This window comes from Sphingobium sp. TomTYG46 (assembly GCF_055396345.1).
Map to the genome: position 1 here is coordinate 2,064,673 of NZ_AP027324.1, position 55,884 is coordinate 2,120,556.

The window sequence follows — 55,884 nt, forward strand, 5'->3', positions numbered from 1 at the left end:
CTGCGCCTGCGCGATGGCCTTGAGCGCCTGTTCTTCATCGCCTGCGAGCGCGGGACCGCTCGCGAGGAAAAGCGCCGAAGCGGCGGCAAGAGCGCGTAGGGAATAGCCGGATTTACGCATATTCTCTCCTGTGACTGTTGAGAGCCGGGTAACGTGCCGGAATGAACCGGGTTCCGGATGCGCGGTTGCTGGAGAGAGACGGGCTGTCGTCAGTCTGGCAGAAAAGGGGCGGCAACATCGGCTGGCACGCGCAGGATGCGGCCGCTTGTCCGGTCGATGATTGCCCAGGTGGATTTGGCGGCAACCTTCACCTTTCCATCAGGGCCGATGAATTCCATGTGCCGGTCGAACCGCGCACCACGCGGCGCTTCCGCTATCCAGGTGCGCGCGGTGACCATCTCGCCCTCCCGCACATTGCCGCGATAGTCGATCTCGTGCCGCGTCACGACCCAGAGATAGGTGTCCCGATGTTCCGGCGCGGCATCTCGGGTCCAATGTTCGGTCGCGACCTGCTCCATCCACTGCACCCAGACGGCGTTGTTCACATGGCCGAGCATGTCGATATGCTCGGGACCTGCGGTGATCCGGGTTGTGTAGGTGGAGGACATTATATTGATGCTCCGTCGCTGGCTCGCTGCGCTCGCACCCTCCCCCGACCCCTCCCTTAAAAGGGAGGGGAGAGATATCGGCTATTGAGATACGCCTAACTGCCAGAGGATGAAGGCAAATTCCTCGGCCGTTTCCTGCAAGCTTTCGAAGCGGCCCGATTTACCGCCATGGCCTGCGCCCATATTGGTTTTGAGCAGCAGGACATTCTGGTCCGTTTTGGTCGCGCGCAGCTTTGCCACCCACTTTGCGGGTTCCCAATAGGTGACGCGCGGGTCGTTGAGGCCAGCGGTGACGAGGAGCGGCGGGTAGGATTGCGCCCTGACATTATTGTAGGGATCGTAGGACAGGATCGTCTCAAACGCAGCCTTATCCTCGATCGGATTGCCCCATTCAGGCCATTCGCCGGGCGTCAGGGGCAGGCTTTCATCTAGCATGGTGTTGAGGACATCGACGAATGGGACGTGCGCAACGACGGCGCCCCATAGGTCGGGATCGGAATTGATGACCGCCCCCATCAACTCTCCGCCCGCCGAGCCGCCGGAGATGCTGATCCGGCCCTTTGACGTGTAGCCACGCTCGACCAACCCCTTCGCCACATCGACGAAGTCGTTGAAGGTGTTGGTGCGCTTGTCGAGTTTGCCGTCCAGATACCATTGCTGGCCAAGGTCATCGCCGCCCCGGATATGGGCGAGGACAAACACAAAGCCCCGATCAAGCAGCGACAGGCGGCTGGTCGAAAAGCCCGGTTCCATCGCGATGCCATAGGCGCCATAGCCATAGAGATGGAGCGGCGCGCTGCCGTCGCGGGGCAGGTCCTTGGGATAGACGATCGACACCGGGATGGGCGTGCCGTCACGCGCGGGGATGGTCAGCCGTTCGGTTGCGTAGCGGGTCGCGTCATAGCCCGACGGGATTTCCTGGACCTTCAGGACCTCCAGCTCGCCGGTGGCGAGGTGATAGTCATAGATGGTATCCGGCGTGACCATGGATTCATAGCCGATGCGCAGCTTCGTCACGTCATATTCGGGATTGTCGTCGAGCGAGGCGGAATAGCTCGCCTCCGGAAATGGAAGCCGCTTGGCCGAATGGGTCGCGTAATCGCGCAGTTCGATCTGGTCGAGCCCGTCCTGCCGCCCTTCCGTGACGTAGAAGTTTTTGAACAGGGTGAAATCAGTCAGGTAAAAGTGCGGATCGGCGGCGATCACTTCTGACCAGTTGTCCGGAGCATCCAGCGACGCTTTTACCAGCCGGAAATTGGGATGGGTGTCGTTGGTGCGGATGTAGAGCGTGTCTTCATGCTCATCGACATCATATTCGCGCCCCGGCTTGCGCGCGGACACCAGCATCGGCTGAGCCAAGGGATTGTCGGCGGGGAGCAGCCAACTTTCGGTGGTGACATGGTCGCCTGTGGCGATGACGATCCATTTTTCCGAGGAGGTGAGGCCAACCGACACGCGAAAGCCCTCATCATCCTCATGGAAAAGCTCCACATCGCTTTCCACCGGCTGGCCCAGCCAATGGAGGCGCGTATTGTCGGTGCGCCACTGATCGTTGGCGATGCCGTAGAGCAGGCCCTTGCTGTCGCTGGTCCAGACGAGTGAGGAAAGCGTGTCGGGGATGACTTCGGGCAGGATTTCTCCGGTGAACAGGTCCTTTATCCGCGCCTCGAACCGTTCCGAGCCATTATTGTCGATGGCGTAGGCGAGGTAGCGGCCGTCCGGACTGACGGACAGCGCGCCGAGGCGGAAATATTCATGACCCTCCGCCAGTGCAGGCTCATCCAGGATCAGTTGATCCTCGCCGTCAGCCACCGGGCGGCGATACCATTTGCGATATTGCGCGCCGGTTTCGAACGCTCGCCAATAGACATAATCGCCGTCTTTTTGCGGAACGGAGCTGTCATCTTCCTTGATGCGGCCCTTCATCTCCGCAAAGAGCGCGTCGGTCAGCCGCTTGTGCGGCTGCATGGCGCTTTCGAAAAAGGCGTTTTCCGCCTCAAGATAGGACAGGACATCCTTGTCCTTCACGTCCGGATAACCCGGATCGCGCAGCCATGCCCAGGGATCTTCCACCGTGATGCCGTGGTGGGCGAAGCTGTGCGGGCGGCGGGCGGCGGAAGGAGGCGTGGTGTCGGCGGTCATTCAGTATCCTGATTCTCGTATAGGAGGCGCGCTGGCATAAGCGGCTGGGCCTGCTTATGTTGGCGGCAGCCTGCCCTGCGCAAGGGTTCTCGATCAAGGAAATGCGATGTCGACCCATGAAGACCGTCTAAAAGCCCTGCGCGAACAGCTGATGCGCGAGCGGCTGGACGGTTTTGTCGTGCCGCTGACCGATGAGCATATGAGCGAATATGTCGGTGAATATGCGCAGCGCCTTGCCTGGCTGACGGGCTTTCAGGGGTCGGCGGGGAGCGCGGTGGTGCTGCCCGAAGAAGCGGCGATTTTTGTCGATGGACGCTATACGCTGCAAGTGCGCGAGCAGGTCGATGGCGCGCATTGGCAATTTGAGAGCGTGCCGCAGACATCCGTTGCAGCCTGGCTTGGCGTTCATGCTCCCGAGGGCGGCCGGATCGGCTATGATCCATGGCTGCACACCCGCGCATGGGTGAAGGCGGCGGGCGAAGCGCTGGCGGAACGCGGGGCGGAGCTGGTGGCGGTGGAAACCAATCCGGTGGACGCGGTCTGGCCCGACCGCCCTGCCCCCAGCGATGCGCGGCTGGTGGTCCATGAGGATCGCTACGCCGGGCAAAGCGCTGCGGAAAAGCGGCAGGCGATGGCGGATTGGGTGACGTCGAAAAGGGCGGACGCGGTGGTGCTGTCGGCGCTGGATTCCATCGCCTGGACCTTCAACATCCGGGGCAAGGATGTGTCCCGCACACCTGTCGCGCTGGCCTATGCGATCGTGCATGCCGATGCGACGGCGGACCTTTATGTCGCGCCCGAGAAGATGGACGAGGCGGTCGTGCAGCATCTGGGCAACGCAGTGCGGGTGCATCCGCGCGCGGACTTTGCCGGGGCGCTGGGAGGGTTTGCAGGCAAGACGGTTGCAGCGGACCCTGAGCGCGCAGTGGCGGCGATTTTCGAAGCGCTGGACGCGGGCGGGGCAACGATATTGTCGCTCCGCGATCCGGCCGTGCTGCCCAAGGCGATCAAGAACCCGGTGGAGATCGCCGGGCATAAGGCGGCACAGGCCCGCGATGGTGCTGCCCTGTCACGTTTCCTGCACTGGATTGCCGTCGAAACGCCCAAGGGCGGGGTCGATGAGCTTACCGCCGCTGCGCGGCTGGAGGCGTTTCGCGAGGAGACCGGACTGCTGGAGGACCTGTCCTTCGACACGATCAGTGGCGCTGGGCCTAATGGCGCGGTGGTGCATTACCGGGTCGAGGAGAAGACCAATCGGCCGATTGAGCAGGGCTCCTTCTATCTGGTCGATTCGGGCGGCCAATATCGCGACGGCACGACCGATGTGACCCGGACGATCGCGATCGGCACGCCGACGGAAGAGATGAAGCGGCGCTTCACGCTGGTGCTGAAGGGGCATATCGCGCTCGGCCGGGCGCTGTTTCCGGGAGGAACGCGCGGTAGCCAGCTGGATGTTCTGGCGCGCCAGTTTCTTTGGGCGGAAGGGTTCGACTATGCCCATGGCACGGGACATGGCGTGGGCAGCTTCCTGTCGGTGCATGAGGGGCCGCAGCGCATTGCGATAGCCGGAGGTGGCGACGAACCACTCCAACCGGGCATGATCCTGTCCAACGAGCCCGGTTATTACAAGACGGGCGAATATGGCATCCGCATCGAAAATCTGGTGCTGGTCGATCGGCGTGACGTGCCCGGCGCCGAGCGGGAGATGCTGGGCTTTGAAACGCTGACCTTCGCGCCTATCGATCGCAATGCCATCGCGGTGGAATTACTGACGGCGGAGGAGCGGGCTTGGGTCGATGCCTATCATGCCAAGGTGGTCGAGATTGTCGGGCCGCAGCTGGATGGCGACGCGCTGGCATGGTTGAAGCAGGCTTGCGCGCCCTTGTGACGGCGCCGCGCCCCTATTCGTCGGGCTGATCTTTCTGGCTGGCTGGTGACGGCGTGGCGCGACCCGCCTCCTCCCGCGCCTGCGCCTTGCGGCGGCGCAAATTGTCGCGCAGCGCCTGCGCCAGCCGTGCCTTGCGATCGTCCTGTCCACTGGTCATCGCCGCGCCATAAGCAAATTGGGGCATCGGCCGCAACCCGCCTTGACAAGCAGGACGCGCGCGGCCATAGGCCCGGCTCCGCAGCCCGAAAGGCTTTGTGGGATGGTGAAAGTGCTGCCGTAGCTCAGTGGTAGAGCGCATCCTTGGTAAGGCTGAGGTCGCGAGTTCAATCCTCGCCGGCAGCACCATTTCCCGACCGGCTGGAGCAGTCATGCTCGCCTATTTTCCTATTTTTGATTATTGTTACGTAATTTAATTCATATTATTTCGCCTGCGGGGAATCGGGAAATCCGGGGGGAATTTTAGGTGCGCGAGCAACAAGCCGTTGCGCACGAGGTCTTGACGTTTCTTCAGCGTCAAAGCCTCGCGCCTACGCCGCAAAATTATGCAATGGGCTATGTGCTCAAAAGCGGCACGAACGAGCCATTGTCGAAAGCCGTCAACGATGCCACGGATGGCGGCATCAGGATGAGCCAGCAGCAGGCGGACGACATCTTCGTGCGCTGTCTCGGCAGCTTTGGCGGTCAGGGTGGAGCCCATAACGCCGACGCCTTGAGGAACCAGACCCGGCATCAACTCCTGCGGCTGGCCGAAGTCGCCAACAGCGCGGCGGAACGAACCGGAGATTTCAACCGGGACCTCAACATCGGTTATGAAAAGCTGGCGGACAAGGACGTCGCTGGCGTGGGCCTTGTCATTTCCGACATGATCGAACGTTCACTGCGGGCCGAGCAGGATCTCGCCGCAGCAGCAAGGGAGGTGGAGGTCCTGAGGCAGGAACTCGACACCGCGCGCCATGACGCGAACCTTGATGCGTTGACCGGCCTGTTTAACCGGCGGGCGCTGGAAACGGCGATGGATCAGCTGAAAAGCGCGAAACGCTCCTTCGCCGTTGCGATCTGCGACGTCGATCATTTCAAGCGCGTCAACGACCAATATGGCCACTCGGTCGGCGACCGGGTGCTGAAGATGGTTGCAACTTCCCTGGTCGAAAGCTGCGGTGGCCAACTGGTGGGCCGCTGGGGCGGCGAGGAATTTCTTGTGGTAATGAAGGGATTGGCGCCAGAACGGGCCGTGGAGTTGCTGGACACAGCCCGGCGGGACTTAGGACAACGGGCCTTCAGGCTGCGTGACACCGATGAGCCGATGGGCGCCATCACCTTTTCGGCGGGCGTTGCGCTCGTCAACGAAGGGGCGGAATGGACGGGCGCGCTCAATGATGCCGACGCAGCGCTATACCGGGCGAAGGCGCAGGGGCGGAACATGATCCTGATGGGATGACGGGCGGTCCTGCCGCGTTCCCCGCTTTTCCTGGTGCATGGCAGACGCAGGTCAGGGCAGCGGCTTTGGCAGCCAGCTTAAATCCCGCGCGAGTGTACGGGGCGGTACGCCGCTGAGTTTGCGCAACGCCGGGATATCGAGCAGTTCGATCATGTGACCGTCCCGCAGGATGAGCCCCTTGTCCTCCAGCGTGCGGAAGACGCGGTTCACATGGACGGCGGTAAGGCCGATGACGTCGCCAATCTGTTCCTGCGTCAGCGGATGTTCGAAACGCGGCCCGGTGCCCGGATGAACCACGTTCAGGCGGCCATGCAGATGAACCAGAAAGTCGGCGAGGCGGGATTCGGCCGAAGTGCGGCCGATCGAGCAGAGCCGGTCCATCAGCATGACGCGTTCCTGCTGCACGCTGAGGAATATGAGGGCCGCCATGTGCGGCGCGCGGGTGAAAAGGCCGCCAAATGCCGACAGGCTGATCGACCGCAGCCTGACGGGCGTGAGCGCCGTCAAAGTTTCCGCCGCCCGGTCGAGCGCCATGCTGGGCGTACCCAGAATGTCGCCGGGCAAATGCACCTTCAATATCTGTCGCCCGCCATCGGCCAGCGTCATGCTGCTGATCGCCCAGCCTTCCAGCAGCATATGGATTGACTGGGGGATATCCCCTTCCCGCCGTATGGTCCGGTTGCGCGCGATCTGCTGAACCGGGCCTGCGAGGCTGGAGAAGATTTCGAGTTCCGCCGGGCTGGGCGATCGAAATTCGGCCAGTCGGGCTGTCGAAAAAGATGGCGGGGAAGAGTCATCGAAAATTGCGTGCACGGAACCTCGGATCGGATCGTTCCGGCCGCTCTAGCAAAGCGCGCGCCTGCCCTCTTTAAAGTGGAGCAAGAAGCGCGAGATTCAGCGGTTCAGCGTCAGTCCGACCCACAATGTGCGCGGCGCGCCGAGATCCTCCGACACTCCTGCGGGGGTCGTCACGCGGCGGGTGACGACATCTTCATCGAACAGATTTTCGCCGCGCAGGATCAATTGGACTCCGTGACCCATCGGCAAACGGGCGACGGCGTCGGCGGTCACGGCGCCCGGTAGGCGATCGGCATGAAGATCGTCTTCATATTGAGCGGAGATATAACGCAGGGTGGCGGACAGGCTGGGTCCGCGCCGCGGCTGCCAGGCCAATGTCGTGCTGGCGGTGTGGCGGGGCGTCTGGGCAGGGGAAAGGCCGTCGAACAGGCTGCCCGGCGCGTGAACGACGCTGTGGCTATAGGCGTAGGAAGCGGACAGGAATAGCGAGCCGATCTGGCCGACAGCGGTCAGTTCGATCCCCTTGGCCACGATGGCATCGACATTTTCCCGCTTGCGCAGATTGGTGCCGATCGTGACATTGGCGATGGCGTCGTCCAGCCGGTTATAGAAGGCGGTTGCCGACAAGGTCATGCCTTTGACTGGGCTTATGTCGATCCCGGCCTCGATCCCCTTCAGCTTCTCCGGCGCCAGAGCGTCATTGGCCTGTGTCGTGACCGGAAAGACGACGAAAGGCCGGTAAAGCTCATTCAGCGTCGGCAGGCGGAAGCCGGTATAGGCCGATCCGCGAAGCGCAACGCCCTCTACGGCATGCCAGAGCGCACCGGCGCGGCCCGACATCTGCCAGTCGGAGCGGTTCTCAAAATCCCGGTCGGTCGCGCTAACACCCGCCGCGCGGAAGAAGCCGTTATTGATCGTCCAGCGGTCGGCTCGTACCCCTCCCGTCAGGACAAGGCGACCCAGCGTCCAGTCATCTTCGGCGAACATGCCGGTGGTGAGCTGCTGTCCCCCCGCATGGCGGCGCGCCGTGACCAATCCGGTGGTGGCGCTGTAGGCATCCTCGAACATGTCGCCGCTGGCGAAGCGGCTGTCCAAGCCGATGCGCAGCAGATGGTTCGGGCCAACCGGCGGTCGCAGTTCGACTTTGCCACCAAGGCCGGTGGAAGGCGTGTTCCGCTGATCCAGCGTCTTGCGGAAAGGCGGATTGGATGAAATCACGATGTTCGAAAAGTTGCGCGCCTGAACATAGGCAAGGGCATCGACCTGCCACCGGCCCCGTGACACATAGCGGATGCTTGCATCCTGTCCTTCGCTCACACTGTCCGCGCCACGAAAGCGAAGCGTCCGATCGTCGTGGAACAATGTCGTGCGGAATTGCAGCTCCTCATTGGCGGAAACCGGAACCACGGCGCGCAGATTGGCCGACCAACTGTCATAGGCGGCAGGAACGGTCGCTGAAACGCGCTGGTCCGATGGCGTGGTTTGGAAGCCATCTCCCCTGTCCCAGCGGCCGGAAAGGGAGACGAAGCCGCCGCCAAAATCAGGCGTGAGGCTGGCCGACAGTTCGGTCGCATCGCGGCTGCCGTAAAGGGCGCTGGCGGTCAGCATGGGCAATTGTTCGCGTGTGGCGCTCGCCAGTTCGATCGTCCCTGCGACCGCGCCCGATCCGAAAGCGCCGACGCCGCCCCCACGCGTCACCCGGACGCCGGAAAGCCGATCCGGCACCAGCGCGCTGAAAGGGATGTAGCCGAAAAACGGGTCGGCCATCGGCACCCCGTCCAGCAAAACCAGAGTACGGCTGGACGCATTCCCGCCCAAGGCACGCAAGCTCGCCCCTTGGGCCGAGGGGTTTGCCGACCGGCTGTCGGATCGGCGAAACTGCTGGAACCCGGCTACGTCGGTCAGGATGCTTTCGATCCTGCCTGACGCGCTGTTCAGCAGGCGTTGGCGTTCGATCTCGACCGACCCATAGGCAGGCGTGCCGGGCGGCAGGGGCAAACCAGCTCCCGTGATGATGATGCGTGCCTGCGCACTGTCAGACGCCGCCGGTTGGGCGAGCGCGGCAGAGGACAGCAATGCAGGCAACAGGCAAAGGGACGCGGCTTTCATGGCGCCGCTGATAGCGGTGCGCCCTCCCCCTGACAACGACGCCTCGCCCGCCGTGCGACGTCAGGCCAGCGCCGACCCTTCCCGCCCGGCCAGCAGCTTGTCGATAGTAAGCGGATAGTCGCGCAGGCGAATTCCCGTGGCATTATAGATGGCATTGGCAACCGCCGCGCCAGCGCCGCAGATGCCGAGTTCGCCCACGCCCTTGGCCTTCATCGGAGAGGATTTGTCGTCCAGTTCATTGATGAAGAACACATCCTGTTCGGGGATGTCGGCATGCACGGGAACCACATATTCCGCCATGTCATGATTGACGAAGAAGCCAAAGCGCGTATCGACATGCAACGCTTCCATCAAAGCCGCGCCAACGCCCATCGTCATGGCGCCGATGACCTGGCTGCGGGCCGATTTTGGATTGAGAATACGGCCCGCCGCGAACGCCCCGCTCATTCGCCTGACCCGAACTTCCGCCGTGTCGATGTCCACTCCCACTTCGCAGAAATGCGCTCCGAAGGTCGCCTGCGCATAATCTTTGGTCAGTTTGCCGAAGGTGATCCGGTCCTCCGCCCACAGCCCTTCCTCCTCCGCGAGGGCGCCAATGCGCTGCGACTGGTTGCCAAACCGCACCAGCCCGTCTTCGAAAATGGCGTCGTCCGCCGGGAAGCCAGCCTTGGCGGCGAGCTTTGTCCGCAAGGCGACGCAGGCGGCATAGAGTCCTGCGGTTGAGCTGTTCGCGCCGAACTGGCCACCCGATCCGGCCGATATGGGGAAGCGACTGTCGCCCAGACGCACCGTGACCGCTTCGATCGGCACGCCCAGCATTTCCGCCGCCGTCTGCGCGAGGATGGTGTAGCTGCCGGTGCCGATGTCCGTCATGTCGGTTTCCACGACGACATGCCCGCGCCGGTCCACGGCGACCCGTGCGCCGGAGGGCGCGACGAGATTGTTGCGGAAAGCGGCGGCCATGCCCATGCCGATCAACCAGCGGCCGTCCCGAACCTGGCCGGGCTGCGGATGACGCTTTTCCCATCCGAAGCGTTCCGCGCCCTGACGCAGGCATTCGACGAACTTGCGGCTGGAAAAGGGGCGCTGCGGCCCTGCTTCCGGATCATATTGCACATCGTTACGGATGCGCAGTTCGACCGGATCGATGTCGCAGGCTTCGGCTAGTTCATCCATGGCGACTTCCAGCGCCAGCAAGCCCACGGCTTCGCCCGGAGCGCGCATCGCATTGGCTTCGGGCAGGTCCAGTACCGCCAGCCGATGCGCGGTCAGCCGATTGGCGCCGCGATACAGCAGCCGCGTCTGTTGCGCCGCGACCTCCGGACCACCGCCCGGCAAATCGCCGGACCAGACTTCATGGGCGATCGCGTCGATAACGCCATCCTTGTCTGCGCCGATGCGGATGCGCTGAATGGTCGCGGCGCGGTGGGTGGTGTTGTTGGGCACCTGCGGCCGGGCCAGGGCCACCTTGACCGGTTTGCCCACCATCCGTGCGCCCAGAGCCGCCAGCAGTGCGTCGGCGCGCAGGAACAGCTTCGCGCCAAAGCCACCGCCGATATAGGGGGAGACTACCCGGACGTTTTCTTTCGGGATCTTCAGCGTGACCGCCATGTCCTCGACGGTCCAGGCGACCATCTGGTTCGATGTCCACAAGGTCAGCCGATCGCCATTCCATGCAGCCGTGGTTGCATGGGGTTCCATCATCGCATGGCTTTGGTCGGGCGTCGTGTAGCTCTGGTCGATCTTTACCGCCGCGCTGGCGAAACCCGCGTCGAAATCCCCCGCGCGCGTGTCGGCAGGGCCACCGATCCCCCCTTCCGGCACGATGGCATTTCCGCGTTCGACGGCGAGATCGTAACGCCCCTTTTCCGGACTGTAGTCGATGCGCAACAGCCGGGCGGCGTCGCGGGCATTTTCAAACGTATCGGCGACGATCAATGCCACCGCCTGATCATAATGTTCGATCAGGGGTCCGCCCAGCAGATGGGCGGTATTCTTCCCGCCCTTCGCGAGTGGCCCGGCATTTTGATGCGTGACGATAGCCAGCACGCCCGGTGCCGCTTGAGCGGCGCGCAGGTCCATGGCGTCGATCTTGCCCTTTGCGATCGCCGATCCGACAATCCAGCCATAGGCGGCATGGGGCGCGGCATCATGCCGTTCATAGGCGTAGGGCGCGGTGCCGGTGACCTTTGCCGCCCCGTCGATGCGATCATGCGCAATCCCGACCACACTGCCGCGATCGATGGGATTGATCGTGGCGGGCTTGTAGAACTTCATGGCCGCGCCTCCTTCTGGCGGAAGAGGGATGCCAGCGTCCTGGCGGTCAGTTGCTGCTTGAACGCGTTTTGATCGGTGGGCCGGGCGCCTGCCAACGCCGCCTCGCTAACCGCAGCCGCCCCAGCCTTAGCCGCCGCATCAGCTGCCGCAACGCGCCATGGCCTGGGCGCTATGCCGCCAAAGGCGAAACGGGCGCCACCGTCCCCGTCGAACACCGCCGCCACGGAAACCAGGGCAAAGGCGTAGGAATGGCGATCCCGCACCTTGCGATAGGCATGGGTTCCACCAATCGGCCGGGGTAATGTCACCGATGTTATGAGCTCACCCGGTTGCAGCGCATTCTCGACATGCGGCGTATCCCCCGGCAGCAGGTGGAAATCGGCTATAGGAATGGAGCGGCGCGTGCCATCCGAGGCCACCGTATCCACCGTCGCATCCAGCAATCGCATCGCCACGGCCATGTCGGAAGGATGCTGCGCGATGCAGGCGTCGCTGGTGCCGATGATCGCCAGACTGCGGCTGATCCCCTTCAACGCGCCGCACCCGCTACCCGGTTTCCTTTTGTTGCAGGGCATGCGGATGTCGTAGAAATAGGGGCAGCGGGTGCGCTGGAGCAGATTTCCGGCGGTCGTTGCCTTGTTGCGCAATTGGCCCGACGCGCCTGCAAGCAGCGCACGACTGAGTACCGCATAATCGCGCCGCACCATCTTGTCCGCCGCAAGTGCCGTGTTGCGGACCATCGCCCCGATCCGCAAGCCGCCTTCGGCCGTCCGCTCGATCCGATCGAGGCCGAGATGATTGACGTCGATCAGATGCGAGGGCGTTTCGATCTGCAGCTTCATGAGGTCCAGCAAATTTGTGCCGCCTGCGATGAAGCGCGCGCCCTTGGTATCCGCAGCCGCTTTCACGGCATCTTCGACGCTGGCGGCCCGGCGGTAGGTAAAGGGCCTCATGCCTTGTCCTCCCCGGCCACGTCGCGGATCGCGGCGATGATGTTGGGATAGGCGGCGCAGCGGCAGATATTGCCGCTCATCCGCTCGCGCAATTCCGCGTCCGAGAAAGCGACCTGTTCCAGATCATCGGTCACGTGGCTGGGAATACCCGCCTTGATCTCGCCCAGCACAGCAACAGCGGAACAGATTTGTCCGGGCGTGCAGTAACCGCACTGATAGCCATCATGCGTGATGAAGGCCCGCTGCATCGGATGGAGCTTTTCCGGCGTGCCGAGCCCCTCGATCGTCGTGACGGTTTCGCCCTCATGCATGACGGCCAGCGTCAGACAGCTATTGATCCGCTGACCCTCGACAATCACCGTGCAGGCGCCGCACTGACCATGGTCGCAGCCTTTCTTGGTGCCGGTGAGGTGCAGATGCTCACGAAGGACGTCCAGCAATGTCGTACGCGGATCGAGTTGCAGATGCACCTGACGGCCGTTCACGGTCAGCTCCACGGTGGTCATGTGTCTTCCCTCGTTAAATTCGGGCACTCGCATAGCCCCGGTTTTCGCATCCGCCACGGCCGGAACCGCGATCGCTGCGCCCCCGCCTTGCAACACGGCACGGCGAGTGAGATCATCTGGCGCCATATCGTCCTTCCTCCTGCCGTAGCCAATACGAAGCATATTCCCGGATGATCCGCCACGGTCAGAAAAGATGCGGCACCGCCCAGATAGGGCGCGCGCCGTCGGCAGCCAAGCGCAGTCCTTCTGCCCCCGCCCGAAAGTCCGCCAGCGGGATAAATTTGGGCCGGGGCCAAATTCTCCCTTGCCGACCTCCCCAACCGCTGCTAGTTGCCCGCCTCACCCGCCGAGAGGGACTTCCTCCGGCCGCCAGAGCGGGCGTAGCTCAGGGGTAGAGCACAACCTTGCCAAGGTTGGGGTCGAGGGTTCGAATCCCTTCGCCCGCTCCAGTTTTTCAAAGAAAATCAGCTAGTTATACCCTCCCTCGGGAGGAGTTTTCTATTACGCGGAACCCGCGCAAGGGCCGCGTAATAAGGACGTAATAGGCTCGGAGCGTGTTTCTGGGGTGTTCTGGCGTGCAATCGGCGGGCTTGGCTTCGAGGTGGTGACGGATGTGGAGGGGAAAGCCTTCCCCTGACGGTGAGCCGACGTCTCACCGTACCCCTTCGAGCGGGGCTCCGCCCCGCAACGCCCCAAACGGTAATCCGCCTTGGCGGATTTGTGTCTTCCTGACGTTATAGAGATCGGACCAAGGCTGCGCTGACCCGATCGCGGCTGATCGTTGCTCACTCCGTCGGTGGGGTGGGCGACGCTTCCCTCCGAAGGCAGAGGCCAGAGGTTCTAGTCCTCTTGTGTGCAACGAAATATCCTTAAAAATGAGTTGATTATAAGAGATTTCTCTTCGCGCACTTCCCTGCACCGATCCCCGAAACTTACCAGGACGGTTGTCGAGCTAATAAGGGCCTTGCTGCACCAGATCCCAATCATCCAACCATTCGAATGCCCGATCCACGCGCGCAACACGCTTTGCATCCCGAAACGGCGGAATTTCCCATGGATCGAGGGGCGGCGGTGCGGGCAATAAGCAGGTGACGAAAGACAGATCGAGCGATACCGTCGAAGGAGCCTCGCCCGATCCGTGCCGCGTCCGCATTTCGGTGCCTGACTGACTGACGATTTCTTCGCGATACACCGTGCGCTCTGTTGGGCGATGCGCCTCCCAACGGGCAGCCGATGATCGCAATTCCGTTTCGGGCATATCAGAGGGAACCAACAGCACTGCGTGAGCAGCCTCCCACTGAAGATCGTTGATCAAGCGGATCTGGTCGCCATCATCTATCGTAACGATGTCGTCTGAATCTGCATGCACGGCGTAGGCCGCACCGTCGAAGCCGAAGAGTGTGAGCCGCGGCCCGAGCGGGAGGAACAACTGCAATCCCACGTTGGCGTAGCCGGCGACGCTGACGCTCTGACCTTCGTAGAGCCTATTGTGCAGGACGACAGGCGTGTCGGAAGCGATGAAAGGCGTATCGCTGTCGTTTCGTATGAGCGTCAAAGTGAGATCGGCAAGAAGGCTCGCGCCGATCGTTGCGTAGCCCACGACCTCGGAAACCGCATTCGTGCGCCTGATCCGAACCCTCTCGAGCGCGGCGACGATTTCGCTATTGCCCTCTAGTTCGGCCTTGCGTCGAAGGATTGCCTTAGCGAGCTTTTCTGAGCCCTCGTTGTGCTGCTCCGCTGCCCCGACCGTCCGAGCGTGCTGCATGCCCAGATAGAAAATCAGCCATTCATGATCCTGGCTGTCCGGCTTCGGGAGACGGTTATGCTTGACCGCGTCGGCGAAGATTTTCGCAGCATGGCCCTCGATGTGGCCAAGGGCGCGCTCTGCGCGCGCATCCTTGCCGTAGAAATAGTCGCGGCAAGCCTGCCCTCGGATTGGCGCACTGGGAATGAACTTGGCGCGATCGATGACATAGACGCCGATCCGATTGTCACCGGCCCGCGCAAACAGACGCATATACATCTGCGGCACATAGTGGTGACTCTTGTTCTCAGGCATCCTGGGGCCTTCTCAACTGCACCGTCAGAATGGAATGACGCCAGCCTGATAGAGTGCGATCACGTCGTCACGGTCCACGAAATCCCGTTTGGTCTCGACCGACCAATCGGGATATTCGTCGAGCAGGAATTTGTCGGCGAGCGCACCGATGACAGGCTCGCGGCCTGCAAACTGATGGGCGGTCAGATCATAAATCAGATCGCCAGCCATGACCCACAGATGATGTTCATGCCGGCGATTGGTGCCCTTGATGATCCTGACGTTTCCGAGCTGATATTTCTCTTCCAGCAGGTAGGTGAGGATGAGCGATACGCTCTCACAGCTATTCTTCGGGTACGAACTACCAAACGGATAATCGAACAGTCGCTCTTGGAGATTCCGTGCCAGAAAGGCCAGTAACGCCCTTGCGGAGCGATCCAGATTCGCCTTTGTCGGCTGTTTACCGTCGCTCATCGCGCCTGCCACTCGCGCTCAGGAGAGGGTAATCTTCGGCGATTTGCCCGAAGAAATCGAAAAACGGCGCACTGCGATGGACAGGGACGCCAAGGACTTTTCGAGATCCGGTGGCATCGGCCCTTCCGGCAGAACCAGTGTTCGCTTGACCTCCGAAGGCGCATCGGCGGAATGGCTGATGAGCTGGCCGATAGCGGTATAGATCGACTGCCGATCTACGCTTGTCTTGATTTCATAGATTTCCGTCATGGACGGCCCCTTGCGGACATAGAGGTCGATCAGCTTGCTGTTCAGGACGCGCTCGTCGTTGGCACACCGAGCCTGCCGCTCCTCGAACAGCCGTTGGACGACATCGCCATGATAGGAGATATAATCGATCTCGGAGCGCCGTTGTCCCCGTCGGCGGCCAGAACCCTCGCTATTGAACTTCTCCCATTCCACGATCGCCCGCCGCACGTCTGGGTCATCCAGTTCCCCCCGGGCGACGGCATCCTTGAAGCCTTTGACGAGCTGGACAAAGCGCCAGAGGCGGCCAGCAATGTCGTCGGAGTCGACCCGGCCGATGATGATACCCGCCCTGTCGTCACCGTCGTCGCGGCCGACGTCATCCAGCGTCGCCTTCGACCATGAAAGAAAGGCGCTGCGCCCGACCCCGGTTTTGCCGCCGCCGATGCTGCCGTCGTGCATGAGATAGACGTCGCCGGTTGCCGGTTCCCGAGCGAAAAAACCGGCCACTCGCGCGGAATTAGAGGTCGTCGGGATATTGACCTCAACGGTAATGATCTGCGCGTGCCGCTTGGGGTCGAAGACACCAAAGGCATTCCAGCGCCGGGGAATGGCGGCATCATCCACCGTGCCGAAGGCTGCCCATAATTCACCGAGGCCATTCGCGTAGAGGCGTTCATCGACATTCCCGCTCGGGAAGCCGATATTCCGCACGCCTTGATCCGTCAGATGCTGACGAACAGATGCCTCCAGCGCCTTTTGCGCGGCCCGCTTCTCGCTCGCATCTTCCACCATCAACAGCATTGCATGCCCCTTCCTCCCGGCGTGGCCCTTCGGCCCGATTATTGCTTCGCAATTCGACAAACGTTACGCAATATTTGAGTCGATATGAGCAATCTGACTGTAATCATCCGAACCGCGCCAACGACCTGCTGGTCATGCGGTGCCGAAACAACGATTATCTCGTCCCTCCTTCTGACAGGCGCGAAGGATGACGCCGAGTGCGGGGTCGCGGATTTCTCAGAATATCCGGCACTGATCGACGTCGTGAACCGCGCCGTCTCCGACCAGAAAGATGTTGGCGCGGTCAAACCCCGGTTCAGCAAAACGCTCACGCAAGCTTATATGAGCAATGGCTGCTTCCATTGCGACGCACTGTTCGGCCAGCATTTCGAAATTCATACACGCTATGACGAGCGAGAAGCGGCTCGCCTGGATGTGCCGATATCAGGCGAATGGGCGGATATTTTCCAAAGGCTCCTGGCTTCGGAAGACGGGCATCTCTTTCACTTTTAGTGCCCGGGACTCAATGATGGTTCGGCCGCCACTATTACCTAGGTCTCATCTACATGAAATCGCAAGGTCCCTGGGCACTTGAGTGCGATACCCGGCTTGTCCATTGTGCACGGATGGCTGTCACAGATCCTCTAGTCCCGTGCCTGATGCGATGACCAGCGATGCACCCGCAGCCGGTTCGGTCACGCCGCGTGTCGCGAGCCAGATGACCGCCGAAGACATCGCCGACGATGAAGGCGGTTTCGACTATGGCTGGCCCGACGCGAATGTCGCACTCGCCGATCCACTGTTCAGCGATTTGCTGATGCGCGCGGACGTGAACGCTATCGGATATGCCGTGGTTCGCGGCCCAGATGGCGGCATGACGCCAATGCTACTTCTAACGGGTGCGCATGAAGAACCTCTGCGCGAGGTTTTCGACCTCTTCGCGCGCTGGCAGTTGCTGAGCGGTCCCGGTGCCATCCATATCGAAATCGCCTTTGACGATCCGGGGTTCCGCATTGCCGTGCTTCCGGACGCCCGCTCACTGCGATGGAGGTGCTGCGGATTTGGTAATGTGTCGCGCCCCAACACGTTCAATCTCGCTTGGGTCAAGGGGATCGACACCCGTAGCGATTTCCTGGATTCGCTCGCCGACTATGGCCGTGCCTCATTTGCACCGGTCTACCTGGGCGCAGCGATTGCGCAGATTGATGGCAACGGCCAGCCCTTTGCTTGTGACCTGGACGATGTACCGCGCCTCTTGCTGCCGTCGATTCGGATCCACCGTCGGCCCGAAGACATTCCTGCGGGATCGTTCCTGGCTGGTGGCGACGCTGGAGACGATACCATCCCGTCGGACGTCGATCCGGCCCTGGTCGCCGCGCAGCGCGCTTGGCGCGTGCCCTCCATCATGCCTAAGACGATCCATGTCCTTCGCCACACCGAATCCGGTCGCCAGCTTGTCAATCGCCTTGCGGCGGAAGGTGTAGCGCGTTGGCAGGTCGAGCAAGCGATAGCCAACCTTCGCCTGGCGGCGCTTGCCGAGGTCGGTGAGGCCGAACCTCGCTTTCGCCGCGCGCTCGCGATCTTCGAGGAGCATGACGACGCCTAACCGCAGGCTTCCGCTCGCGGCATGGCCGCGTCCTGCTGTTCGACCCGACCAACGCGGCATCGGCGGCCTACAATCCGTTGCTGGAGGTGCGGCGCGGCCAGTGGGAGGTTCGCGATGTGCAGAACGTGGCCGACGTTCTGGTCGATCCCGAAGGCTCGCTCGAACGGCGCAACCACTGGGAAAAGACCAGCCACGCGCTGCTGGTCGGGGCTATTCTGCATGTGCTCTATGCCGAACCCGACAAGACGCTGGCCGGAGTGGCAGCGTTCCTGTCGGACCCGGCACGGCCGATCGAGACGACCCTCGACCGGATGATGGCGACCCCGCATCTCGGCGAGGCAGGCGTCCATCCCGTGATCGCTTCCGCCGCGCGCGAACTGCTCAACAAGAGCGACAACGAGCGGTCGGGCGTGCTTTCGACCGCTATGTCGTTCCTTGGCCTGTATCGCGATCCGGTAGTGGCGGAAGTTACGCGCTGCTGTCAGTGGCGCATCGCCGACCTCGTTGACGGCGCCGAGCCGGTCTCGCTCTATCTGGTTATCCCGCCTTCCGACATCTCGCGCACGCGGCCGCTCATCCGCCTGATGCTCAACCAGATCGGACGGCGGTTGACCGAGGAACTGGCAAGCGGCGCGAAGCGTCATCGCCTGCTCCTGATGCTCGACGAGTTCCCGGCGCTGGGCCGATTGGATTTCTTCGAGTCCGCGCTGGCGTTCATGGCCGGCTATGGAATCAAGGGTTTCCTGATCGCGCAGTCGCTGAACCAGATCGAGAAAGCTTATGGCCAGAACAACGCGATCCTCGATAACTGCCATATCCGGGTGAGCTTCGCGACCAATGACGAGAGGACGGGCGAGCGCGTCTCGAAAGCACTCGGCACCGCCACCGAGATGCGGGCGATGAAGAACTATGCCGGGCACCGGCTCTCGCCATGGCTGGGGCATCTGATGGTCTCGCGCTCCGAGACCGCCCGCCAGCTCATGACCCAGGGCGAGGTCATGCAGCTTCCGCCCGACGAGGAAATCGTCATGGTGTCGGGCGTCAATCCGATCCGCGCGAAAAAGGCTGCCTATTATACCGACCGCCGACTGGCCGCCCGGATCATGGTGCCGCCCGATCCAGCCGCATGGACCAACCGGGAAATCCGTCCCGATGACTGGCGCCACCTGCCGCCCGCCGCGCCCGACGATGCGAAGATGCGGGCGTTCGCACGGAAGCGCGAAGAAGCGAAGGGAACCCGGCAACCGGAAAGCGAGACCAGCAAGGTGGAGGGAGAGAAGCCCGATACCACGGGTGAAAGCGAAGCGGCGGCCGATATCCGTCAGGAACCCGAACAGGAGCGGCATCTCGATATAGCGCCCAAGCCTCGTCCCGCGCCGGACAACGAGTTCGACCCTGATGATGCGGAACCCGATGCCGACGCGATCCGCAACCGGGAAATCCAGCGCGAGCAGGCGATGAACGCGCGCCGGGCTTCCATGGATCGCGATGACGGGATCGAGCTATGAGCAAGGACAGGCTTTCGGTCTATCTCGACCGAGACATCATGCAGGCACTGGCCTCCTATGCCGACCGGCGCGAGCAATCCCGCTCACTGGTCGCGGAAGCCGCCATTGCCTCCTTCCTCTCGCCTGATAGTGACGAGCGGCGGGAGGCGGCCATGGCCAAGCGCATTGATCGGCTCGACCGCAAGGTGGCGCGGCTCGAACGCGATCTTGGCATCGGCGTCGAGATGATCGCGCAGTTCGTCCGTTTCTGGCTGACCTCGACCCCACCGCCGCCTGAGACGGAGCGCGCTGCCCTTCGTCGGTTGGGGAATGACCGCTACGACGCCTTTATGGAAGCGCTGGGACGCCGGCTCGCCAACGGGCCAAGGGTTCGGCAGGAAATCGGCGAGGATCTACCCGGTGCCGGGGAATGAGCACCAACGAAACGCCCACATCTATCGGCTAGCCATCCTTAATTGTTCACTATATGTTCTTTTTGTTGATTCGGCCGGGACAATAAGATAATGCGATTCAATCCGCGGCGTTTCGCCGCGGAATTTGGGGATGGTCCATGGGACGCGACGGCGCAAACGCAAAAAGGGTGACGACCACCCTCACCATTTCGCGAAAATCGCAGCTTGAGCGCCTAGCGCAACGCGAGGGCGTCAAGGAAGCCTGGATCGTCCGACGCGCGGTCGAACGGTATCTCGACGAGATCGGCGACGGTTCGGTCGTCGGCTCGGAGCAGGAGGCGGCGCATGCGGGGAGCTGAATTGTTCGCCGGATGCGGCGGCCTTGCCCTTGGTATGTCCCGCGCCGGCTTTTCGCATGCCCTGATGGCGGAGTTTGACCATGACGCCGTTGAGACGGTGCTGCACAATCGCAAGCGCCGGATAAAGCACGTCGCCCAATGGCCGATGGAACTGACCGACGTTCGCTCGATTGATTGGGCGGATCATACAGGCGATCTCGACATCATTTCCGGTGGTCCTCCCTGTCAGCCATTCGGCATCGGCGGCAAGAAGCGCGGACATGAGGATGCTCGGGACATGTGGCCCGAAGCCGTCCGTGCTATCCGCGAAGCCGCTCCCAAGGCGTTTCTGTTCGAAAATGTTCGCAATCTCGCGGGACCGCGTTTCCAATCCTATCTGGAATGGATCATTCTTCACCTACGTTTCCCTAACGACACGCCTCGCCCCGGCGAAGGTTTTCATGACCATCGCGAGCGTCTGCGGAACTACAGCAAGCCGAGCGATTACGAGGTCGTCTGGCAAGTCGTGAACGCGGCCGATTATGGTGCTCCCCAGATCAGGCATCGCGTGTTGATTTTTGGGGTCGCGACGGAGCTGGGGGTCGCTCCATCGCGAATGACTCCTACCCATTCACGAGATCGCCTGCTCTGGGATCAATATGTCACAGGCGATTATTGGTGTCGGCATGGCCTGCCGGACCGCGCTAACCCGGAGATGGCGCGTGATCATTCGCGCGTTGAATTCCTGCGTTCCCAAGGCACGGTTCCAGACGGTTTGCCATGGGTTACGGTCCGTGACGCGCTGATGGGCCTCGGCGAACCAACCGGAGTTGGAAACCATGTGTTTCAGCCGGGCGCGCGAGTTTACAAGGGCCATACGGGCAGTCCTTTAGACTTGCCGGCGAAAGCCCTGAAGGCCGGCGACCATGGTGTTCCAGGCGGAGAGAATATGATGGTGCGGGATGATGGCACCGTCCGATATTTCTCCGTCCGGGAGGCGGCGCGACTTGTCGGAATGCCGGATAACTTCGATTTTCCGCGTTCCTGGTCTGAAACAATGCGCCAGTTGGGGAATGCCGTGCCCGCACAATTGGGCGAGGCCGCTGGCCGCTGGATGAAAAGTCTATTGAACAGCGCGAACACAACTGGCGCGGAGCGCGCCGTCGCCTGAGTCTGTTGTGATGACGCGGTCAATCGTTATTACCGTGATGGATGGCCAAGAAATCACCTGACAGAATCGCGTTCGAAGCATTGGAAGCGGCGCTCGCCGCTGTCGTTCACGCCGCCGAGACGGGCGTGTCTCCCACGGTCGCTCGACGCATTCGCAAGGGTTTGGCGGACCATGTTGTCGCGACGGAGGCTGCGCGCGCCGCGACCGATCCGATCATCACGCCCCGAGCCAGCTTTGATCCTTCAGACCCGAAGGTGGTCGGAAGAATGGTCGCGCTGGCTCTGCTGGCGCAGGTCCGTGTCCCGTTGAACACGATCGAGCCAACTTATGGATCGGGTGTTTACGCGATCTACTATGAAGGCGATCACCCCTTGTATCAGGCGATCAGCGGGACCGAGACGCCCATCTATGTCGGAAAGGCCGATCCAGCGTCCGGTGACGCAAGCACCGTGCGAGAGCAAGGGCCACGCCTTACGGGCCGATTGCTAGAGCATGCCGGAACGATCGCGACCGCCGCGAACTACATCGAGACCGTCACTCCCGCTGGCATCCATCCCATCCGGTTGGAGGATTTCACATGCCGCCGCCTGGTATGCGCGACCAACGCGCAGCTTGTTGCGGAGAAGCACCTTATCGGGATGTTCTGGCCGCTCTGGAATTCGGAGACGAAGGCTTGCTGGGGAATGAGCAAGCACGGCGATTCCGCGAAAACCCGCTCGAATAAGCGGTCTCCCTGGGATGTGGTTCATCCCGGCAGACTATGGGCGCTCGACGAATTGCTGGTGGATTCGCTCAGTCTCGACGAAATCAGGGGCAGGATCGACGCCATCATCGAGCGGGTTCCTCCCCGAACCGATCATGCGAATTTGCTGGAAGAAGTGCTCGGCGCCTTCCGCCAGCAGGATGCTCTGCCCGAGGTGGAGACGGAGTCACCTCTGGGCGACGATGTCGAGGGACCATCGGAAGATGAACTCGACTAAAGCGGCGACCGGCGTAGATCCCGCACGCAGCGCCCAGATGGCGCTGGTCAAGGCGCGCGATACCAAGCCTGAAATGGTCGTTCGCCGAGCGCTCCATGCGATAGGCCTTCGGTTTCGGTTGCATTACCGGCATCTGCCGGGGAAGCCGGACATAGTCCTGCCATCGCGCCGCATCGTCATATTCGTTCATGGCTGTTTTTGGCATCGCCATCCTCAACCCGATTGTAAACTCGCCCGCTTGCCGAAGTCGCGTTTGGACTTTTGGCTTCCGAAACTGGAAGGGAATCGGGAGCGTGACGCGCGAAACGAGGCCACGCTGCGAGAAGCGGGCTGGGATGTTCGAGTTATTTGGGAATGCGAACTCGGGCAAACCGCCAAGCTGGCTGAATTCGTGGAAGCCTGCCGAGTCGCGCCGACAAACAGCCCTACCTGGCATAAAGCGCTGGGGTAATCGATCTGCTGGCTGAGCGGTCGATAGTCTTTGCTTACGCCATTCCCTGTATTTCTTCGCCAGCCTGCGATGCCCGCATTTACCTGTTGAACTTCGGCCTTTCCTGTCTCTCTTGATGTGCCCCTGACGCCGGGTGGTTGTTCGCCCGGCCCAATCCAGGGGCCGTTTCTTGTCCGTCCAGCCGATCCGATCCGAAGCGAACACGCGCGGCGCGCGGATGCTGCGCACGGCGCTTGGACCGTCGATCGCGGCTTGGCTCGATGATGCCGCGGTTATCGAGGTGATGCTGAACCCGGATGGCCGGTTATGGGTCGATCGGCTGGGAGAGGGGATTTCCGATACCGGCATGATGCTGGCCGCCGCCGACGGCGAACGGATTATCCGCCTGGTTGCGCACCATGTCGGCGTCGAGGTTCATGCGCGGTCCCCGCGCGTCTCTGCCGAACTGCCGGAAGGGGGCGAGCGGTTCGAGGGGCTAATGCCGCCTGTGGTGGCCGCGCCCGCCTTCGCCATCCGCAAACCGGCTGTCGCCGTCTTCACGCTCGACGACTACACGGCCGCCGGAATCATTTCGCCCGCCGAGGCGACGGCGTTGCGCGATGGCGTCATCGACCGCGCCAACATCCTCGTCGCCGGCGGCACCGGCAGCGGCAAGACCACCCTGGTCAACGCATTGCTGGCGGAAGTCGCCAAGACCACCGACCGCATCGTTCTGATCGAAGACACGCGCGAGCTGCAATGCGCCGCACCCAACTTGGTCGCCATGCGCACCAAGGATGGCGTCGTCTCGCTGTCCGATCTCGTTCGCTCCTCGCTGCGGCTGCGCCCTGATCGCATCCCCATCGGCGAGGTTCGCGGCGCGGAAGCCCTCGACCTCCTGAAAGCCTGGGGCACCGGACACCCCGGCGGCATCGGCACCATCCATGCCGGGACCGCGCTCGGCGCGTTGCGCCGCATGGAGCAGCTCATTCAGGAGGCCGTCGTGACCGTCCCGCGCGCGCTGCTCGCCGAGACGATCGACCTGATCGCCGTGCTTGTCCGCGACGGACACGGGCGCCGCCTTGCCGAGCTGGCCCGAGTCCAAGGACTCGACCCCGCCACCGGCGACTACCGCCTCACCCCGCTTTCCACCGCCCAACCGGGAGATCTACCATGATCCATGCCCTTCGGCATGGCGCACGCCGCGCCATGCTAACCGCATCCGCCAGTGTGATCGCGCTGACATTCGCCGTTCCGGCTTACGCGGGCGGATCGTCGATGCCGTGGGAAGCGCCGCTCCAGTCGATCCTCGAAAGCATCGAAGGGCCGGTGGCCAAGATCATCGCGGTCATCATCATTATCGTGACCGGCCTGACGCTCGCCTTCGGTGACACATCGGGCGGCTTCCGCAGGCTGATCCAGATCGTATTCGGCCTTTCGATCGCCTTCGCCGCGTCGAGTTTCTTCCTGTCGTTCTTCTCGTTCGGCGGCGGGGCGCTCGTCTGATGGAAGCCGGCGAGCAGATCGCGGGCTTTCATGCCCCCGTCCACCGAGCGTTGACCGAGCCGATATTGCTCGGCGGTGCGCCGCGGGCGCTTGCCATCGTCAACGGCACGCTGGCCGGTGCGATCGGTCTCGGCCTTCGCCTCTGGATCGCCGGCATGGTCATCTGGGCCATCGGCCACGCGATCTCGGTCTGGGCGGCGCGGCGCGATCCGCAGTTCGTCGACGTTGCCCGCCGCCACCTCCGCTACCCGACATGGATGCAGCCATGATGAGTTTGCGCGAATACCGCAGCAAGGCCGCGCGCCTTGCCGACTTCCTGCCCTGGGCCGCCCTGGTCGGCGAAGGCGTCGTGCTCAACAAAGACGGGTCGTTCCAGCGCACGGCGCGGTTTCGCGGCCCCGATCTCGACAGCGCCACACCGGCCGAGTTGGTCGCGACGAGCGCACGGTTGAACAGCGCGCTCCGCCGGCTCGGCTCGGGCTGGGCAATTTTCGTCGAGGCGCAGCGCACGCTCGCGCTCGACTACCCCGATGCGGCGTTCCCCGATCCGGTGTCGGCGCTGGTCGACATGGAGCGCCGCGAACAATTCCGCGAGGAAGGTGCCCACTTCGAGAGCGCCTACTACCTGACGCTGCTGTGGATGCCTCCGGCCGAGGAAGCCGCGCGTGCCGAAGGCTGGCTCTACGAGGGCCGCTCGACCACCGGCGTAGATCCGTGGGAACTGCTCAAAGGTTTCACCGATCGCAGCGATCGCGTGCTCAATCTGGTCGAAGGCTTCGTGCCCGAGGTCCATTGGCTCGATGACGCCGAGACACTGACCTATCTCCACAGCACGATCTCGACCCGCCGCCAGCGGGTGCGCGTGCCGGAAACGCCGATGCACCTGGACGCGCTTCTCGCCGATGAACCGCTGACCGGCGGACTCGAACCGAAGCTCGGCGATCATCACCTCCGCACGCTGACGATCACGGGTTTTCCGAGCGTCACGTTCCCCGGTCTGCTCGACGAGCTGAACCGGCTGGCCTTCGAGTATTGCTGGTCGACCCGTGCGATCATGCTCGACAAGACCGACGCGACCAAGCTGCTGACCCGCATTCGCCGCCAGTGGTTCGCCAAGCGCAAATCCGTCGCCGCCATCTTGAAAGAGGTGATGACGAACGAGGCGAGCACGTTGCTCGACAGCGACGCCTCGAACAAGGCCGCCGACGCTGACACCGCCCTGCAGGAGCTCGGCGCGGACTATGCGGGCATGGCCTATGTCACCGCGACGGTGACGGTCTGGGACCGCGATCCCGCCATTGCGGCCGAGAAGCTGCGGCTGGTGGAGAAGGTCATCCAGGGCCGCAATTTCACCGTCATGCCCGAAGGGATGAACGCAATCGAGGCATGGCTGGGGGGCCTGCCCGGCCACACCTACGCCAATGTCCGCCAGCCCCCGATCTCCACCATCAATCTCGCCCACCTGATCCCCCTCTCAGCGGTGTGGGCGGGGCCGGAACGGGACGAGCACTTCGGCGCTCCCCCCTTGCTTTACGGCAAGACCGAAGGCTCGACCCCGTTCCGGTTTTCCCTTCACGTCGGCGATGTCGGCCACACGTTGATCGTCGGCCCGACCGGCGCCGGCAAGTCGGTGCTGCTCGCGCTGATGGCGATGCAGTTCCGCCGCTACGAGAACGCCCAGATCTTCGCCTTCGATTTCGGCGGCAGTATCCGCGCCGCCGCGATCGGCATGGGCGGGGACTGGCAGGATCTCGGCGGGATGCTCGCCGACGCCGCCGACGACGGTGTGCAACTCCAGCCGCTTGCACATATCGACGATCCGGCCGAGCGCGCCTGGGCGGCCGAATGGCTCGGGGCGATCCTCGCGTCCGAAGGCGTCGCGGTCGATCCGCAGGCCAAGGAGCATATCTGGTCGGCGCTCGGCTCATTGGCGTCAGCGCCGATGCCGGAGCGGACGCTGACCGGCCTCGCCGTGCTCTTGCAGAGCCAGCAGCTCAAGCAGGCGCTTGCATCTTATTGCATCGGCGGACCCTGGGGCCGGCTGCTAGACGCCGAGGCCGAACGGCTCGGCGAAGCATCGGTTCAGGCGTTCGAGACAGAGGGCCTGGTCGGCGCCGGCTCGGCCGCCGCAGTGCTGTCCTACCTGTTCCATCGGATCGAGGGCCGGCTGGACGGCTCGCCCACACTCATCATCATCGACGAGGGATGGCTGGTCCTCGACAGCCCGGACTTTGCCGCGCAACTCCGCGAGTGGTTGAAGACCCTCCGGAAGAAGAACGCCAGTGTCGTCTTTGCGACCCAGAGCCTCGCCGACATCGAAACGTCGAGCATTGCGCCGGCCATCATCGAGTCCTGCCCGACGCGCATCTTCCTGCCGAATGAGCGGGCTGCCGAGCCGCAGATTGCGGCCATTTACGAGCGGTTCGGGCTCAACGCTCGCCAGATCGAAATCCTCAGCCGCGCGACGCCCAAGCGCGATTACTACTGCCAGTCGCGGCGCGGCAACCGGCTGTTCGAGCTGGGGCTGGGCGAGGTCGCGCTGACGTTCGCCGCGGCATCGTCAAAGTCGGACCAACTCCGCATCGCCGAGATCACCGAAACGCACGGTGCATCCGCCTTCGCCGCCGAATGGTTGCGGCATCGCGCCTGCGCCTGGGCCATCGAGCTTCTTCCCCCCAGCCAGCAGGAGTTACCGCTATGAAGACCAATATTCTGCGCCGCGCCATCGTGGCCGGCGTTCTCGCTACGTCGGGCGTCATCGGCATCACCGCCGCGACCCCGTCCTACGCACAGTTCGGCGGGATCGTCTATGACCCCACCAACTATGCGCAGAATGTGCTGACGGCCGCCCGGTCGCTCCAGCAGATCAACAACCAGATCCAACAAATTCAGAACCAGGCGACCAGCCTCATCAACGAGGCGCGCAATCTGGCGTCGCTGCCGTTCAGTTCGCTTCAGCAGTTGCAGCAACAGGTGCAGCGTACCCAACAGCTTCTCGGGGAAGCGCAGCGCATCGCCTACGACGTCCAGAACGTCCAGCAGGCGTTTACCGACCGCTATAAGGGCGCGGCGCTGACGGGCGATCACGCCCGGATGGTGGCCAACGCCAATGCCCGCTGGGAGGATAGCGTCGGCGCGTTCGAGGATGTGCTAAAGGTGCAGGCGGGCGTCGTCGGCAACATCGACGGCGCCCGGACGACTATGAATAGCCTGGTCTCCGCCAGCCAGTCCGCGACCGGCGCGCTTCAGGCGACACAGGCCGGAAATCAGCTCCTCGCCCTGCAATCGCAGCAGCTCGCCGACCTCACCGCCGCCGTCGCGGCGCAGGGCCGCGCGCAGGCACTGCAATCGGCTCGGCAGGCGGCCGAGGAGGCCGAAGGCCGCGAGCGGTTCCGCCGCTTCATGGGCAACTGAGGCAAGCCATGTCGCGCACGGCGAAGATCGCGGGGGTGGCAGGGCTGGCGGGGCTGATGATGACGGTGGCGATCGTCGCCGCTCTGCGGCCGGAAGCGCCCGCGCCATCGCCGCGTCTCACCATGCCGGCGGAGGGCGGCGGGAACCGGCTCGCCCGCGAGCTGGATCGCTGCGCAACGCTCACCATGCCAGACTCGGGCTGCGAAGCGGCCTGGGCCGAGAACCGCCGCCGCTTCTTCCGTCAGGACGAGCCTGCCATCGAAACCGGGCGCGATGGCGACGTTTCGCCATCCGCCGAAGGCGACACGCCATGAACGATACCAGTGTCATCGACACCTTCCTGGCCGTCTTTACCAGTTACATCGACAGCGGGTTTGGCCTGCTTGGTGGCGAGGTTGGGTTCCTCTCGACCACACTCATTGCCATCGATGTGACACTTGCCGGTTTGTTCTGGGCCTGGGGTGCGGATGAGGACGTGCTTCAACGCCTCGTCAAGAAGACGCTCTACATCGGCACCTTCGCCTTCATCATCGGCAATTTCTCGTCGCTCGCCAATATCGTGTTCCAGTCCTTCGCCGGGCTCGGCCTCCAAGCCAGCGGCGGGGCGATGTCGATCGCCGATTTTATGAAGCCGGGCACGATCGCCGCGACTGGGCTTCAAGCCGGCAAGCCGTTGCTCGATGCGGCGGGTCAATTTTCCAGCCTCTGGGCCTTCTTCGCCAATGCCGCGCTGATCCTCGTCTTGCTGATCGCCTGGCTGATCGTGGTGCTCGCCTTCTTCATCATCGCGGTGCAGGTTTTCATCACGCTGATCGAATTCAAGCTGGTGACGCTGGCCGGCTTCGTGCTGCTGCCGTTCGCCTTCTTCAACAAGACCGCCTTCATGGCCGAGCGCGTGCTGGGCCATGTTGTCTCGACCGGCATCAAGGTGCTGGTTCTCGCCGTCATCACGGGCATCGGCACGACTCTGTTCAGCCAGTTCACCAGCGCCGGCCTCGGGGTCGAGCCTGACATCAATCAGGTCATGGCGGTTGCGCTCGCCGCGCTGTCATTGTTCGGGCTCGCGATCTTCGGTCCCAGCATCGCCAATGGCATCGTCTCGGGGGGACCGCAGCTCGGGGCGGGCGCGGCGGCCGGAACGGCCCTTGCAGCCGGTGGTGCGCTGGTCGGCGGTGCAGCCGCTGCACGGCTCGGTGTCGGAGCCGCCGGTTCCGCCATTGGTGCGACCGGCCGTATGACCGGCGCTGCCGCGCGCGGCGGCGCTCAAGCCGCGGGTGGAGCCGCCAGCGCCTATAGCCTCGGCTCGTTCGGCAAGAACGGGGCAAGCGCCGTGGCCGGCGGCATGTCCGCAGTCGGTCAGGCCGTGGCGGGAAGCGCTACGAACGCCGTCCTCTCGCCGTTGCGCAAGGTGGCCGCCAAGGGCGGCGAGGCGATGAAGGCCAGCTTCCGCTCCGGCGCCCGTGCTGGGTTCACCGCCAGCGGCGGCACGATCACTGGCGGACCAGCGGCGGCCACGGTTTCGACATCGAGCACCGCAGCCGCTTCCCCAGCCACTAGTGGCGCCGGTGCGCCTGCCTGGGCGGCCGCGATGAAGCGCCGCCAGTCCGTGACACACGGCGCGACCGTGCTCGCCCACACGATGAAGGGTGGCGACAGCCACGGTGGCGGTCCCGGTCCCGACATCAAAGAGAAGGACTGATCCATGTTTCGACGCCCAACCATCCGCTACGGCCAGACACCAGAACCCACGACACCCTATCAGCGCGCCGCTCAGGTGTGGGATGACCGCATCGGCTCCGCCCGCGTGCAGGCGAAGAACTGGCGGCTCGCCTTCTTCGGTGCGCTGACGCTATCGGGCGGGCTTGCGGGTGGCCTGGTGTGGCAGTCGGCGCGCGGCCATATCGTGCCCTGGGTGGTGCAGGTCGATCGGCTGGGCGAGGCGCAGGCAGTTGCGCCGGCCGAGACCGGCTATCGACCGACCGATCCGCAGATCGCATTCCATCTCGCCCGCTTCATCGAGCAGGTCCGCGCCATCCCGGCCGATCCGGTCATCGTCCGCCAGAACTGGCTCAGGGCCTATGATTTCACCACCGACAAGGGCGCGCTCGCGCTCAATGACTATGCCCGCGTCAACGACCCGTTCGCCAATGTTGGCAAGGTTCAGGTCGCGGTGGACGTGTCGAGCGTCATCCGCGCCTCACCCGACAGCTTCCGGGTCGCCTGGACCGAGCGCCGCTATCAGGACGGCAGCCTCGCCGCGACCGAACGCTGGTCCGCGATCCTCACCGTCGTCGTCCAGCCCCCGCGCACCCCCGACGCGCTGCGTCGCAATCCGCTCGGTGTCTTCGTCAACGCCCTCAACTGGTCAAAGGAGCTCTCGCAATGACGCACACGCCTTTCCGTCCCTCCGCTTCGGCGGCGTTGCTGCTGTCGGCCGCCGCGCTCGCCGGCTGCGCCACCACCTCCGCCAAGACGCCGACGGTCGCCTACGACGAACCGCCTCCCGAAATCGCGGCTACGCCGGCGCCCGAGCCGCCTACGCCCGTCGCCGTGGTGATGATCCCCGAGCCGCTGCCGCTCCCCGGCCAGTTGAAGCCGCTGGCGGGGCGCGCCCCGCCTCCTGAGCCCGCCGATCCCCGGCGACGCGTCGGAGCGGCCAACGCCGCCGCCCGCGTGCAACCTGCGCGCGACGGCTTCCTCAATGCGATCCAGCAATATCCCTGGACCGACGGCGCGCTCTATCAGGTCTATGCCGCGCCCGGCCAGGTGACGGACATCGCCTTGCAGGAAGGCGAGCAGCTCGTTGGGCCGGGGCCGGTCGCGGCGGGCGATACAGTGCGCTGGATCATTGGCGACACGGTGAGCGGCAGCGGTCCTACGGCACGGGTGCATATCCTGGTCAAGCCGACGCGCCCCGACATCGGCACCAACCTCGTCATCAACACCGACCGGCGCACCTATCATTTGGAGCTGCGCGCGACGGCTTCGACCTACATGGCGTCGGTCTCCTGGACCTATCCCCATGACGCGCTGATCGCCTTACAAGGCCGCAACGCCGCGGCGGCAAACACCGCGCCGGTGGCAAGCGGCGTAGAAGTGTCTGCGCTCAATTTTCGCTACCGCATCGAGGGCGACCGCGCGCCGTGGAAGCCGGTTCGCGCCTTTGACGATGGTCGCCAGGTCTTCATCGAGTTTCCAGGCAGGATCGCGCAGGGCGAGATGCCGCCGTTGTTCGTGACTGGCGCGGCCGGCGGTGCCGAGCTGGTCAATTACCGCGTGCAGGGCCGCTACATGGTGGTCGATCGCCTGTTCGCCGCCGCCGAGCTGCGTCTGGGCGACAAGCGTAGCGAACAGCGTGTCCGCATCGTGCGCGACGGCGCGGACGCGCGCCGGAGGGGGCGGCCGTGAGCGACCCGACCGATACGCCCGCCGCCGAGCCGGCCGCGCCGCGCTCCGATCCCCAAGCCTTCCAGCTTCGCGGCGACCCACCGCGCGTCATGCGCCTGTCGCGCAAGGCGCTCGCCGTCGTCGGCGTCGCCGCCGGCCTCGGCATCGGCGGCTCGCTGATCTACGCCTTGAAACCGGCCGGGCCGCGCGAAGCAAAGGAGCTCTACAACACCAAGAGCCGGACGACGGCCGAGGCGATCACCTCGGGGCCGAAGGACTATGGCCAGGCGCCGAAGCTCGGCCCGCCGCTTCCCGGCGACCTTGGCCGGCCGATCGTCTCGGCGCAGCAGCGCGGCGAGAACGTGCCCGTGCCACCCCTCGGCGCGCAGTCGGGCCAGCCCGATCCGCGCGCGCAGCAGGAGCGCGACGCTGCTCGGACAAGCGGCGTGTTCCTTGGCGGAAGCTCGGCCAACGCCGGCGGGATGGCCGTAGCGCCGTCACTGGCGTCGCCTGATCCGGCCGCGCAGCCGCCGCAGCAGGCCGCCGCCGCGCAAGGCGACCAGGCCGCCAAGCGGGCGTTCATGGCGCAGGCGTCTAGCCAGCGCACGGTGAGCGTCGAGCGGCTGACCGCGCCGGCATCGCCCAACATCGTGCAGGCCGGCAGCATCATTCCGGCCGCGCTCATTACCGGCATCCGCTCCGACCTGCCCGGCCAGATCACCGCGCAGGTGACGCAGAACGTCTATGACAGTCCCACGGGGCGCATCTTGCTCATCCCGCAGGGCGCGCGGCTGATCGGCGAATATGACAGCGAGATAGCCGCCGGCCAGACCCGCGTGCTGCTCGCCTGGGACCGCCTCATCATGCCGGATGGCCGCTCGATCGTTCTCGAGCGTCAGCCCGGCGCGGACGGAGCCGGCTTTGCGGGCCTACAGGATCGCGTGAACCAGCACTGGGGCAATCTGCTCAAGGCGGCGGCCGTCTCGACATTGCTCGGCGTGGGCGCCGAGCTGGGCGCCGACAGCGAGGACGATCTAACCCGCGCGCTGCGGCGGGGATCGCAGGACACCATCAATCAGACCGGCCAGCAGATTGTGCGTCGACAACTCAATGTGCAGCCGACGCTCACCATCCGGCCGGGGCACCCCTTGCGCGTGATCATTACACGCGACCTGGTGCTCGAACCCATCGGAGCGATGCGATGACGAAACTGAAGCTGGGGCCGCTGGCCGACGACCGTCCGGTCAAGCTCTCCGTGGAGCTGCCCGCGCCGGTTCACCGCGATCTCGTCGCCTATGCTGCGGCGCTCGCCGCCGAGACCGGGGCAGCGCCGGTCCTGCCCGAGAAGCTGATAGCGCCCATGCTCACCCGGTTCATGGAAACCGACCGGGCCTTCCGCCGGCACCGCTCGCAGGAGACGTGAAGGCCTGTTCGCCTGCTTTTAATTTCCCATGAACCGCTTGAAGCGATCCCGACCTTCCGCTTCAACGACGGCCTGCTCGGCATGGGCGCACTCGTCGCCCCTTGCCGAGCCTTCCGCACAATGCGCTAAGACTTGCCGAGCTTCGTCCAGATGCGCCGCAAAATATTGCATCCCGCGCGGTGCGGCCGGCGTCTGGGCGGCGGGGGACGAAACCGCGACAACCGCAGTTTGACTGACCGGCACGATTATCCGACGCAGCACGAAGCCCGCGCTGCACCCAATGATCAGCGTGACCAGCACGATGATGAGCGTCCTGCCTTGCGTCATGACGGCTCCTTTCTCGATTGCTCTGACGATGGTTGCGGTGCCGCCGTAGGTGGCAGCGAATAGCGGACGGTCACGAAATCGAGGAATCGGCGCAGCACGGCGTTGTCATTGTCGTCGCGCCAATAGCCGGAGAAGCCGATCCGCACATGCCCGCACCTCTCGTGGACCTCCCGGAACGCCACTCCAGGCACCTGGATGCCAAGCGCAGATTCCACGACGATTGAGAGGCGCCCGCCGAGTGCAATGGCGCTGAGTACCGAATCGCGTCCGATGTCTTCCATGTCGAGCTCCGGCGTGTAACCGGGCATTCCAAGCTTGCCCAAAAGCATGTTGCGCGTCTCCGGGCCGGGATCTCGTTCGGTCAGCAGGAACCGTTCGCCGATCAGATCGGTCCAGTAGATGCGTTCACGCTCAGTCAGCGGATGACTTTCCGGCATCGCTACCAGGATGCGCTCGCTCCATAGTGGCCGACTCGTGAGGCTAGGATAGGGTGCCTCGCCGATCATGATCGCTATATCGAGCAGGCCGCTTTCGATGCCCGCCAGCAGCATCGCGCGGTCCCGCTCGAAGGCGCGCAGTTTTACCTCCGGATGACGCTCGTCGAACTCGCTGAGGGTCGCGCGCAGATTGCCGACAGAGCAAGAGGTGTAGAAGCCTATTGCCAGCCTGCCGGCATGACCATTCTGCGTGGCCCGTACCCAGGCGTTCAGTTCCTCGAATTCCTTCACGATCCGTTGCGCCGTGTGCAGATAAATCTTGCCGTTAGGAGTCAGGGTGGCTCCGCGCGTTCTGCGGTCGAACAGCGTCATTCCAAGCCGTTTCTCAATGTCGATGATATGTCGGCTGAGAGTAGCCTGTTTAATGTTCATGCCGCGGGCGGCCCGGCTGAAGCTCCCTGCCTCTGCGGCGGCAATTAGAGTCTTTCCGATGTTGAATGAATCGTTGGGGATTTCCAGACGGTTGGAAGTGTGATTCAAGGTGGCCACTGGTGAGGAGGCCAGCATGGATGAGGCCATTATCACAGGATTTGCGGGTTCGGTTTTGTCGGGCTCTGGATCGAGGCATGTCGGCGCGGGGGGCTGCGCGGTTGCTGGAGGTGAGCCCGGCCACGGGGGTTCGCTGGGCGCAGTCATGGCGAACGCGCGGGTCTGTTGAGCCGGGCAAGGTCGGCGGTCACATGCTCCCGTTGCTGGCGCGTGAGCGCGAGTGGTTGCTTGCGCGGATCGAGCAGAAGAAGGACCTGACGCTGCACGAGTTGCTGGCCCAGCTGCGTGAAGAGCGTGGTGTGGTGGTCTGCTGCGACACGCTGTGGCGGTTCATGGGCCGCTTGGGCAAGACGTTTAAAAAAAGACGCTCTTCGCCAAGGAACAGGACCGGCCCGACGTCATCCGACGCCGCAACCGCTGGCGCTGGGTCCAGCGCTGGGTAGATCCCAAGCGCATGGTCTTCATCGACGAGACCTGGGCGAAGACCAACATGACCCGCACCCATGGCTGGCATCACCGGGGCGAGCCGCTGATCGACAAGGTGCCGCATGGCCACTGGAAGACGCTGACCTTCATCGCTGGCCTCAGGCATGATGGCATCGTGGCCCCTTGCGTCCTCGATGGCCCGATAAACGGCGAGAGCTTCACCGCGTGGGTCGAGCAGTTCCTGATCCCCGCGCTGGAACCCGGCAGCATCATCGTGGTCGACAATCTCGGCAGCCACAAAGGCAGCCGCGTGCGCAAATTGCTCAAGGCGGCGGGCATCAGGCTGTTCTTCCTGCCGCCCTACTCGCCCGACCTGAACCCCATCGAGGAGATGTTCTCCAAGCTCAAGCGTCTGCTCCGCAAGGCCAACGAACGCACCGTCGAGGCAACATGGCGACGCATCGGAAAACTGCTCGACCACTTCCCGCCCGCAGAATGCGCCAATTACATCCGTGGAGCCGGATATGCCTCAATCTAAGTCAGAAAGACTCTAGGTAGCGGAGCTGACGCAACTCGATCATTTACATAAGACCAGCTACGTCTAGCTTGCCCACTGAAATCATATCAGGACACTCGTCCAAGCACCCGAAACAGTGCGCGTTTAATGGTTGGCCTACGGCGACGTAGCATTCGACAGGGCCGGAATCATGAAGATCGCTGATCGGCACTGAATTTTCCTTCAGTGAAGATAGTATTCCACAGGGACTGACAGTTCGACTTCATCGGGCATATCTACCGGAATATGTGGTAAAGGCTGCGCACGCCGAAGTGTATCAAGGGCGGCACGATCGAGATCGAACGAACCGGATCTCTTTACGATAGCCGATGACAGCACCATACCGGCGCGATTCATTCTGAAGCGAATCGAGACAGTCCCTTGTTGGCGGGCGGCCCGAGCGCGGGCGGGATAGCGGCGGAAGCCTTCCAGATGGGCCAGGATCAAGCCTTCCCAATTGGGGCGGGCGTCATTGGACAATTGGTTGGCGCTCGGCGCGACGACGCTTTTGGGCGCGGTCGTTTCCGGCACGGCGGGGCCGGGATCAACGATTTTTCCCGCCTCTCGCAACTCTGCCGAAACCGTCGGCGCGGCGAACTGCACGAGGGGGATCGGGACCGGCTCGGTGACGGGCTCAAGCTCAGCCTCTTGCTTTTCCACTTGTTCCGGTCCTGGCGCTACGTTGCGGACCGGCTCGGGGGGAGCCGCCAGCGGTTGCAGCTCTATCACTGTCAGCGGCTGAGAGGTGGCCCGCACAGGCTGATAAACGGCCTTCCAGGTGAACAGGACGGCGGCAAGGATCAGCCCAATGATCGAGACAGTCCCGGCAAGGCCGAATAGGCGTATACGCCAGTCCATCGGCTGATCGCAATACCGGCTCTGGCCGCGCGGCATCTCGCCATTTTCCGGTCTCGCCATAGGCGTGGGCAACGTTTTTCCCCGCCGCCGAGGGCTGTCAGCATAATATGTTCGGAAGACGACATGGCCCTCAAAGAGAGAAGTATCATCATTCGCAGCCGCAAACTGCGCCCCGCGATAACCTCCAGGCTTCATCGTGATTCTCCCGGCTCGGGTCGCCGAATGATCCAGATCGCCCAGAACAGCATGAATGCGGCCACGGCGTCGGTCAGCAGCGGGCCGGGCCTGACGTCGAGCCAGAACAGCCCGAACCCCACCGCCATGCCGATGCACGCCGCGATTTTGGCATGGCGCGGCACTGCGCCCTCCGCGCGCCACGCCCGCAACCCCGGCCCGAAGCGAGGATGACCCAGCAACCATGCTTCGAGCCGGGGCGAGGACCGCGCGAAGCAGGGCAGCGCCAGCAGCATGAAATCAGTGGTCGGAAGCAGCGGCACGAAGATGCCGATGAAGCCGATTGCCACCAGCGCCAGGCCCAGGACGAGCCAACCGGCGCGAGTTGTGCGACCGCGCCGGAGCAGGTCGGCGTTGGTGGCCTCAGTCAAGCCGTGCATCGACATGGGCCTGGACCCGCGCGAACGCTTCCAGTGCGCCTTCCTTGGCACGCTTTTCCTCATCCTCGCCCAGTTCGACTGCATCCAGCGCGGCGGTAAATGCGCGCCAGTGGGGAGCCGGGCCTTCGGGCGCGGGCGCAAGATGACGCGCACCGACATCATCGGTCAGCCCGAGCTTCTGTGCTTCCTTGCGCAGCACGGCCGCGCCCATGTTGGACCCTTCGGCGACATAGAGCCAGCCCAGTGCGGTGCCCATGTCCAGCGGATCACAGGCAAGGAAAGCGGGCGGTCCAGACTCCGGTGCTGCAACGCCGAGATCCTCCATGTCCGCCACGACCAGCGGCAAACGGCACCGCTGGACGAGATCCGGAAAAGCTGCCAGTAGGCGCGCATCTGCATAAAGGGCGGCAACGTCGCGGTGGAAGAGATACTGAATCGCTAGAAAATTCTTGTAGCGTTCGATGGTGGCGAAAGATGATGCCGACATGATCGAGCGATCGACGCCCTCATGGACGGTGCTGGTCAGAGCCTTGAGCCGCTTCGCGCGGCTTTGCTCGCCAACGGGAAATTCAGCAGTAATTACGGTCATGGGCGTTTCTCCTATGTAATGTGAAAGGAAGAGCGCGCGGCCGATCAGAAGGCATAGCTGAGCCTAACGCTCGCGGTCGTGCGCTTGTAGGAATAGAGCCAGTCGATATTGCTCTGGACACGGGTGTGCTGGACAACGATTTCGGGAACGAGCGCCCAGACTTTCAGGATGGGCAGACGGGCGATCCCTATGACGTTGAATTGGCGGTCCTTGCGCTGCGCCTCGAACAATTCGCTGTATGCGCGGTGGCGGCGGTAGCGATAGGATCCCATGAGGAAGAGGCTTGCGACATTGCCGAAAGCCTTGTTGATCCCGAGCCGTGCGCCCCATTGGCGATAGGCTTCGACAAGGCTTGGCGTGTCCTTCACAAGGACATCTGGTCCACCGAACACGGTCAAAGTCGGCGTCAGCGAATACCATCCTGTGATAGCAACATCCGTGAGCGGCCCATTTTGCGGAGCAAAAGCCGCATCGCGGTAACGGAAATCCCGGTAATTTCCCTCGACCTTGAAGAGCAACCGCAGCGAGACCGTGTGCGTCCATTCCGCGTTCAGACCTGGCGCGCTGTAGAGCTCCGACGATCCGAGCGAACCGATCTCGAATGAGGGCGAGAGGGAGACGACGTTGCGGGCAGTCTGATATTGATAGCCTAGACGCATGATCGCCGTCGCCTGGGAATAGGCATGATGTTCCGGATAGACGTCGCCGAACAGGATCGCCCGCGCCCGGAGACCGCTATGTCCGCTCAACGGAACATCTCTCGCGAGCGTGCCTTCGAAGTTGACGCCAGCGGCCGCGATCGCGGGCGGAACCTGTCGGTCGACAAGGCAGGTGCCGTCGTCGGTCGCCAAAAGGCAGGTGTAGCTCGCCGACGACTGATTGAGATTGCTGCTGTATCCGGGACCGATAGCAAGACTTCCCTGCCAATTCCGGCGGCGCTTGAGCGCGCCCAGATAGGCATCGACCGTGCCGATCACACCCTGCGCCTGTGGCCCATCATCGGCCAGTAGATCGCGCGCTGCCCGGAAAGCGCTTTCAGCCTCACGATCCTTGTGATCGTCGAAAAGGACGCGTGCGAGTTCCAGCCTACCCGGGACAAAATCCGCCTTTATCGCCAACAGCGCCCGATAATGCCGTTCCGCAGCCGCCAGGTCGCCTTTCTCGCGCGCGAGCGCGCCAAGAGCATATTCGACCAGCATGGGATCATGCCCATCCAGCTTCTGATAGGCGGCGAGAAAACGGCGAACGTCGGGCCACTGTTTGCGCGTCACTGAGATATAGAGAGCTTGCCCGATGTCATCGACAGTGTTGCCAACCGCGTAAGTCTGACCGTCTATGGTCAGCGAAGATGTATCACCGTCGAGCGCTTCAGCATCCTCGATCGCGCGGGATTCCTGGTCAGCGCGCTGGCGATCGAGCTGCTGGTCAAGCCGGAGTCGCGTGTCCTGCCCGCTTGTCGTCTGCGCGTTGGCAGCGGTCGCCCACAAGCTGGCCGCCAGAGCAAGCAACAGCGGCTCGTACGAGATCAAAATGCGAAAAGCTGATATGTCCATGAAGACGCCAGGCCGGATCATTGGTGACGGAGACCGGAGCCCTTTTGGAGGCCCCGGTCCCAACATGGGTGATCAGTTCTTGGTGCCGCCGAAAGCGGTGCTGTACTGGCGGTTCGTACCGCTGAACGCGACGGTGCCCGCCAGCGCATTGACGTTCGAACCGAAGAAACGGCCACTCACCACACCGCTGGAGGCCAGCGGTGTACCACCGGCGCCGGTCGCGCTTCCGCCAGCGCCCGCGAAGGTGCCGCCGGAGGTGATGGTCGCCGTGCCGATGTTCACGCCATAGGTTCCGCCAGCATTCGCCAGGCTGCCCGTGAGCGTGCCGCCGCTGCCGGTGAACGATGCATTGAACGTGCCGTTCAGAATGCCCTTGCCCTGATAGTCGCTGATGCCCTTGACCGAGTAGCTGGCCGAGCCGCTGGACGGGACTGAGGTCGATGCCCCTGTGCCACCATAGTAGACGGTGTGATCGCCGGCGGTGACGCTCGCAGTCTGCTTCCACTCACCAAAATAGATATCATAGCCGCTTACCTTGGCGAAATCGAAGCGGCCATATTGGCTGTGATCGGTCACAGTGCCGGTGACTGCGGTGAAAGTGGTTACGCCGTTGGCGTCCGTCCCAAGGACGCTCTGCAGGCCCTGGAAATCGATATACTGGCCTGAGGCGAGATTGGGCACATGGATGCCAACCTTGCCAGCGGTGTGTGGGCCGCCCACGACCGTGCTAGCGGCGATCGTCACCTTGGAGGAATCACTGGTTCCGCCGACGACCTGAGCCTGAGCGGCACCAGCCATTGCGCTCGAGAGGGCGAGTGCCAGACCAAGAGCTTTGAGATATGCGAAGTTCATACTATTCTCCTGCTTGTTGGAGCGCCCGACCGTTCGAGCGCGTTCATCCAGGGTCGTCACCAGCATCCCGGTCTTGTGAGGATTGATGGACGTGAGTGGCGGCCCTGAAGCTCGCCTCAGAACCTCCCTGTCAGGCTGAACCGCACCGTCCGGCCCGGAGCGGGCAGCATGGAGCGTGACAGAGGGTCGAGATAATAGCGGTTGTTGAGATTGAGGCCCGATAGCTCCGCGCTGAAGCGGTCGCTAATCCTGAACTTAGCATAAGCATCAAGGGTGATGATCTCGCCCCAGGTATAGGGGATGTTGAGGAAGCATCCGCCGATGCAGTCTTCGGGATTGGTGAATTCCGCGAGTTGCGGATTGTCATAACCAGCGTACCAGGTGAAACGCCCGCCGACTTCGAGCCTGCGATCGAAGAAACGCCCGCCGACGGTCCAGTTGACCGTATCCTCCGGCGTAGCCTGCGTGAGCAGGAAGCCCGAGAGGAAGCCATATTTGACGCAATCCGGAACGCGCCCGCGCGACGCATCCAACTGTGTGGCGACGCTTTCGTCACAAGCCTTGTTGGTGGTCATGTGGCTGGCGCTGAGGTCGGTGAAGAAGCTGCCATTGTCGAAGCGCGCCTGCAGCTCGAATCCGGCGACCACCTGCTTCTCGATGTTGCTGAACATCAGGTTGGTGCTTCTCTCGATCACATTGCGCGTGGTGTTGTGGAACCAGGTAAGCTTGAGATCAGCATGCTGACCTTCACCGAGGCGAAACAGCGGCCGAAGATCCTGAATCCAAGCAGCTTCCCAAGAACGGATATGCTCGGGCTTCAGATCGCGCTGCGGGTTGATCGAGGCCGAGAAACCGATGGTACTCTCGAACATGCTGGGGAAGCGATAGGCCTCAGCGTATCGGACATAGGCCCGACTCGCGGTGCTGATATAGGCGGTGGCAGACACCGTCGGCGCCCAGCCATGGCCGGATTTACGTTTGGCCTCCGTGACGGGAATGAACGTGTTGTTCGCTATTGCGATGCATGTTCCCGAATAATTCGCAACGCCGCTCAGTGAGCCATTGAGGCAGATATTATCAGCTCGCCTGAACCCACCCTCAGCATCTGGAGTCCAGTCAGGACCGTTGTGAGTTATGTTGAAAGGTATGTTTGGATCATAGTCTGCTACAAAAGCGGGAAGGAAAGCTTCGATATCTTCGGAAGAAAAGCCAAAGCCAGCGAGTTGGTTACGCCAATAAGTCTCATAATCGGCGAAGCTGGAGCCGACAGTCTGATAGGATGTGCTCCAGCTCGTCGTAACTGGTCGGCTGATCGACCCGCCCTGTCGCCTTAGATATTCCGGCAGGAAGTCGTCTTCAGCCCAGTATCCGGAGTATGACAGACCAGCATTGAGCTTGAGGAAACTCGTCGGCCGCCACTCACCGCTGACGTTGATGCGATACTCCTCGCGCCGCCCAGCGCGAGGCAACTGCCGCCAGCCATTAGCCGCAGCGGTCGAATATTCGTCGCCGGAGCGGAGCCGCTCGTGCTGCCAGTTTCCTTCCACAAGAAAGCTCAGCTTTGACGACAGATTGAACTGGTTGCTGGCGGTGAAGCCGTACCGGTCATTGTCGGAGTTCGAGATCGCCGTGTTCTGAATGATCGGATCGGCGAAGGACGCCGCATTGGGGAAACCGCCCGAGCTATAGGTGTCGCTGACCGTATCGGTGGCCCAGGCCGTGGCGCGGAAATCGATCCAGCGGCTGTCCGGCTGCCATTTATATTCGGCGTTATAGGCCTGCGCATGCACTTTGCTGAGCGGCCACTGGACATTCCCGAACGTAGGGCCGCGCACCGTGAAGATGCGCGATGGCAGAATATCGCCAAAGGTCGACTTGCTGTCGCGGAAGCCGAGTTGCATCGCCTGATCGTCCGCGATGCGCCACGTCGCCTTGAACAGGAAGGATTCCAGCTTGCTCGAGGTGTTAGGGACCTCATTGCCGGGCTCATAGTTGAGCCCCAGCTTGCGGACGAATGTGTGTGAATTGAGCGGGAGATCTTCTTGGCTGTAATAGCCGGGAGCCGTCTCGCCGGAAAAATAGTTGCCGCGCTCACGGAAGGCATAGGCGCCGAAGAGATCGAAATTGCCTGCCCGGCCCGCCACAGCCAGGCGGATCGCGCGGTCGCCAGCCGAAAAGGACTCGTTGTCATCGGGCGTGTGCAGGTTTACCCGCAGCGAGGGGTCGCAAAAGGCATAGGTCGGCGATGCGCCGATGCCTGAGCAGACAAAATCAGGGATCGTCCGATAGTCTAGGCCGGTGATCAGCGTCGGCAGCCGCGGATTGGTCGAATTATTGCCGCCCTCGAGCCTCAGCTCGATTCCGAAATTCTTGTCGGGCTGGAGGATGTCGGCCGCATCGAGCGTGTTGATGACGATAGCGCCGCCCGTGGAGCCGTTGACTCCCCGCGTCGAAACCGGCCCCTTCAAAACCTGAAGGCCGGAAATCAGGCTGGGATCGACATAGCTGCGATTGCTTGCACCATTGTAGCCGCGCCAAACGGTCAGAGCCTGTTCCGTGCCGTCGATGATGACGGGCACGCGCCCCGGCCCCTGGATGCCGCGAATGCTGGGATCCAGAGCCCCGCCGTTGCGCGCATCGCCGCTGAACACGTTGACCATACCCTTGAGCACATCGGCGGTGTTAACGCCCTTGTAGCGCTCGACCTCTTCCTGGCCAGCATAGGTGGACGAAATGTCCTGATCATATATGGCGTCCTTCCGCCGAGCATCGCGCTCAGCACCAGTTTCAGAAGCAGCGGTTTCGACGGGCGCACCCTCGACACGAAGAGAACCAAGGAAGATGGTGTCGGACCGAGGTTGATCGACTGCAATGACCGAGACCTTGCGCAACGAAACGATCCTGCCCTCGATGTGGGCCGCCAAACCGGTGGAGGCAAGAAGATGCTGGAGCGCTTGCGAAGGCGTCATCGTGCCCTGAACGCCTGGGGACGAGAGGCCCCGAACTTGATCGGCATCCATGCTGACCTGCAGCCCCGACTGCCGCCCGAAATCTGTCAGCGCATCGACAACAGGCTGCGGCGCTATGTCGAACGCGCGCGCGCGCTCCGGCGCGGCCGACTGCGCCTGAGTCACGGTCGGCGCACTCACTCCAGCGACCGCCGCCGAAGCGAGCAGTGCCCCAGCCCAAAACGGGCGGCTTCCGAACTTCCTGCAGTTACTCCCCGAACTCACCTAACCCACCCCCGCATCGACGTTGACCACCAACTAAATCGCTATTGCGATGCAGTTGCATAACTTCAACGTTTGAACGCCGCCTCATTCCGGAAAAAATGAAGGGAGAGGGAATTTTCTTGTGCTGGCTTAGCCGATGGTGACGATCCGCAGCCAAGGAGACACTCGTGAAATCGTCACATTGTGCGCTCGCCTCAGCGCCTCCAGCGCCAGATCGGGATCGCGCAGATCATAGAGGCCGCTGACCCGCCGGTTCTTCAACCCAGGCCCTCTCGCAACGATGTAGCCCTTATACCAAGGCCGGATCTGATCGATGACGTCCCCGATCGGCTGATCGTTGACGATTGCCACCCCCTCACGCCAAGACGCGACCCTGTCCGGTCTGATCGTGCTGCGTGATGCAGTGCCTTCACTTATCCATACTGACTGACCCGCAATCAGCACGACACGGCGAGGTGACGCAGCATCGCGCGTTTCCACCGCCACACGTCCTCGTTGAACCGCGACGGCGGTGTTGCTGCCTATCTTTTCGACGGAAAAGGCCGTGCCGAGGACCGTCACCCGACTATCCCCTGCCACGACGCGGAACGGCCGCGCTTCGTCATGCGCGACATCAAACCAGGCTTCGCCTTGCAGCAGATCCAGCCTTCTCCCCTTCGCGTCACCGGTAAAGGCGATAGCCGTCGACGGAGCGAGATGGGCAATGCTACCATCCTTGAGCCTGACCACACGCAGTTCGGCGGTTCGAGTGATCTCATCCGAGCGCACCCAAAGCGAAAGGTCGGGTGCAACGGACCACGCGAAGCATGCCGCCAGTGCCAGTCCCGCGAAATTCCTGACGCGCCCCAACCTTGGAAGCCAAGCTCGATGCCTCGACAGCGACGGTGGCGTGCTCGCGCGTAAAGGACCGGCGACCGACATCAACCCCGACACATGCACGGTCTCCTCCCATGCGGCGAGGTGCGCGGGGCTGGTGGCGAGCCAATCTATGAATTGGGCCTGCAGTGCCTCATTGTCCGGCTCATCCTCGAGCTGAACCAGCCAAGCGGTGGCCTGGCGACTGAGATCGCTCCCCATTGGGTCCACCTCCTTTTCCCCAGTCATCCTGTTTCCAGCATTTTCCATGTGAGCAGACCGCGCGCGGCTTCCATCGCTTTATGCATTTAACGAACGAGACTCCCACATTTCCGGAAATTTATCGGAGAATGGCTCAATGGCGCCGCCGCAGGGCCTTCTTGCAGAATTCAACGGCCTCAATCACCAGTTCCGAGGCGAGGCTCTTCGATATGCCAAGCTCCTGCGCTATCTCAATCAACTTCATTTCCTCGAAGCGGTGCATTTCGAATGCCCGGCGGGTCCGGACCGGTAATTGTCCCAGGGCTCTGTATAGCATGGCGAGTTCATCCTTCGCTTCCGTGCTCGCTTGCTGGGAGGGTTCGTCGCTCGGTACAAGCTCGGTCGCAACGGTTGCTTCGGTTGTGAAGATACGACTTTCACGTCCATCCCGCCGCTGCCTGTCCAGCGCAAGGTTATGGACTATCCGGAAAAGATAGCCGCTCGGTTCTTCAAGGGTGCGCGAGCTAGCGGTCGCGCGGAAGCGCAACCAGGCGTCCTGAACCACATCTTGCGCTTCTGCAGAATCGCCAGTGATCCGCGTTGCGTAACGGAGAAGGTCCGCTTGAGCTGCAAGAAATACCTGAAGGCTATCGATTTTAGACACCCAACACGACGCCCCTACCTTGCGACGATACCAACCAGCGCGAGTAGCATTATCTTTGTTGCGAACCAATCGCAAATCCCCGAAGCCACGCTGGCCCTGTCTTCGAGGCCAACAAATTTCGGCAGGACGGACCGGCCGCAGGGGGCAATTATGATAGTTCATTCGATGCGGCATAAACAACGAACAACTCGCCTGAAATTCCGGGACTTTATTGTCCGAAGCGAAATTAAATGGAGTTGACCGCAACCAGACATAATATAGCATTTCCCACAACATGGACGCGCTTCAAACCCATGATTCAGTTTAAATTATTATACCGATTAATGAAAGTAATATATTTATAATAATACTAAAGAATAAGTGCTTGGGGGTAGAAATGTTTAATTTCGGTTTGAACCGAAGGGAATTTCGTGAAGAATTATTCGAACGGAAGCCTTGGCTCGTACGTCAGTGCTTTGATCCGTCACCCTTCAGTTGGTCGACAATCGATGCAGCACTGGATCTTCAGGATCCTACCCGAGAGCTTTTAAAAGTGCTCCATAATGGCCGCGTCGATCCGTCCCACTATGTCGAAGAATATGTGGACATTGGGATCAGGACTCGCCGGGTTCGTAAGGAGCGGCTTTATGAGATGATGTCCAAGGGCGCTACCGTCGTGCTGAACCGGATCGAACTCGTCTCGCCTATTGTCAGGGAGGTTTGCACCGAGATCGGCCGCTTTGTAGGCGCTCAGACGACATCCAACGCTTACGCATGTCTGGGCGGCGAGCCGGCGACCAACGTCCATTGGGATACGCATGACGTCTTCGTCTTGCAGATCGGCGGCAGCAAACATTGGCGGATCTACGAGCCCACCCACCCCCTTCCTATCAGCAGCCAGGTCAGCAACGATCGCAAGGACGAGCTTCCCAGCGCACCGGTGATCGACGAGATACTGCAAGCAGGCGACGCACTATATGTGCCCCGGGGTTGGTGGCACAAGGTCGAGCCGGTGGCCGGCAGCGATACCCTCCACCTGACGGTGGCGATCCACACGCCGTTGATTCTCGATTATTTCGTCTGGGCCTGCGGCTCGGTCCTGCCCGGCCTTCTCGAGGTTCGCCATGCGGTGATGGGCGATGCGCAAGATCCCCGCCATGTGGCCGAAGCCGTGTCGGCGGTCAGCGAGGCGCTAATGCACCCCGCCACCCTGGAGGCCTTCTATGCTCGTTCGCGCCAACGTGAGCGCCTGGTTTCCCCATTCAATATCGCAGATCTCCTCAAGCAGGCCGAAACGCCGCTCTCCGCCGGCACCCGGCTGATGCTGAATACGCGCCACGCCGATGGTAGCGCCGAGCGGTTTGACGTGAATGGAGCACCGTTACAGCTCATGGGCGATCATCACCGTGTCGTACTCGTTCTCGCGCGCTACACAGTGCTCGATCTGGATGGCCTTCAACAGGAAATGCCGGACGTTGAACCCGCAAGCTTGGAAGCCGTAATCCGCGACCTGGCGAAGGCCGACATCATTCAGATCGCCGTGCCGCAGACAACCCCGATCCCTGCCTTCGCATAACGGGGGCGTTGCCATGACCGTCGCAACGGCGAACAATCTATTCCGGGAGCAGGTGACTGAACGGCGGCGTCAGCGTCTCTACGGCGATGTCGTCCTGTCCGACAGCCGCATGAGTTCTCGCCTTGTCATAGCAATTGGTGTGATCAGCCTTTCGTTGATTGCCTGGGCAACGACCGCGACTTATCCCCGAACAGAGGCCGTGCCCGGCGTGGTCATAACGTCCCAGCCTTCCGCCAAGGTTTTCGCACTCCGAACCGGCGTAGCGGAGCGCGTCTTCGTGCGCGAGGGCTCAGCCGTACGCCGTGGTCAGCCCCTCGCCTTCATCGGCGTCGACATGCGTGACGAGGAGCGGCGCGGAGCCGCCAAGGACAGTCTCGCAGCACTCACCGACCAGACGGATAGCGTCAAGGCGCAGATGCAAGCCGCGCACGACGCGCTCTCCTCCGAACGTGAGAAATTATCCGCCTCGCTCGAGACCAACGCTGGGGAACAGGACACACTGCGCGAGCAGTCGGTTATACAGGCAGCCATCATCCGGTCGAAGGAAGAGGAACTCAGACGGATCACGCCCGTCGCCGAGAAAGGTTTCATCAGCCAGATGGACATGGATCGGCGGCGGCAATCCTTGCTGGCTGAACGGCAGCGCGCCGAGCAGATCAAGCAGCAGCTCGTTCAACTCGCCACCAGGCGTAACGAGACGGCCGCGCAGTTGCGCCGGCTGCCCATGGATGAGCTGCGCCAGCGAGCGGAATTGCAAGGCGAACTCGGCTCCCTGTTCCAGCAGCGTTCGCGCGCCAAGGTTGATGTCGGTTACACGATCCTTTCGCCCGTTGACGGTCGGGTCACAGCCCTCCAGGCCTCACCAGGACGCAGCGTAGATCCTCGCATGCCGCTGCTGAGCGTCCTGCCGCAACGATCGACTTTCCAGGTGCAGCTCTATGCACCGTCCAAGGCAGTGGGGTTCATCCGAGTGGGGCAGCAAGTGCGCATCTCCTATGATGCCTTCCCCTACAAACAGTTCGGCACGTTTGCCGGGACCATCACCTCAATCTCGCGGACCGCCTATGCGCCCGGCGAAATCGACGTGCCGGTGAAGATTGAGGAGCCGGTGTACCCCATCCGCGTGCGCCTCGCCAATGAGACGGTGCCCGCCTTTGGCAGCCCTGTGCCGCTCCAGTCCGGCATGACCTTGCAGGGTACGGTGATCCTGGAGCGACGGTCTTTCGTGGACTGGCTGCTGCAGCCGCTTAATTCGGTGAGAAAGCGGACATGAGCGGCAGCGGTTTTCTCTTCGGGCATGACAAATATGTCCGTCAGGCGGAGGGTGGCGAATGCGGGCTTGCCTGCCTGACGATGGTCGCGCGCCATTATGGCGATAAGCGAGACCTATCCGCTTGGCGCCGCCGTTTCCCACTATCGACCCGTGGTAGCTCGCTCAAGGATCTGATTGCGATCGCCGATCAGATGGGATTTCATAGTCGCGCGCTGAAAAGCGACATAGCTTCACTCCAGCAACTCTCGCTGCCTGCGATCCTGCATTGGGACCTCAACCATTATGTCGTGCTCGATCAGGTGCGGCCAGGCCTGCGCGGTACGCGATATTCGGTTCTCGACCCTGCAAAGGGCATGCTGCTCCTAGACGAGGCGGCACATTCGGGCCACTTCACCGGCATCGTTCTGGAATTGACACCAAGCACGGCCTTTACACCGGTGGTCAAGCGCACCCGCTTGCACCTCAGCCAGCTATGGTCGCGCATCCGGGGATTGGGGCCGGCGCTGACGCGGATACTGGCCCTGTCGATCATCATGCAGATCGTAACGCTCGTCGTGCCCTTCTACACGCAACTGGCGATCGACACCGCCCTCCCCGGCTCCGACTTTGATCTTCTCAATATCATCGCCACTGGCTTTGCCGGCATTCTCCTCCTGAACGCGGCCGCGATGTGGGTGCGAAGCCGCCTTGTCCTCAGCCTCAGTAACAGCCTGAGCATCCAGACAGCGGTGAACCTGTTCCGCCATGCCATCCACCTGCCGACTGCATGGTATGAGAAACGGCACCTGGGTGACGTGACGTCCCGCTTTTCCTCGCTTCAGCCAATCACGGATTTACTGACCCGAGGGTTGGTAAGCTCGGTCGTCGACGGCGCGTTGGCAATGGCCACGATTTGCCTGATGATCGTCTTCTCGCCGATCCTAGCGAGCCTCACTGGCGGCGTGGTGTTCATCTACGCGCTTCTGAAGCTCGCGTCGTTCAAGTCGATGAAGTTCGCCAACGCCAATGTGCTGACCGCCCAGGCGTTGGAGACATCAGCCTTCATTGAGAATATTCGCGGCATCTCTGCGATCAAGATGTTCTGCCAGGAAGGCAATCGCCAGCGCCAGTGGCAAAACAGGAAGGCTGACGTCGTCAACGGCACGATCAGGCTGGGTCGTCTGACGGGCAGCTTCGACACGGCAAACAGCTTCATCGTCGCCATAGAGAATTTGCTGTTCATCTATGTCGCGATCCGCATGGTGCTGAGTGGATCGATCACGCTTGGTATGGTCTTCGCCTTCCAAGCCTATAAGCAGAGCTTCATAGGAGCCATGACGCGGCTGATAGACCAGTTGCTGAACTATCGTCTACTGGATGTCCATCTCGACCGCATCTCCGACATCGCGCTGGAGCAGCGCGAACCGGAAGAGGGAAGCGCCCCGCTCTCCCAGATCGGTGTTATCGAGCTGCAACATGTGACATTTTCCTATGGTTTTGGGCAGCCGCCTGTCCTCAAAGGGGTGTCGCTTCGCATTGAGCCGGGCAAAACAACGGTGCTCGTTGGACCTTCCGGCGCGGGTAAGACGACGTTGTTCAAGATACTGTGCGGCCTACTGCAACCAACGTCGGGGGGGATGCTGATCGACGGCATTCCGATCCAGGAATTCGGTGCTCGCAACTACCGCATGCACCTGGGCGCCGTTAGCCAGGAGGACACGCTGTTTGCTGGGTCTCTGGCAGAGAATATCGCCTTTTTCGACCCAGACTATGACATGGACCACGTCATCGATTGCTGTCGTCGTGCCGCCATCCACGACGACATCATGCGCATGTCGATGAAGTACGAGACCTCCGTGGGCGATATGGGATCGAACCTCTCAGGCGGCCAGAAACAGCGCGTGCTGCTCGCGCGCGCGCTTTATCGCAACCCCGGCGTGCTGATGCTCGATGAAGGCACAGCTCATCTCGACGTCACCACGGAGAGCCGGGTGGTCGAAGCGATCAAACAGCTTGGCGGCACGCGCATTCTCGTAGCGCATCGTCCTGAAACGATCAGGATGGCCGACATCATCTACCAGATTGTCGATGGTCAGGCGATCCGAGTGGTTCCTCAGGCAGTCGATGAGAGGAGTTCCAACGTGGCGGCTTCATCAGATCACGAAGCCACAGATACGGCAATATTCGCAAGCGGCGAGCGAGAGCTCATCATCCAACAAAGGAGATAGACTATGCGGCATTTTAGCGGCGAATTCGAAGGCATTCGCCTCCTCATGCTGGACGAACTCGATATGATCTCGGGCGGAGATGGGGAAGACACGGACGATGTGCCGCAACCGCCACCCCCAGCAGACGCTGATGACATCGTCGTAACAGCTAGGCGATATCACTCTAGCTGGACGCCAACTTCTGGCGGAGGCTATTCCGGCGGTGGATCGGGTTCTGACGGCCCTCCCACGGACCGAAACCTCTGCCCCGGCAATGGGCAATGGGATCCTAGCTTAGGGAACGCCCCAGCGGTTCCGGCCAACTGGAATTATCATCTAGACTGGACTGCGGATAAGCTTGCAGCTTCCTTAGAGTGGCAAATCAAACAGCAACCAGATTATGCAAACCGAGAATATGCTGGCTTTATTTGGTCCGATGGCAACGGAGGCTTACATACATCCAACCTAGCAATAGGAGAAGGCGGTACCGTTGATTTTAGCAGATATACTCCGCAACAGTTAGGGTTTAGTAACTGGAACCAAGTCGTAGGAATAGTTCATAACCATCCCCATTCCTTCGGTCCATCTGCACAAGACATGACCCAACTAAAATATTTTGCTGACCTCGCGGGCGGGCCTGATTCAAGCCAAGTCAGAACTTACATTTCGACATCTTCTGGTCTTCAGGAATACAACTATCTGGGCGCTAACGTGCTAGCTAACAACACGTTACAGGAAGCGCAAAGCGCTGCAAGACGTGCTCAACAATCTGGAAACTACCATCCCGAGAAAGGATGTTAGTGTGCCATGAAAATATTATCCATTGCTATCTTATCGATGGCGACTTCAGCTGCCTCTGCTCAAACACCGCCCCCGCTAGTGGACGCCTATTCACCAAATAAAATTTCATCCAATACACAATATGATTGCGGAGGAACAAAAGTAATATTCGAATATAGCCTTAGCGATGTCGGACTGCTGGTAAAAAAATATCAGAACGATAGTAAAGTTATGGATAAAAATAGCATAAATAACTGGAATTACTTTCTTAAGCCAATTAAGAAAGTAGATTCTGTCCAATTTCTTTGTAGTAAAACGGTTTCCACAGTGGCATTTATTGGTCAGACAACAGATATACATAAAGACACTGTCCAGGTATATATATTGGATGGTGTTGTAAGGCCCATGATATTGGTTGATCAAAATTAAAAAGAGGATTTAGGCTATGCGGCATTTCAGCGGAGAATTTAAAGGCGTTAGGCTGCTCATGGCTGACGAGCTCGACCAGATCGCCGGGGGCGAAGGCGAGGACACGGATGATGTTCCGCCGCCCGTCGAAGGTGACGACATCATTGTTAACGGCCAGCGGCTGCCGAATAATTATTATTACAGCCCCCCGATCGTGACTGGCGGCGGTGGCTTTGGTGCCGGAGGTGGGGGCAACGGCCCTGAGGACGACTATCCCGATACCCCAGACACGCCCTGTGTCGAAACGACGTTTGCGAGTTCAAATATCCCCATCGATCGGGTAAACAATGCTGCCCAAGCAGCGGCGGACGCGATCGACGCCACCGGGAATGCTGCAAGGTGGGAATACGGGTCATTCATATATGAGTATGGTGGGCATGTTCTATTCACTCCGCCGTTCACGAACCAGAACGGTAGCCAAGTAACATTCAATACCGCTGCGCTCCCGCCGGGAGCTCATGTGCTGGCCATTATTCATAATCAACCATATGGCACCGGTGGCGTCGACCAGCGCTTCCCATCGGCACACGATTGGAGCGCCTACGATGCGTTGGCCGGGAAGACGGCCGGTGGAAAGACGTTCGACAGTAATATGTTGAGCTACATTTCAACTAATCAGGATAACAAGGTCAGGCCCTACGATAATACTGATAAGAACCAGAATAGCCCCTCCTGCGGATTTTAGATCCAGTGAGGAGCTGAATTATGATAACTCTCATCAGTGTCCTGCTAGCCCTGTCCAGCCAGAGCCCAGTTTCTGAGGGACCGAAAGGCAGCAGCAGAGGCGATATCATCGTATCGACCGGACAGGATGCAAGGGCTGCCTCTAGCTCAAGCATCGTGGCACGATGCGGCAATCTCAAACTTCAAATAGCCAGTGAAGCAGCAGGCGGTGCGGCGCGCAATATGCCGATGACAACGCTGAACTTAAACGGACAGGCTATAGCGATCCAAGGGACGGCGCTGTTCGAAGTGCTTCAGCGCGGCGACGGATTACGGAAGTTTGTCGCCTTCTGCGGAGGATCGCGTAACGAAATCCGGGTGCGCATTTATTCTGTCAGAAAGCCGGATGATAGGATTATATATTCTATCGGAACCTTTACGGTAAGAGAGGGAGGAGGAACTACCTTTTACGGAGAAGAGCAAGTTTCCCCGGAGGATTTCTGGTTTGGTTAGAATAGCGTAAATTTGATGATAAACGCTCCGGAGGGGCGCGTCGAAAAGCGCGCCCCTCCCCAAAAAAAATAGGGCGTTCCATACCCGATCAGCGATAACTCATTCTCATCGAGCGCCACGCCGCCGAAAACGATCCCCGCAGTCGATAGTTTCGAGCAGATCGATCCTTCCGGGGGCGATGGCCGACAATTAATCTACCCTACGGTCAAAGCGAGATAGGCATAAATTGTGCCCGGCTATCGCACCTGATGGACCAGTTCAGAAGAGATTATTGGCAACGCGACAGGCCTCCCGAATACCCGAAAGTTCATCCTGAAGCGAAGCGTCCCCACGTCCGGAGCGCGATATGAAGCCGTGTGAGGCGTCGCACTTGTGGATGACCTGGACATAGCAACAGGACTGGCAATCATCGTAGCGCGCCAATTCGTTGGAATGACAGTCATGGCCTGTCAGTTGCTTCCACTTGAATCCTGTCGAGTAACGCTTGGGCGCGTTGGACATTGGCGCCGTGAGGATTGGCGGCGATCGGCATGATAGCGGCCGTCGCCTCCTCATATCGACGGCGGGCCACCAGAGCCGTTGCCGCGTCGATGGCTATGTCACCAACCAGCGGCGCAAGCCTGTGCGCCACCAGGAGTTGTCCGACCACCTTATCCGTCCGCCCGACGCTCGTGTCCGGCGCCGTGAGCGCGGCCCTATAAAGCGCGGTGTAATAACCGGGGTCCGCTTCGACGGCCTTTGCGAACCAGCCATGTGCGGCCGCATAAAGCTCAGGGCGTCGGGCTTCATCGCGACGTCCGGTGAAGAAGTCCGCGATCCCGCGATAATAGAACAGCTCCGCGTCGCCGGGCGTCTGCGCGATCAACCTGTCGATCATGGCGATCCCGGCGGCGCGATCACCTGAGCCTATCTCCGCTCGCGCCCGCACGCGCTGGGCATAGGGATCGTCGGGATAACGCGCGGCAACCGTGCGGATCGCTGCTAGCGTCTCCGCCTCGAGGGCAGGATCGGCCATGCCAAGATTGAGCGCGAGCTGGCGCAACAGAAGATCGTCAGCCGATGCCGGCAGTGCGCTGACCGTGATCGCGGGGGACGGCCCCTGATGGCGGCCCATCGATCCAAAACCGATGCCGCCGTCCCTGTAGCGCTTGAGATCGATTTCGAATGCGGCGTGATCCTTGCCAAAGGCGCTCCGGAAAGCCGCCGGCTCGGCGATGCCGCGATGCAGATCGGCTAGATAGCGGATCAGAGCCTCGCGCCGCTCGAGTGCGGCAAAGAGATAATGCACGATCAGCCAGCTTTCCGCATAAAACTGCGGAAGCTGCGCAGCGGACAACCCCCTGCGGCCCGACGCGAAGATGCGCTCGACCGGCAGCCACGTTCCATTCAGCAGAGATGCCGCCCTACCCGGGTTGGGACGGCCAATCTCGAACCGATCAGCCAGGAAGCGAGCGGTCATCACATATTCGGCGAAGCCTTCACTGTACCATGCCGGATAGGCCGCCGGGTAATAGCGGATCATGAAATGATGGGTATATTCATGCAGAAGCACTTCTTCGCCGCCAAGGCCGGGGCGATCACCCCGAACCGCCAGCGCCGCCGTGCCCCCCACCCGCGCCATATAGACACCCAGAGCGCCATCGGGGAGGCGAGCGACCTGACGCAGCTTTCCGGCGGAACTGACCATATAGACCTTCAAAGGAGCAGGCGATGGTGGCGCGCTGGTGCCCGTCAGTGACCGAAGCAGCCGATCATAGTTTTCTAGCAGCGTTGCGGATTCGCGTAGATCGGCTTCATTGCCGTCGCTGGTGACGATGAAATTGTCCGATCGGGCTTCCATCCAGCGGGCATGGGCAACGGATGGGGTCATAGCCCCGAGTGCAAGACAGAACAGGCCAAATCGACGGATCATCGCCCTGATCACCGCGCTCATGCCAAAGGCGCCTTCGCCGTCCAGCAACCCGCCATGTCGGATTGCAGGCGCTCGGCCCAAGCCGCGAGCGGGGTTCCAACATTTGCGGTAATCCGCAGCGTAGCGATGCGGCCTCCAGGATAAACACCGGGTGCCTCAAGAGTGTATAGCGTGCCGTCCAGGGGCGGAGGCGAGCTTTCGACAAAACCAGGTGGCGCAACATGCGTCGATCCAGCATGCCGCATGGCGCTGATTGCTGGGCGCATGACTGCACAGGTACGGCTGTCAGCCCAGCGAACGGTTAGGCCGCCATCTCGGCTCCCTCGCACCTCGCGGCGCATCCAGTAGTCGAGTTGCTTCTTGTCGCGATCATACCGCAACGTACCGATGGCTATTTCCGTGCGGGTTTCCGCGAAGGACGGTTCAATCCGTAGCGTCGCCCAACTGCTGGACGGCATGTTCGCATGCGGAGATGGCTCCCCTATCACGGGCAACGACGCCTGCGCCAAAAGAAAAAACGCTATCATCTACCTGCCCCTCTCCCTCTGCGACCCTGATCGCCGTACGAGACACATAGTATATCAGCCGCTTAGACGACACCACATTCTTGATTGTGATAATCATTCGCACTATCGGCGGGATTAGCATAGGTTGGTTGATGCGGGGGTGTGATGAAGTTTCGACAAGGTTTGCGTATATCGTGCGCGCTCATGGCGTTGACGCTAGCGACGGCTGCCCAAGCTAGCGATGCCGGCGAAGACCAGCGGCGTACTGACATTATCGTTACCGGTTTACGGGACGGCTATGTGCCGCAGGACAGTTCCGCCGCGAAGGTGGCGCTCCCGCTTCGCGATATCCCCCAGTCGATCGCGGTCGTGCCCGCCGAAGTGCTGCGCGACCAGCGGGCGCTGTCACTTCAGGATGCCGTCAAGAACGTGCCCGGCGTCACCCTCGCATCGGGTGACGGGCAGCGGGACGAGTTCAGGATACGCGGTTTCACGGCGATCGCCGACCAGTTCGTCGATGGCTTCCGGGACGACGCACTCTATTACCGCGACCTTTCCAACATTGATCGTGTCGAGGTCATCAAGGGACCGGCGGCAGTCCTCTATGGCCGGGGATCGTCGGGCGGCCTCGTCAATCGTGTGACCAAGAAGCCCGATGGCGACATCACTGCCTTCGTCCTGTCGGCAGGGTCTTTGGACAGCTACCGTAGCGAACTGGATATCGGCCGCCTCGATCCGACGTCGCATGTCGGCTTCCGGCTGACCGGCGCCATCGAGGATAATGGCAGCTTCCGCGAGCAACAGTTCCTCAAACGCTTTGCGCTGGCTCCGTCGCTGCTGATCGGCAACGGGCAGGATACGACCATCCTGGTTCAAGCCGATTACGTCAACGACCGGCGTATCATGGACTTGGGGATTCCGGCGCTGAACGGTCGCCCCGTCGATGTGCCACGTTCGACCTATTATGGGGCAGCCAACGCCCGTGACGCCGACTTGGCGCATTCGGAGGTGCTGTCACAGCGAGTCGCCGTGACCCACCGTTTCTCCGACGGCCTCAGCCTGCGCAACGGGTTCAATCATTATCGCTACACGCTGGACCGGCAGAGCACGATCCCTTCGGCAGTCGATCCTGTGGCGTCGACGGTGAGGCTGGAACACAGCCGCTTCGACCGCGACGAGGATGGATGGTCCAATCAGACCGAACTCACCCAGAAGCTGAACCTGCTCGGCGCCGCCCACACCATCCTCTACGGTTTCGAGATCGCGCACCAGAACAAGGGCAGCCAGCGGTTCGCGGGCCAGACGGTCGCGGTGACATCGATCTTCGATCCGGTCCTGCCGGTGGTCGACAATGACAGCTTCAACACCTTTACCGACAATTCGGTGACGCGCCTCGATACGCGCGGCCTCTATGTGCAGGATCTGATCGACTTCGGGCATGGCATCAAGGCGATGCTGGGCCTGCGGCATGACTGGTTCATTCAGAAGACCGATCGTCGCCTGCCCGGACAGACCGATCTGGCCCGCACCGATCGCAACTGGAGCCCGCGCGTCGGGCTGCTGTTGCAGCCCGACGACGCCCAATCCTATTATGTGTCGTGGAGCCGCAGCTTCCAGCCTTCCGCCGAGACCTTCGCACTCGCTGCGAACAATACAGACATCGCGCCCGAGCAGACCACCAACAGGGAGGTGGGCGCGAAATATGCACTGTTTGGGGGTAAGCTATCGGTGCAGGCTGCCGCGTTCATCCTGAAGCGGACGGGGATAAAGGGCACCGATCCCGTAACCCAGCGGATCGTGCCGATTGGCACGCAGCGCACGCGCGGCATCGAAATCTCCGCCGCGCTCGATCTGCCAGAGAATTTTCGCGCGATCGCTGGCTATTCCCATCTCGATACCCGGGTCACGGAATCGGCGACA

The 55,884-nt window shown here is 61.9% G+C and carries 53 protein-coding genes, 2 tRNA genes and 1 pseudogene (2 of these 56 cut by a window edge); 32 read left to right on the forward strand and 24 right to left on the reverse strand.

Going from position 1 to position 55,884, the window contains the following annotated elements:
- The 3 genes from ACZ5YV_RS10480 to ACZ5YV_RS10490 form a co-directional block, all read right to left on the reverse strand.
- Nucleotides 1-120, reverse strand: partial view of a hypothetical protein gene (locus tag ACZ5YV_RS10480; RefSeq protein ID WP_464787563.1) — the beginning only. Its footprint begins 498 nt before the window's first position; only the first 120 of its 618 coding nucleotides appear in the window; it begins with the start codon at nucleotides 118-120; the stop codon falls past the left edge of the window.
- Nucleotides 121-209: 89 nt separating this feature from the next.
- Nucleotides 210-608 (reverse strand): acyl-CoA thioesterase, encoded by a 399-nt coding sequence (locus tag ACZ5YV_RS10485; RefSeq protein ID WP_464787564.1) that lies wholly within the window; start codon nucleotides 606-608, stop codon nucleotides 210-212.
- Nucleotides 609-689: 81 nt separating this feature from the next.
- Nucleotides 690-2,750, reverse strand: coding sequence for a S9 family peptidase (locus ACZ5YV_RS10490; RefSeq protein ID WP_464787565.1), 2,061 nt, complete (start codon nucleotides 2,748-2,750; stop codon nucleotides 690-692).
- 106 nt (nucleotides 2,751-2,856) lie between these two features.
- Here ACZ5YV_RS10490 and ACZ5YV_RS10495 point away from each other — a divergent pair, with 106 nt between their 5' ends.
- Complete coding sequence (locus ACZ5YV_RS10495) at nucleotides 2,857-4,638, forward strand: aminopeptidase P family protein (protein WP_464787566.1); 1,782 nt, start codon at nucleotides 2,857-2,859, stop codon at nucleotides 4,636-4,638.
- A gap of 13 nt (nucleotides 4,639-4,651) precedes the next feature.
- Here the strand turns inward: ACZ5YV_RS10495 and ACZ5YV_RS10500 are convergent, their stop codons facing one another.
- On the reverse strand, nucleotides 4,652-4,822 hold the full coding sequence (locus ACZ5YV_RS10500; protein WP_464787567.1) for a hypothetical protein: 171 nt from the start codon (nucleotides 4,820-4,822) through the stop codon (nucleotides 4,652-4,654).
- Between the two features lie 86 nt (nucleotides 4,823-4,908).
- Between ACZ5YV_RS10500 and ACZ5YV_RS10505 the strand changes: the two genes are divergently transcribed.
- Both ACZ5YV_RS10505 and ACZ5YV_RS10510 read left to right on the forward strand, forming a co-directional pair.
- Nucleotides 4,909-4,983 (forward strand) — tRNA-Thr (locus ACZ5YV_RS10505).
- Between the two features lie 202 nt (nucleotides 4,984-5,185).
- Nucleotides 5,186-6,076 carry a GGDEF domain-containing protein gene (locus ACZ5YV_RS10510; RefSeq protein ID WP_464787568.1) on the forward strand — a complete coding sequence of 297 codons (891 nt, stop codon included), beginning with the start codon at nucleotides 5,186-5,188 and terminating at the stop codon, nucleotides 6,074-6,076.
- Between the two features lie 51 nt (nucleotides 6,077-6,127).
- Here the strand turns inward: ACZ5YV_RS10510 and ACZ5YV_RS10515 are convergent, their stop codons facing one another.
- From ACZ5YV_RS10515 to paoA, 5 genes are all read right to left on the reverse strand, one after another.
- The gene (locus ACZ5YV_RS10515) at nucleotides 6,128-6,889 is read right to left on the reverse strand and encodes a Crp/Fnr family transcriptional regulator (protein WP_464787569.1); all 762 of its coding nucleotides are present in this window, start codon (nucleotides 6,887-6,889) and stop codon (nucleotides 6,128-6,130) included.
- 81 nt (nucleotides 6,890-6,970) lie between these two features.
- A complete protein-coding gene (locus ACZ5YV_RS10520) occupies nucleotides 6,971-8,983 on the reverse strand; it encodes a TonB-dependent receptor plug domain-containing protein (protein WP_464787570.1) in 2,013 nt (670 codons plus the stop codon).
- 60 nt (nucleotides 8,984-9,043) lie between these two features.
- On the reverse strand, nucleotides 9,044-11,260 hold the full coding sequence (gene paoC / locus ACZ5YV_RS10525; protein WP_464787571.1) for an aldehyde oxidoreductase molybdenum-binding subunit PaoC: 2,217 nt from the start codon (nucleotides 11,258-11,260) through the stop codon (nucleotides 9,044-9,046).
- Nucleotides 11,257-12,213: an FAD binding domain-containing protein gene (locus ACZ5YV_RS10530; RefSeq protein WP_464787572.1), complete on the reverse strand. Its 957-nt coding sequence runs from the start codon at nucleotides 12,211-12,213 to the stop codon at nucleotides 11,257-11,259. Before ACZ5YV_RS10530 ends, paoC begins: the two co-directional genes overlap by 4 nt.
- Nucleotides 12,210-12,845, reverse strand: a complete 636-nt coding sequence (paoA, locus tag ACZ5YV_RS10535; RefSeq protein WP_464787573.1) for an aldehyde dehydrogenase iron-sulfur subunit PaoA — start codon at nucleotides 12,843-12,845, stop codon at nucleotides 12,210-12,212. Before paoA ends, ACZ5YV_RS10530 begins: the two co-directional genes overlap by 4 nt.
- A gap of 248 nt (nucleotides 12,846-13,093) precedes the next feature.
- On the opposite strand from paoA, the gene ACZ5YV_RS10540 reads away from it, so the two are divergent.
- Nucleotides 13,094-13,168: transfer RNA gene (locus ACZ5YV_RS10540), tRNA-Gly, on the forward strand.
- Nucleotides 13,169-13,671: 503 nt separating this feature from the next.
- On the opposite strand, the gene ACZ5YV_RS10545 is transcribed toward ACZ5YV_RS10540, so the two are convergent.
- Genes ACZ5YV_RS10545 through ACZ5YV_RS10555 form a run of 3 tightly spaced genes read right to left on the reverse strand, consistent with a single transcriptional unit; the run spans nucleotide 13,672 to nucleotide 16,260 of the window.
- A complete protein-coding gene (locus ACZ5YV_RS10545) occupies nucleotides 13,672-14,778 on the reverse strand; it encodes a DUF4238 domain-containing protein (RefSeq protein WP_464787574.1) in 1,107 nt (368 codons plus the stop codon).
- Between the two features lie 24 nt (nucleotides 14,779-14,802).
- A complete protein-coding gene (locus ACZ5YV_RS10550; protein WP_464787575.1) occupies nucleotides 14,803-15,231 on the reverse strand; it encodes a hypothetical protein in 429 nt (142 codons plus the stop codon).
- Between the two features lie 18 nt (nucleotides 15,232-15,249).
- The gene (locus ACZ5YV_RS10555) at nucleotides 15,250-16,260 is read right to left on the reverse strand and encodes a hypothetical protein (protein WP_464787576.1); all 1,011 of its coding nucleotides are present in this window, start codon (nucleotides 16,258-16,260) and stop codon (nucleotides 15,250-15,252) included.
- Nucleotides 16,261-16,344: 84 nt separating this feature from the next.
- Here ACZ5YV_RS10555 and ACZ5YV_RS10560 point away from each other — a divergent pair, with 84 nt between their 5' ends.
- From ACZ5YV_RS10560 to ACZ5YV_RS10650, 19 genes and pseudogenes are all read left to right on the forward strand, one after another.
- A complete protein-coding gene (locus ACZ5YV_RS10560) occupies nucleotides 16,345-16,752 on the forward strand; it encodes a hypothetical protein (RefSeq protein ID WP_464787577.1) in 408 nt (135 codons plus the stop codon).
- Nucleotides 16,753-16,903: 151 nt separating this feature from the next.
- Nucleotides 16,904-17,845, forward strand: coding sequence for a hypothetical protein (locus ACZ5YV_RS10565; protein WP_464787578.1), 942 nt, complete (start codon nucleotides 16,904-16,906; stop codon nucleotides 17,843-17,845).
- Nucleotides 17,842-19,353, forward strand: a pseudogene (gene traG, locus ACZ5YV_RS10570) (IncP-type conjugal transfer protein TraG); the annotation flags it as partial. The gene ACZ5YV_RS10565 and the pseudogene traG, both read left to right, overlap by 4 nt.
- Nucleotides 19,350-19,766, forward strand: coding sequence for a CopG family transcriptional regulator (locus tag ACZ5YV_RS10575; RefSeq protein ID WP_464787579.1), 417 nt, complete (start codon nucleotides 19,350-19,352; stop codon nucleotides 19,764-19,766). The pseudogene traG and the gene ACZ5YV_RS10575, both read left to right, overlap by 4 nt.
- Nucleotides 19,767-19,933: 167 nt before the next feature.
- Nucleotides 19,934-20,104: a ribbon-helix-helix domain-containing protein gene (locus ACZ5YV_RS10580; RefSeq protein ID WP_464787580.1), complete on the forward strand. Its 171-nt coding sequence runs from the start codon at nucleotides 19,934-19,936 to the stop codon at nucleotides 20,102-20,104.
- Entirely contained in the window at nucleotides 20,091-21,254 is a 1,164-nt protein-coding gene (locus tag ACZ5YV_RS10585) for a DNA cytosine methyltransferase (protein WP_464787581.1), read from the forward strand. Before ACZ5YV_RS10580 ends, ACZ5YV_RS10585 begins: the two co-directional genes overlap by 14 nt.
- 41 nt (nucleotides 21,255-21,295) lie before the next feature.
- Nucleotides 21,296-22,234 carry an Eco29kI family restriction endonuclease gene (locus ACZ5YV_RS10590; RefSeq protein WP_464787582.1) on the forward strand — a complete coding sequence of 313 codons (939 nt, stop codon included), beginning with the start codon at nucleotides 21,296-21,298 and terminating at the stop codon, nucleotides 22,232-22,234.
- Complete coding sequence (locus tag ACZ5YV_RS10595) at nucleotides 22,221-22,685, forward strand: very short patch repair endonuclease (RefSeq protein WP_464787583.1); 465 nt, start codon at nucleotides 22,221-22,223, stop codon at nucleotides 22,683-22,685. Before ACZ5YV_RS10590 ends, ACZ5YV_RS10595 begins: the two co-directional genes overlap by 14 nt.
- 169 nt (nucleotides 22,686-22,854) lie before the next feature.
- Complete coding sequence (gene trbB, locus ACZ5YV_RS10600; protein WP_464787584.1) at nucleotides 22,855-23,841, forward strand: P-type conjugative transfer ATPase TrbB; 987 nt, start codon at nucleotides 22,855-22,857, stop codon at nucleotides 23,839-23,841.
- Nucleotides 23,838-24,170 (forward strand): TrbC/VirB2 family type IV secretion system protein, encoded by a 333-nt coding sequence (locus ACZ5YV_RS10605; RefSeq protein ID WP_464787585.1) that lies wholly within the window; start codon nucleotides 23,838-23,840, stop codon nucleotides 24,168-24,170. The genes trbB and ACZ5YV_RS10605 overlap by 4 nt, the downstream gene beginning before the upstream one ends.
- On the forward strand, nucleotides 24,170-24,439 hold the full coding sequence (locus ACZ5YV_RS10610) for a VirB3 family type IV secretion system protein (protein WP_464787586.1): 270 nt from the start codon (nucleotides 24,170-24,172) through the stop codon (nucleotides 24,437-24,439). Before ACZ5YV_RS10605 ends, ACZ5YV_RS10610 begins: the two co-directional genes overlap by 1 nt.
- Nucleotides 24,436-26,871: a conjugal transfer protein TrbE gene (gene trbE / locus ACZ5YV_RS10615; protein WP_464789204.1), complete on the forward strand. Its 2,436-nt coding sequence runs from the start codon at nucleotides 24,436-24,438 to the stop codon at nucleotides 26,869-26,871. The genes ACZ5YV_RS10610 and trbE overlap by 4 nt, the downstream gene beginning before the upstream one ends.
- On the forward strand, nucleotides 26,868-27,584 hold the full coding sequence (gene trbJ / locus ACZ5YV_RS10620; protein ID WP_464787587.1) for a P-type conjugative transfer protein TrbJ: 717 nt from the start codon (nucleotides 26,868-26,870) through the stop codon (nucleotides 27,582-27,584). Before trbE ends, trbJ begins: the two co-directional genes overlap by 4 nt.
- Before the next feature lie 8 nt (nucleotides 27,585-27,592).
- Entirely contained in the window at nucleotides 27,593-27,898 is a 306-nt protein-coding gene (trbK-alt, locus tag ACZ5YV_RS10625) for a putative entry exclusion protein TrbK-alt (protein ID WP_464787588.1), read from the forward strand.
- Nucleotides 27,895-29,283, forward strand: coding sequence for a P-type conjugative transfer protein TrbL (gene trbL, locus ACZ5YV_RS10630; RefSeq protein ID WP_464787589.1), 1,389 nt, complete (start codon nucleotides 27,895-27,897; stop codon nucleotides 29,281-29,283). The genes trbK-alt and trbL overlap by 4 nt, the downstream gene beginning before the upstream one ends.
- Before the next feature lie 3 nt (nucleotides 29,284-29,286).
- The gene (gene trbF, locus ACZ5YV_RS10635) at nucleotides 29,287-29,970 is read left to right on the forward strand and encodes a conjugal transfer protein TrbF (protein ID WP_464787590.1); all 684 of its coding nucleotides are present in this window, start codon (nucleotides 29,287-29,289) and stop codon (nucleotides 29,968-29,970) included.
- Nucleotides 29,967-30,992 (forward strand): P-type conjugative transfer protein TrbG, encoded by a 1,026-nt coding sequence (gene trbG, locus ACZ5YV_RS10640; RefSeq protein ID WP_464787591.1) that lies wholly within the window; start codon nucleotides 29,967-29,969, stop codon nucleotides 30,990-30,992. Before trbF ends, trbG begins: the two co-directional genes overlap by 4 nt.
- Nucleotides 30,989-32,176 carry a TraB/TrbI/VirB10 family type IV secretion system protein gene (locus ACZ5YV_RS10645; RefSeq protein WP_464787592.1) on the forward strand — a complete coding sequence of 396 codons (1,188 nt, stop codon included), beginning with the start codon at nucleotides 30,989-30,991 and terminating at the stop codon, nucleotides 32,174-32,176. Before trbG ends, ACZ5YV_RS10645 begins: the two co-directional genes overlap by 4 nt.
- Nucleotides 32,173-32,394 (forward strand): DUF2274 domain-containing protein, encoded by a 222-nt coding sequence (locus ACZ5YV_RS10650; protein ID WP_464787593.1) that lies wholly within the window; start codon nucleotides 32,173-32,175, stop codon nucleotides 32,392-32,394. The genes ACZ5YV_RS10645 and ACZ5YV_RS10650 overlap by 4 nt, the downstream gene beginning before the upstream one ends.
- Before the next feature lie 18 nt (nucleotides 32,395-32,412).
- Here the strand turns inward: ACZ5YV_RS10650 and ACZ5YV_RS10655 are convergent, their stop codons facing one another.
- Nucleotides 32,413-32,721, reverse strand: a complete 309-nt coding sequence (locus tag ACZ5YV_RS10655) for a hypothetical protein (protein WP_464787594.1) — start codon at nucleotides 32,719-32,721, stop codon at nucleotides 32,413-32,415.
- Nucleotides 32,718-33,737: a LysR family transcriptional regulator gene (locus ACZ5YV_RS10660; RefSeq protein ID WP_464787595.1), complete on the reverse strand. Its 1,020-nt coding sequence runs from the start codon at nucleotides 33,735-33,737 to the stop codon at nucleotides 32,718-32,720. Before ACZ5YV_RS10660 ends, ACZ5YV_RS10655 begins: the two co-directional genes overlap by 4 nt.
- On the opposite strand from ACZ5YV_RS10660, the gene ACZ5YV_RS10665 reads away from it, so the two are divergent.
- Nucleotides 33,728-34,671 (forward strand): IS630 family transposase gene (locus ACZ5YV_RS10665; protein WP_464786945.1). Its coding sequence is split into 2 segments (ribosomal slippage): nucleotides 33,728-34,063 and nucleotides 34,066-34,671, totalling 942 coding nucleotides; the frame shifts between segments, so codons are not numbered across the junction. The two genes, ACZ5YV_RS10660 and ACZ5YV_RS10665, sit on opposite strands and share 10 nt — an antisense overlap.
- Nucleotides 34,672-34,872: 201 nt before the next feature.
- On the opposite strand, the gene ACZ5YV_RS10670 is transcribed toward ACZ5YV_RS10665, so the two are convergent.
- From ACZ5YV_RS10670 to ACZ5YV_RS10705, 8 genes are all read right to left on the reverse strand, one after another.
- On the reverse strand, nucleotides 34,873-35,607 hold the full coding sequence (locus tag ACZ5YV_RS10670) for an energy transducer TonB family protein (RefSeq protein WP_464787596.1): 735 nt from the start codon (nucleotides 35,605-35,607) through the stop codon (nucleotides 34,873-34,875).
- Between the two features lie 131 nt (nucleotides 35,608-35,738).
- The gene (locus ACZ5YV_RS10675) at nucleotides 35,739-36,167 is read right to left on the reverse strand and encodes a YbaN family protein (protein WP_464787597.1); all 429 of its coding nucleotides are present in this window, start codon (nucleotides 36,165-36,167) and stop codon (nucleotides 35,739-35,741) included.
- On the reverse strand, nucleotides 36,145-36,750 hold the full coding sequence (locus ACZ5YV_RS10680) for a biliverdin-producing heme oxygenase (protein WP_464787598.1): 606 nt from the start codon (nucleotides 36,748-36,750) through the stop codon (nucleotides 36,145-36,147). The genes ACZ5YV_RS10675 and ACZ5YV_RS10680 overlap by 23 nt, the downstream gene beginning before the upstream one ends.
- Before the next feature lie 44 nt (nucleotides 36,751-36,794).
- Nucleotides 36,795-38,303 carry a surface lipoprotein assembly modifier gene (locus tag ACZ5YV_RS10685; protein WP_464787599.1) on the reverse strand — a complete coding sequence of 503 codons (1,509 nt, stop codon included), beginning with the start codon at nucleotides 38,301-38,303 and terminating at the stop codon, nucleotides 36,795-36,797.
- A gap of 72 nt (nucleotides 38,304-38,375) precedes the next feature.
- The gene (locus ACZ5YV_RS10690; protein ID WP_464787600.1) at nucleotides 38,376-39,155 is read right to left on the reverse strand and encodes a Slam-dependent surface lipoprotein; all 780 of its coding nucleotides are present in this window, start codon (nucleotides 39,153-39,155) and stop codon (nucleotides 38,376-38,378) included.
- 116 nt (nucleotides 39,156-39,271) lie between these two features.
- Entirely contained in the window at nucleotides 39,272-42,304 is a 3,033-nt protein-coding gene (locus tag ACZ5YV_RS10695) for a TonB-dependent receptor (protein ID WP_464787601.1), read from the reverse strand.
- A gap of 213 nt (nucleotides 42,305-42,517) precedes the next feature.
- The gene (locus tag ACZ5YV_RS10700; RefSeq protein ID WP_464787602.1) at nucleotides 42,518-43,465 is read right to left on the reverse strand and encodes a FecR family protein; all 948 of its coding nucleotides are present in this window, start codon (nucleotides 43,463-43,465) and stop codon (nucleotides 42,518-42,520) included.
- Nucleotides 43,466-43,598: 133 nt separating this feature from the next.
- Nucleotides 43,599-44,108 carry a sigma-70 family RNA polymerase sigma factor gene (locus ACZ5YV_RS10705; protein ID WP_464787603.1) on the reverse strand — a complete coding sequence of 170 codons (510 nt, stop codon included), beginning with the start codon at nucleotides 44,106-44,108 and terminating at the stop codon, nucleotides 43,599-43,601.
- A gap of 376 nt (nucleotides 44,109-44,484) precedes the next feature.
- Between ACZ5YV_RS10705 and ACZ5YV_RS10710 the strand changes: the two genes are divergently transcribed.
- From ACZ5YV_RS10710 to ACZ5YV_RS10740, 7 genes are read left to right on the forward strand one after another with little or no spacing between them, the layout of a single operon-like run.
- On the forward strand, nucleotides 44,485-45,663 hold the full coding sequence (locus ACZ5YV_RS10710; protein WP_464787604.1) for a JmjC domain-containing protein: 1,179 nt from the start codon (nucleotides 44,485-44,487) through the stop codon (nucleotides 45,661-45,663).
- A 13-nt stretch (nucleotides 45,664-45,676) separates the two neighbouring features.
- Complete coding sequence (locus ACZ5YV_RS10715; protein WP_464787605.1) at nucleotides 45,677-46,936, forward strand: HlyD family secretion protein; 1,260 nt, start codon at nucleotides 45,677-45,679, stop codon at nucleotides 46,934-46,936.
- On the forward strand, nucleotides 46,933-49,143 hold the full coding sequence (locus ACZ5YV_RS10720; protein ID WP_464787606.1) for a peptidase domain-containing ABC transporter: 2,211 nt from the start codon (nucleotides 46,933-46,935) through the stop codon (nucleotides 49,141-49,143). Before ACZ5YV_RS10715 ends, ACZ5YV_RS10720 begins: the two co-directional genes overlap by 4 nt.
- A gap of 3 nt (nucleotides 49,144-49,146) precedes the next feature.
- On the forward strand, nucleotides 49,147-49,923 hold the full coding sequence (locus tag ACZ5YV_RS10725; RefSeq protein WP_464787607.1) for a hypothetical protein: 777 nt from the start codon (nucleotides 49,147-49,149) through the stop codon (nucleotides 49,921-49,923).
- 6 nt (nucleotides 49,924-49,929) lie between these two features.
- The gene (locus tag ACZ5YV_RS10730) at nucleotides 49,930-50,331 is read left to right on the forward strand and encodes a hypothetical protein (protein WP_464787608.1); all 402 of its coding nucleotides are present in this window, start codon (nucleotides 49,930-49,932) and stop codon (nucleotides 50,329-50,331) included.
- 58 nt (nucleotides 50,332-50,389) lie between these two features.
- Nucleotides 50,390-51,055 (forward strand): hypothetical protein, encoded by a 666-nt coding sequence (locus ACZ5YV_RS10735; protein ID WP_464787609.1) that lies wholly within the window; start codon nucleotides 50,390-50,392, stop codon nucleotides 51,053-51,055.
- Nucleotides 51,056-51,075: 20 nt separating this feature from the next.
- Complete coding sequence (locus tag ACZ5YV_RS10740; protein WP_464787610.1) at nucleotides 51,076-51,546, forward strand: hypothetical protein; 471 nt, start codon at nucleotides 51,076-51,078, stop codon at nucleotides 51,544-51,546.
- A 439-nt stretch (nucleotides 51,547-51,985) separates the two neighbouring features.
- On the opposite strand, the gene ACZ5YV_RS10745 is transcribed toward ACZ5YV_RS10740, so the two are convergent.
- Together ACZ5YV_RS10745 and ACZ5YV_RS10750 are read right to left on the reverse strand one after the other, a co-directional pair.
- The gene (locus ACZ5YV_RS10745) at nucleotides 51,986-53,479 is read right to left on the reverse strand and encodes a hypothetical protein (RefSeq protein ID WP_464787611.1); all 1,494 of its coding nucleotides are present in this window, start codon (nucleotides 53,477-53,479) and stop codon (nucleotides 51,986-51,988) included.
- Nucleotides 53,476-53,985 carry a hypothetical protein gene (locus ACZ5YV_RS10750; protein ID WP_464787612.1) on the reverse strand — a complete coding sequence of 170 codons (510 nt, stop codon included), beginning with the start codon at nucleotides 53,983-53,985 and terminating at the stop codon, nucleotides 53,476-53,478. Before ACZ5YV_RS10750 ends, ACZ5YV_RS10745 begins: the two co-directional genes overlap by 4 nt.
- Nucleotides 53,986-54,168: 183 nt before the next feature.
- On the opposite strand from ACZ5YV_RS10750, the gene ACZ5YV_RS10755 reads away from it, so the two are divergent.
- Nucleotides 54,169-55,884: the 5' portion of a TonB-dependent receptor gene (locus ACZ5YV_RS10755; RefSeq protein ID WP_464787613.1), read on the forward strand. Its footprint extends 330 nt past the window's final position; the window shows 1,716 of its 2,046 coding nt (coding positions 1-1,716); the start codon lies at nucleotides 54,169-54,171; its stop codon lies beyond the right edge, outside the window.

What these genes read in the sequence shown, in the direction of transcription:
- ACZ5YV_RS10715 (WP_464787605.1), top strand. Translation starts at nt 45,677, where the DNA reads ATGACCGTCGCAACGGCGAACAATCTATTCCGGGAGCAGGTGACTGAA.
- ACZ5YV_RS10530 (WP_464787572.1), bottom strand. Translation starts at nt 12,213, where the DNA reads ATGAGGCCCTTTACCTACCGCCGGGCCGCCAGCGTCGAAGATGCCGTG.
- trbF (WP_464787590.1), top strand. Translation starts at nt 29,287, where the DNA reads ATGTTTCGACGCCCAACCATCCGCTACGGCCAGACACCAGAACCCACG.
- ACZ5YV_RS10485 (WP_464787564.1), bottom strand. Translation starts at nt 608, where the DNA reads ATGTCCTCCACCTACACAACCCGGATCACCGCAGGTCCCGAGCATATC.
- trbK-alt (WP_464787588.1), top strand. Translation starts at nt 27,593, where the DNA reads ATGTCGCGCACGGCGAAGATCGCGGGGGTGGCAGGGCTGGCGGGGCTG.
- trbE (WP_464789204.1), top strand. Translation starts at nt 24,436, where the DNA reads ATGATGAGTTTGCGCGAATACCGCAGCAAGGCCGCGCGCCTTGCCGAC.
- paoC (WP_464787571.1), bottom strand. Translation starts at nt 11,260, where the DNA reads ATGAAGTTCTACAAGCCCGCCACGATCAATCCCATCGATCGCGGCAGT.
- paoA (WP_464787573.1), bottom strand. Translation starts at nt 12,845, where the DNA reads ATGGCGCCAGATGATCTCACTCGCCGTGCCGTGTTGCAAGGCGGGGGC.
- ACZ5YV_RS10545 (WP_464787574.1), bottom strand. Translation starts at nt 14,778, where the DNA reads ATGCCTGAGAACAAGAGTCACCACTATGTGCCGCAGATGTATATGCGT.
- ACZ5YV_RS10655 (WP_464787594.1), bottom strand. Translation starts at nt 32,721, where the DNA reads ATGACGCAAGGCAGGACGCTCATCATCGTGCTGGTCACGCTGATCATT.
- trbG (WP_464787591.1), top strand. Translation starts at nt 29,967, where the DNA reads ATGACGCACACGCCTTTCCGTCCCTCCGCTTCGGCGGCGTTGCTGCTG.
- ACZ5YV_RS10675 (WP_464787597.1), bottom strand. Translation starts at nt 36,167, where the DNA reads ATGTCGATGCACGGCTTGACTGAGGCCACCAACGCCGACCTGCTCCGG.
- ACZ5YV_RS10740 (WP_464787610.1), top strand. Translation starts at nt 51,076, where the DNA reads ATGATAACTCTCATCAGTGTCCTGCTAGCCCTGTCCAGCCAGAGCCCA.
- ACZ5YV_RS10595 (WP_464787583.1), top strand. Translation starts at nt 22,221, where the DNA reads ATGAACTCGACTAAAGCGGCGACCGGCGTAGATCCCGCACGCAGCGCC.
- ACZ5YV_RS10745 (WP_464787611.1), bottom strand. Translation starts at nt 53,479, where the DNA reads ATGAGCGCGGTGATCAGGGCGATGATCCGTCGATTTGGCCTGTTCTGT.
- trbJ (WP_464787587.1), top strand. Translation starts at nt 26,868, where the DNA reads ATGAAGACCAATATTCTGCGCCGCGCCATCGTGGCCGGCGTTCTCGCT.
- ACZ5YV_RS10520 (WP_464787570.1), bottom strand. Translation starts at nt 8,983, where the DNA reads ATGAAAGCCGCGTCCCTTTGCCTGTTGCCTGCATTGCTGTCCTCTGCC.
- ACZ5YV_RS10720 (WP_464787606.1), top strand. Translation starts at nt 46,933, where the DNA reads ATGAGCGGCAGCGGTTTTCTCTTCGGGCATGACAAATATGTCCGTCAG.
- ACZ5YV_RS10495 (WP_464787566.1), top strand. Translation starts at nt 2,857, where the DNA reads ATGTCGACCCATGAAGACCGTCTAAAAGCCCTGCGCGAACAGCTGATG.
- ACZ5YV_RS10730 (WP_464787608.1), top strand. Translation starts at nt 49,930, where the DNA reads ATGAAAATATTATCCATTGCTATCTTATCGATGGCGACTTCAGCTGCC.
- ACZ5YV_RS10710 (WP_464787604.1), top strand. Translation starts at nt 44,485, where the DNA reads ATGTTTAATTTCGGTTTGAACCGAAGGGAATTTCGTGAAGAATTATTC.
- ACZ5YV_RS10610 (WP_464787586.1), top strand. Translation starts at nt 24,170, where the DNA reads ATGGAAGCCGGCGAGCAGATCGCGGGCTTTCATGCCCCCGTCCACCGA.
- ACZ5YV_RS10490 (WP_464787565.1), bottom strand. Translation starts at nt 2,750, where the DNA reads ATGACCGCCGACACCACGCCTCCTTCCGCCGCCCGCCGCCCGCACAGC.
- ACZ5YV_RS10690 (WP_464787600.1), bottom strand. Translation starts at nt 39,155, where the DNA reads ATGAACTTCGCATATCTCAAAGCTCTTGGTCTGGCACTCGCCCTCTCG.
- ACZ5YV_RS10650 (WP_464787593.1), top strand. Translation starts at nt 32,173, where the DNA reads ATGACGAAACTGAAGCTGGGGCCGCTGGCCGACGACCGTCCGGTCAAG.
- ACZ5YV_RS10550 (WP_464787575.1), bottom strand. Translation starts at nt 15,231, where the DNA reads ATGAGCGACGGTAAACAGCCGACAAAGGCGAATCTGGATCGCTCCGCA.
- ACZ5YV_RS10725 (WP_464787607.1), top strand. Translation starts at nt 49,147, where the DNA reads ATGCGGCATTTTAGCGGCGAATTCGAAGGCATTCGCCTCCTCATGCTG.
- ACZ5YV_RS10605 (WP_464787585.1), top strand. Translation starts at nt 23,838, where the DNA reads ATGATCCATGCCCTTCGGCATGGCGCACGCCGCGCCATGCTAACCGCA.
- ACZ5YV_RS10500 (WP_464787567.1), bottom strand. Translation starts at nt 4,822, where the DNA reads ATGCCCCAATTTGCTTATGGCGCGGCGATGACCAGTGGACAGGACGAT.
- ACZ5YV_RS10660 (WP_464787595.1), bottom strand. Translation starts at nt 33,737, where the DNA reads ATGGCCTCATCCATGCTGGCCTCCTCACCAGTGGCCACCTTGAATCAC.
- ACZ5YV_RS10585 (WP_464787581.1), top strand. Translation starts at nt 20,091, where the DNA reads ATGCGGGGAGCTGAATTGTTCGCCGGATGCGGCGGCCTTGCCCTTGGT.
- ACZ5YV_RS10700 (WP_464787602.1), bottom strand. Translation starts at nt 43,465, where the DNA reads ATGGGGAGCGATCTCAGTCGCCAGGCCACCGCTTGGCTGGTTCAGCTC.
- ACZ5YV_RS10560 (WP_464787577.1), top strand. Translation starts at nt 16,345, where the DNA reads ATGAGCAATCTGACTGTAATCATCCGAACCGCGCCAACGACCTGCTGG.
- ACZ5YV_RS10590 (WP_464787582.1), top strand. Translation starts at nt 21,296, where the DNA reads ATGGCCAAGAAATCACCTGACAGAATCGCGTTCGAAGCATTGGAAGCG.
- ACZ5YV_RS10565 (WP_464787578.1), top strand. Translation starts at nt 16,904, where the DNA reads ATGACCAGCGATGCACCCGCAGCCGGTTCGGTCACGCCGCGTGTCGCG.
- ACZ5YV_RS10750 (WP_464787612.1), bottom strand. Translation starts at nt 53,985, where the DNA reads ATGATAGCGTTTTTTCTTTTGGCGCAGGCGTCGTTGCCCGTGATAGGG.
- ACZ5YV_RS10680 (WP_464787598.1), bottom strand. Translation starts at nt 36,750, where the DNA reads ATGACCGTAATTACTGCTGAATTTCCCGTTGGCGAGCAAAGCCGCGCG.
- ACZ5YV_RS10670 (WP_464787596.1), bottom strand. Translation starts at nt 35,607, where the DNA reads ATGGCGAGACCGGAAAATGGCGAGATGCCGCGCGGCCAGAGCCGGTAT.
- ACZ5YV_RS10735 (WP_464787609.1), top strand. Translation starts at nt 50,390, where the DNA reads ATGGCTGACGAGCTCGACCAGATCGCCGGGGGCGAAGGCGAGGACACG.
- ACZ5YV_RS10555 (WP_464787576.1), bottom strand. Translation starts at nt 16,260, where the DNA reads ATGCTGTTGATGGTGGAAGATGCGAGCGAGAAGCGGGCCGCGCAAAAG.
- trbL (WP_464787589.1), top strand. Translation starts at nt 27,895, where the DNA reads ATGAACGATACCAGTGTCATCGACACCTTCCTGGCCGTCTTTACCAGT.
- ACZ5YV_RS10685 (WP_464787599.1), bottom strand. Translation starts at nt 38,303, where the DNA reads ATGGACATATCAGCTTTTCGCATTTTGATCTCGTACGAGCCGCTGTTG.
- ACZ5YV_RS10575 (WP_464787579.1), top strand. Translation starts at nt 19,350, where the DNA reads ATGAGCAAGGACAGGCTTTCGGTCTATCTCGACCGAGACATCATGCAG.
- ACZ5YV_RS10510 (WP_464787568.1), top strand. Translation starts at nt 5,186, where the DNA reads ATGGGCTATGTGCTCAAAAGCGGCACGAACGAGCCATTGTCGAAAGCC.